The following is a 57,531-nucleotide window of genomic DNA, read 5'->3' on the forward strand; positions in this document are numbered from 1 at the left end:
GTTTCCTCAACAGCCCCAGCCCTCTGAAATCTTTATCAACACACACCTGTCCGCCTACAAAAAATTTATAAGCAGTTAAAACTTTGCCCTGGTACTGGCTTTTATGAAATTCCCTGAACATAGGTTCAAGACTGGGCAATTGTTTTTCCATAGCAGCTGTCATAGCCAGGTTATAGCCAATTACTTTATTTTGATGCAACGCAATAACCTGCGGTATTTGTGATGCCATTTGCCGCAATAATTCAATGGTGTGTTCAGCAAAAACAAAGCCCTGCTGATCTTGCTCTTCAGCGGTTAATGATTTGTATAGGTTTTGATTTTGAAGCGCTATAATTTGTTCAAAATGTTCGATGGTGGTAGCTGCCTGGAAAGTTATTGCCGCTAAGATATCCTTGTTCATAGTTTGGCAAATGTCTTTATTTTAACCGAATTTGTGCAATCATAAATAAGACTGAATTATTGGGCGCATGTCATAAAAACAATTGTCAGTGAATATTTTTCCTGATGCGGCTTAACGATTGAGGCGTGATGCCCAAATAAGAGGCCACATCGCTTAATGGCACGCGAAGTGCTATATCGGCCTGTCGCATCATAAAAAGCCTGTAGCGGGTGGTTGAATCCTGCCCAAGGTAGGCATTCCTGATTTGTATTTTATCAAGCAGCGCCTGCTGTGTTATATCATCAATCAAACTTTTTAAATAGGGCAACTGCTCATATAAGGCCATCAGTTTGGCGTGGCTTATTTCCAACACATATGCCTTGCATGCCGCCTGGATACTTTCCTGCGCAGGCACCTGGTTATTAAAGCTGTTTAATATGGTGCAAAATTGGTTTTCTTTTAAAAAATAGTGGGTAACCTCGTTTCCCTTTTCGTTATGCATCACAATTCGCAGCACACCCTCTACAATGAAAAATCGTTGGCGGCAAACATTTCCGCCTTTAAACAGGTAATAACCTTCTTCAAATGTGCGGGCTTCAAATGCATTGCTTATAACTTCCTGATCCTGGAGCGAAATATGTCTGAATAGCTGCAAAAACGAAATGAGTTTATTGGGCATGTTCAAATTTGTAACATTTTAAACTATCGGCAAAAATAAATTATTATTTAGCTCGGTCTTCGTCGGCTACTTCAAGCCAGCCATCCTTATTTACAAGGTATTTAGAAAAACTTTCAGGCCGTTGGGCCTTAGTGATAGTTTTATTGTTCGGGGTTGAGGGGCCACGCAGAACGAATATCAGCGCAACAAGAAGTGCAATAGCAGTTAATAAAGCAATCATTATAAAATAGATTTTTAGCCGCGACCGTTAAGATCGCGATAGCCTGATTATTAAACATAATGATTGGTTGAGACCTTTTATAGCTTAATACCGGGGCGATTAATTCCGGCGGTTAAACCATCTCATGCCCTAATATAGGTAAACGCCGTAAAAGTTAAAAGGAAAGCTCTCCGAATTTTTAGCTGCTACAAATAAAAATGACTTTTTTTTAGCTTAAAGTGTTAACCGCCTGCACCAAAAAAAGAATATTTCTGCTCCTGGAGATTCGGATTATACTGATGATATACTTTGGCTGTATACAAAAATGATGTAGTAGCAATTGATTAACAACCAATTACGTGTGCCTACTATAAAAATATAAATTGCGTGTGTGCACTATAATTTAAGTAGCTTTGAATTGTTATGCGGTAATATTATTCGCGGGAGTAGCTGTCCCTTATTACCCTGGTTTCAAAACAACAAATTACATACATAGAATAAGATCAGGATCTATTATTTTCCTGTTCTTGAAAAATTTTAAAAGCCCCCTGTAAACGAATACCTACAGGGGCTTTATTTTTATATAGATAAGCATATCATGGAAGAAAGAAAGTATTTAACTACCTGGAAAAGGTACATGCCGGTTATCCGTTTGCATTTGAAGAAAAGCCTGACCGAAGATCAGCAATTCAAACTGAACATTACCGATTTTGAATCTGCGGGAGATCGTGGAAAATCAGGTTACACGTTCAATATCAATATGGAAAACGGCAAGGTTACTAATAACATCAGCGGATCGGCCGTAGCGCGCGATTTGTTTGAAGCCATAAAAGGTGACGATGCTGTTAAGGCAATGTTGCTGGATAAAAATGTTAAAATAAGTGTTGGTAAGTCGTTTGTGCTGAGCATCAAAACTACCCACCTTTCAACTTACAGGTAGAGCCGGAGTAAGCTAAAGGCGAAAAGCTCAAAGCTGCTGCGAATCGGTAATAAACAATATCAAGGGAGTAACCAACAGGCTATTTCCTTTTTTTATGCGGTTTGTTTTTGGTCGAATTATGAGATTTTGTCGATGCCTTCTTGCCCTTTTTGTTTGCTTTTAGGTATATTTTATGATGTCGGCCATGTTTTTCGGCAATGCGCACTTTCCTGATCACAGGTGCAAAATCAATCGCCTCCGGGTGGGCCTGTGGATTGAATGGGTTAAAATAATAAATATCGGCGGCATCCCAGTTTTTTAAACCTGCCTGTACCCGTTCGGTAAATGCAGCCTCGTTTTTCACCTCCGGTGCAGTCCATCCAGCTTCGGCCAGGCCGGCAATCCGTGGGAAGAGCATAAAATCCAGGCGCTTCTCTGAAGCTATTTTCTCTGTCCAGATGTTGGCCTGCACGCCAATGATTTGGTTTGACACAAGCTGATCGGCTGCCAATTGCCTGTCGGGAAAGTTATAAATATCTGTATACCGGTTAAATACGCCCTTCCAGTTACGGCCCGAAATATGGGTGCCATCCTGTAAAAAATCGAGATATAGTGGCAAGCGTGGGCATAACACTACCTGGTAGTTTTTCTGCAACGCAAGGCTTAGCTGGCCCGGCAGGTTTTGCCGCCACCAAAAAATGATGGTTTTGCCAGCCGGGAGGTCGGTTTGGGTTGCCTCGTCCCAGGCCAGTATTTTACTGCCCATATTGGTTACGCTATCGGTCATCCGTTTAAAAAAATAACGTTCCAGCGTGCCAACGTCAGCAAAACCTTTATTCTGCATCATCCAGGCAATGGCGGTATCTAACGACCATGCTTTAATGCCCAAAACAACCTCGTCGCCACCCAGATGGATCATTTTCGACGGAAAAAGGGCGGTCGTTTCCTTGATGACATTGGCTAAATACTGGTAGGTTTCCTCTTTAGCCGGGTTAAATGTAAAGTTGGGGTAGCCAGCTACGCTCCCACCCGAGTACTCGGGATAAGCTTTGTTGGCAGCCGTAGCATGGCCAGGCATATCAATCTCCGGAATTACGGTGATAAAACGCTGAGCCGCGTAACTAACTACCTCTTTTATATCGTTCTGGCTATAAAACATAGGAATAGCCTCGGCCGAGGTATCGCTATAGTCACCTACCCCGCCAACTGATGTTAACCTGGGATATTTTTTTATTTCAATACGCCAGCCCTGTACATCGGTAAGGTGCCAGTGAAACTTGTTAAGCTTGTAATAGGCCATCCAGTCCAATATTTGCTTAACTTTCTGCTTGCCAAAGAAATGTCGCGATTCGTCAAGCATTAAACCACGCCATTGGTAACGGGGTGCGTCGGTTATTTCTGTGGATGCAAGCACAACGTTTTGATACTCACGGGCGTCCGTTGCATCAGTTGATGCAAGGGTAAGGTTATCACCCTCTTTAGGATTATCTTTAATAAGCTGTAAAAGCGATATTAAGCCATAAAAAACACCTTCTTTATTTGAGGACGATATCGTTATCTGCTCGGGCGTAATCTTTAGCGCGTACGCGCCAATAGCTTGGTTTGTATTTGTTAAAATGAGTTTTATGGTGCTTTTTGAATTACCGTTGTTTATCGCAGGTGATAAACCTTTCGCTTTAAATAACTCTTTTTGAAAATAAATAGCCAAAGCGGTTAATGAAGTATCGCTGATACCAATGGCTGAATGATTATTGATACTGATTTGCCCTGAGCCGCTTACAACCAACCGCGGCTGCGGGATGATGTTTAAGTTTTGTGCTTTCAGATATCCGGATAAAAGGAGCAGCGCTATTAAGAATTTAAATTTCATTAAAAAATAAGTCAAATTATTGGGGCTGCGCTATGATAGGGATTTTATGCTAAATCGAGGTAATTTATTTGCAATATGTCGAAACAGGTGCATTCAATCTTGTCGAGGCCGGGCGCACACCTAAACGAGGGAGCCCTATGATTAGGTCTCTACCAAAAAAACCGGTCGTATTTTAATACGACCGGCCTACGAATGTTTAGTAGTAAGCTGACGGAACTCATTATCCCAATCAACTTAATCAACTGCTCACCAAATAATTACTTCCATCCCCCACCCAATGAACGGTAAAGTTCGGCGGTAGCACTTAGTTCATCTCTTTTAATAGTAGCAAGCGCCAATTCGCCTTGCAATACATTGCCCTGGGCTGTTATTACCTCAAGGTAGTTGGCCAGGCCGTTTTTAAACAGCATGCTGGCGTTTGTTGTTGCTTGCTGCAGAGTTTTTACACGGTTTGCAGCAATAGCTTGTTCCTGTTTCAGCTTATCAATTTTAACCAGGGCGTCAGATACCTCGCCAACCGCATTTAATACGGATTGCCTGAACTGTAGTACCGTTTTTTCGCGATCTATTTGTGCAACTTTGTAGGTGGTGCTTAATTGCTTATGATCAAGCAAAGGTGTTGCTATGCTACCGGCTACTATACCAAACAATGAAGCAGGGATGTTAAACCAATTGCTGGCCTTAAAGGAGTTAACGCCACCGCTTGCAGTGATTCTTAAAGCCGGGTACATTTCAGATTTGGTAATACCCACTTTGGCGTTAGCAATAGTTAAAGCCAGTTCCTGTGTCCTGATGTCGGGCCTGCGGCTGATGATGGCCGATGGTACCCCGGCAGTTAGCGTTTCAGGGAATTTAACATCATTTAATGTGCCGTTGCGCTCAACAGCATCAGGTAAGCGGCCTGCCAAAATACTCAGGGCATTTTCCTGTACGGCTACGTTCCTTTCAAACTGTGGCACAAGCTGGGCCGCTGCCTGTTGTTGCGCCTCTGCCTGTTGAACGGCCAGTAAAGTTACCTGGCCGGCGTCATATTGTAAACGAATGATCCGGATGGTACTGTCATTCAGTTTAACATTCTTTTTGGCTATATCCAATTGCGCATCAAGCATCAGCAGGTTGTAATAACCTTGCGATACGTTTGCAACGATGTTGGTTTGAATAGCCTTTTTTGCTTCGGCTGTTTGCAGGTATTCTGCAAGGGCCTGGCGACTTTGGTTACGAATTTTGCCCCAGATATCGGCTTCCCATGAAAGGGCCAGGTTAGCAGAATAATCTTCTACATGTTTGGTGCCTATATTGTATTGGCTGATGCTTAACCCTGTTAGGCTGTTATCGCTTGGGCGACTGGTATTAGCCGTAACATTAAGCGCAACTTCTGGCACGTAGTTCCATTTAACCTGTTTAAACAGCAACTGCGCGGCGTCGATATTTTTAACCGCTATTTGCATATCATAGTTTTTGGCTATGGCGCTATCAATCAGTTTCTGCAGGGTTGCATCTGTAAAAAAGTTTTTCCACTGTATATCGGCTATGCTGCTGGTATCGGCGGTGGTTATGGCAGCGGCGTTCCTGAAAGCAACCGGCAGCTCTGGTTTGGGTGTTTCCACATCTTTTGATACTTTACAAGCGCTTAAAAAGGCCGTAAGTAATACAAAAGCTAATGGAGTTATATAACGTTTCATTTTTTGTTGTTTTGAAAGAGTCAAGAGTCAAGAATCAAGACGGAAGGCAATCTTCAATCCTATTATTCTGTAACTTTTCCTTTTCTATCTTGACTCTTGATTCTTAACTCTTGATTCTATTCTTAATTATTCTGTAGTTCCAATTTTTTAGGGTCAATTGCATGCCCTTTTTTGTGGCCTGGCCCGTCACCGTTCAGCACGGCCAATGGTACACCGCTGATTCGCTCCTGCAATCCCTGGAATATGACAAACAATACCGGGATGATGAACAATCCTAAAATTACACCTGAAACCATCCCGCCGGCTGCACCTATACTGATAGAGTGGTTACCTTGTGCCGATGGCCCTGTTGCAATACTCATCGGGAACAAACCGAATACGAAAGCCAGCGACGTCATGATGATTGGGCGTATCCTCAGCCTTGCAGCCTCAATTGCCGATTCAACCAAACCATGCCCGGCTTTTCGACGCTGCACCGCGAATTCCACAATAAGGATAGCATTTTTGGCCAGCAAACCGATGAGCATGATTAAAGCAACCTGCACATAAATGTTGTTTTCGATACCGGTTAAACCTAATACCACAAACACACCTAAAATACCTGTAGGGATGGAAAGGATAACTGCCAACGGTAAAATATAGCTTTCATACTGTGCTGATAATAAGAAATATACAAATACCAAACAAAGCATAAAGATAATAGCCGACTGACCGCCCGAAGCAATCTCCTCACGGGTTTGACCGGCAAACTCATAGGCAAAGCCGGTAGGCAGTTGTTCCTGTGCTGTTTCCTGTATAGCTTTAATGGCATCACCAGAACTATAACCCGGTTTTGGGATAGCGTTGATCTCGATAGAGTTGAACAGGTTATAACGCGAAGCGGTTTCTGAACCATATACACGGGTTAGTTTAACCAGTGTATTGATAGGTACACTTTCGCCGGTTTTATTTTTAACAAATACCCTGTCTATTGCCGAAGGATCTGTTCTGTCCGCAGTGTCAGCCTGTACTACCACCCGGTAGTATTTACCAAAGCGGTTAAAATCTGATGCCTGGGCAGTACCAAAATACGCCTGCATAGTTTGTAAAATGTCTTTAACATTTACGCCCAACTGGCCGGCCTTTTCATCATCAATTTCTAATTGTAACTGAGGATAATCTGCTTTATAAGATGTAAAGGCATAAGCTATTGCTGGTTTCTGCATCAGCTTTCCTATAAAATTATTGGCAACACCACTAAATTTATCCAGCTTACCGTTGGTTTTATCCTGTAGTACCACATCCATGGCCTCTACGTTGCTAAAGCCTGGCACCGTTGGAAAACTGAACACGAAGAAAGTGCCGCCAGGTATGCCGCCTAATCTTCCTCTAACAATATTCTGTATCTCGTCAATATTTTTAACTGCTCCCCGGTCTTCATTTGGCTTTAATAAGAGGAAGATTACACCGGCAGATGGACTGCTGGATTGGGTTAAAAAGTTAAAACCAGACAACGCGGTAACAAACCTTGCCGATGGTAAAGTTTTCAGCTGATCTTCGGCTTGTTTAAAGATTTTATTGGTACCGCTTAATGATGTACCGGATGGCGTGCTAACAGCGATGGCCACAAAGCCTTGGTCTTCAGTTGGGATAAAGCCCGTTTTTGTTCTGTTTACCAGGTAAACTGTTGCTGCAATTACCAACACTAACCCGCCTATGCTTAGCCACTTTTTATTGATTAGGAATTTTAAGCCACCTACGTACCTGTTGGTCATATAATTAAAACCACCATTGAAGCCTGCATAAAATTTATCTACAAAACCTTTTTTAGGTGCGGCATGGCCATCTGCGCTATGCTTGTTCTTCAAGAACAGTGCTGCCAGGGCCGGGCTTAAGGTTAATGCGTTAACAGCCGATATAATAATAGCTATAGCCATAGTTAACGCAAACTGGCGGTAAAATATACCTGTTGAGCCTACCATGAAGCTAACCGGTAAAAACACCGCAGCCATAACCAGCGTAATAGATATAATAGCGCCTGTAATTTCGTGCATAGCCTCGGTAGTTGCCGCCTTAGGGGTTAGGCTTGGGTCGTGCTCCATTTTGGCATGTACGGCCTCCACCACCACAATGGCATCATCCACCACAATACCTATGGCCAGCACCAGGGCAAACAGGGTTAAAAGGTTAACCGAGAAGCCAAACAAATTCATGAAGAAGAATGTACCGATAATAGCTACCGGAACAGCTATAGCCGGGATCAATGTCGACCTGAAATCCTGAAGGAATATAAATACTACGATAAATACCAATATAAAAGCCTCAACCAAGGTATGTTCAACCTGGTTTATTGATTCATCAAGATCGGTTTTGGTACGATAGAACTGGTTGTATTTGATACCAGCCGGGAAATCCTTTGATAGTTTTTCCATCAGCTTATCAATACCAATCTGAATTTCATTGGCATTTGAGCCCGAAAGTTGTATAATACCTACAATTATACCATCGTGACCGTTCAGGTTACTTACGCTGTTGTAAGAGTAAGCACCCAGCTCAACTCGGGCCACATCTTTTAAATGCAGTACAGAACCATCTGCATTTGCGCGGATAGCAATGTTCTGGTACTCTTCTGGTTTGGTAAGTTTACCTTTGTATTTAATTACATATTCAAAAGCCTCGTTGCTGCGCTCGCCAAATCTGCCCGGGGCGGCTTCAAGGTTTTTGTCCTGTATAGCTGCCATAACTTCGGCAGGCGTAACTTTGTAAGCTGCCATTTGGCCTGGGTTAAGCCAAACACGCATGGAGTAATCTTTAATACCACCAAATATACTGGCCGATCCTACACCCGGAATACGTTTAATTTCGGGCACAATGTTAATCTGTGCATAGTTGGCCACAAAGGTTTGATCGTATTTTTTAGGATCTTCTGAGTAGATAGCCATGGCACCAATGAAGCTATTTTGCTGTTTGGTTGTGGTTATACCATATTGAACAACCTCGGCCGGTAACTGGCTTGTGGCTTGCGAAACACGGTTTTGAACGTTTACAGCTGCCTGATCGGGGTTGGTACCTTGTTTAAAGTAAACGGTAATACCTAATGTACCGTCGTTACTGGCGGTAGAGGTCATATAGGTCATATTTTCCACACCGTTAATCGCTTCTTCTAACGAAGGCGTAACAGAACGTAAAATAGTCTCGGCATTGGCGCCAGGGTAAACAGCCGATACCAATACCGCCGGAGGGGCAATATTCGGGAACCGCTCTAAGGGCAGTTTTGTTAAACCAAGTACACCTACTATCACCAATAATATGGAGATAACGGTTGAAAGTACTGGTCTTTCTATAAATTTCTGTAACATGATTTTGATTTTTTATTTCGGATTTCGGAAGTTCGATTTCGGATTTATACCAGTGCTGCATATCATTCGTAATTGAATAATATCAATAACAACCAATTAAACCTTTTACCTTTGGCCTTTTACCTAAATCCTGACTCTTGATTCTTAACTCTTGATTCTTATTTTAAAGCAGCAACCTTATCAGTAGCCTTTTGAGGCGCTATTACCATACCTTCGGCTAAGTGGTCCATGCCGCTTAGTACAATCTGGTCGCCGGCTTTAAGGCCATCTTTAACAAGGTAATTTTCGCCGCTTTTGCCTACTATGTTGATAGGTACTTTTTTCACTTTATTGCTATCGGCAAGGGCGAAAACAAACACTTTATCCTGCATTTCGACAGTGGCCGACTCCGGCACTATCAACGCATCTGTATGTTGTAAGCTTAAACGTACTTTACCTGTATTACCGGCACGTAACAAACCATCCGGATTGGCAAAATTCGCCCTGATGGTAATAGCGCCTGTGTTTTTATCAAACTGGCCGTCTATTACATCTATTTTACCTTGTTTGGCGTATTGGCTGCCATCGGCTAATAGTAATGACACCGTAGGCAAGTGCTGTAACTTTTCTTTTAAAGTTGTGCCAGGGTATTGTTCTTTAAAGGCTACAAAATCTTTTTCGCCCAAAGAGAAGTAAACATGTACATCATGCACATCAGATAACTGGGTTAGAGCTTCCACATCCTGCGGGGTAACCAGGCTTCCCTGTTTTTTCAGCAAACGACCGATATAGCCGCTAACTGGTGCTTTTATTAAAGTATAGCCCAAGTTGATCTGTGCGGTTGATACATTTGCCTTAGCCGATTCGATATTAGCTTTAGCAACCTGCAGGCTGGCTTTTGCGGTTTTTAACTGGTAATCAGATACTACCTTGTTTTCAACCAGCGGTGTAAGCTTGTCAACTTCAAGTTGCGCATTACCTGCAGCAGCTTCGGCTGCGTGTAAGCTTGCCAGGGCATTGTTTAAGGCAGCGCGGTAAGGCTGCTCATTTATTTTAAATATAGGCTGGCCGGCACTTACAAAAGCACCTTCGTCAACAAATACTTTGTCTAAAGCACCACTTACCTGCGGGCGAACTTCTACGTTAACAGTACCTTCTATTGATGCCGGATATTCCTGGTAAGTAGTTTGTGTGCCCGATGTTATTGCGGCAACGGGTAATGCCGGCGGTGGTGGCGCCTGCTGTGTTTGCGGCTTGGGCGAACAGCCATATAATGTAAGTGCTAAAAGCGCTAATGGGATAATTTTCATGATACTTAATTTTAAAGGTGATAGATAGTGTAGTGATTTGATGCCTTGCGGCGGGTAGATATATGTGGAGTTAATTGTTTTCATTATTGAAATACTATATATGTGCTATTTTTATTGAAATGATAACCTTGAAATTTTAGCCCTGCCCTCTCCAAAGGAGAGGGTTCTTGACTTGCATGTTTTTTAAAGTCCTCTCCTTTGGAGAGGATTAGGTGAGGCTAACTTATTATGAGCGTACTTGTTAACCGCGCTAACGTTTAGTTGTTAAACCAGCATTAATCTGATTGTTAGATAATCTAACACTGTTAACTAACGCTATGTAGAAGTTGATATCCATGGCGATGTTGTTAATTGTTTTATATTGACTTAATTTTAGTTTAACAGTGTTAAATCATTTAACACTGTTACTTTTTGAGCAAAAATTACTCAGGTTTTATCGACCTGATGATACCGGTGATGGCATCCATTAGTACCTGCCGATTGATATCATCTGATGAACCACGGCTTAATAAGTTGATAGATACCAAGCCATGAACTACCGACCAGAAGGTGTAATACTTAGTACAGATAATATCCGACTCCGGATTGTCTATATGCATCACTTTGCCTATCACATCGGTGAACAGATCCCAGGGCATCACAGATTCTTCCAGTTTGTTTATTTCTTCGCAACAACAATTGGTTGTAACGCCAAACATAATCTGGTAAAGCTCTTTGTTGGCAAAGGCAAAATTCCAATAGGCAAGCCACATAGCCTCCAGTTGTTTTTCTGGCAGTGCATGTTGTTCGTGAGCTGCCCTCAGGTCTTTGGCTAATAACAGGTAGCCTTTGCGGGCAAGTTCCAGCAAAATAGCTTCTTTATTAGCGTAATATTCATATATGATAGGAGCGGTGTATTCAATTACATCGGCAATTTTACGCATACTTAAAGCCTGCCATCCCTCCTCTTTAACAATCTGGAGCGCGGCATCCAGGATATTGATCCTGGTTTCGTCTTTTAAGCGTTGAATACGTTCTTTACTGGCCATTTTATTTACGCCTTAAATTATTTAACAGCGTTAAGCAAATATACAGCTGTTTATTTAGGCATAGTACCATCTGTTTGTCAAATTGAGATCATGGAATTGTCAGGAGGAGCCCCCTAACCCCCTGAAGGGGGAACTTTTTGATTTGCGTAGAGGTTTTTTCTTAAAGCGTCCCCTTCAGGGGAGGTTTGGAGGGGCTATCTACTTTTTCATTAAATAGGCCAGTTGCCCCATGTGGTAGCCCTGGTGAACTGTTCTGTTGATGAGGATATTCAGTTTGTTGCGATGTGGTTCTTTTGCAAAATCTTCGGCAGGTATGGCGCTGTGTTTGGTAAACCAATCTTCGGGCTGCATGGCGTCAAATTTTTGTTTAAGGGTAGTGTTTACGTTGTGCCAGGCAGCTTTGATATCGGCTATCGGCGGTTTTTCCAGCCCTGAGGTATCGGAGTTTTTCAGGAATATCTCATCCAGCTGCGGATAAAGCCTGTCGCCAAGTTCTAAATAGGTGAACAGGCCGTCGCTTACCGCGGTCAAATGCCCTAAAAGATAGGTGCCGCTGTTACGGTCGGGCGCGGTAAAGCCGGCAATTTGCTCGTCGGTTAGCTTTTCCAGCAACGCGTTAAGGCGGGTGTTTTGCAACTCCCAGTTTGATATGGCTATTTTAATGAATAAAGCGGTGGTTGTTTCCTGTTGAGCTTCCATGATAAATTTATATTGATATATAATAGTGTTGTGTTATCTATAAATTGATATTTAGTTTTTAGCCCAAAGTCGTAAATTGTAAGTACAGAAATAAGAAAGATAGACTTACGGCTACCGACTTTGTGCTGCTTACTTAGTAAGCTACCTGCCAGCCATTAAATGGCTTTACAGTAGCACAATTGGGGCTTCCGTCTTTGGCGGTTCCGGCTACGTTTGTTTTAAGCGTTAAAGCCGCCTCCGCATTTAGCTGATCGATGATCTCCCAGGTTATTCCGGCCATCGGAATTTTGAGCCTCCTGTTCCAGGGGCTAACCTGCCCGGCCAGCGTGCCGATATCGAGGTAAATAAAGTTACCCATATAGGGACCCTGTATAAATGGCCCGCCGAACTTTGGCGAAGCATCTTTGAGCCTATCACCTTTTGTGGTTACCGTTAAATAAAAATCCAGGTCGCCCGAGTCGGTTTGCTGGATTTGTACAGTTTCATATTTATTACCCGATCCCTTTTGCAGGCCAAAGGCTACCCCCGGAGTGGGTTTTTCGAGGATGATATGAAGAGATAGTTCCATGGTTTTATTTGAATTTGATTAGTTTCAATAAACAACGGTTAAGATACTGAAATCGCAAACTATATCTTTGATCCCTAAGTGTGATTTTAATATCATTTAATTTGTCTGAACTCGAATTAAGCGAATTTTTAGAATTTCTCGAATCAGCTTTTTTAATTCTGTAAATTCAGGTTCAAACCAAACTTTTAATCGTTCAATCGCTTTATGTAATCCAAAAACATATATAAGGCCTTCTTCTTCTCTTCGGTTAAATCGAAATCAATTTTTACCATCAGGTAATCAACAATATCAAAGTCATCACGCATAGGCAACTCTTTAAATAACTCATGCCGATGATCCAGACCGTATTTCAGGGCGGCGTTAAATTCCTGCATAAAATCATGCGGGATTGGTTTGTTGGCTATCCAGCCTGCAAACATGAACGGCAGACCGGTGAACTTTTGCCATTCTTCGGCCAGATCATATACATATTTATACTGGTCTTTTTTGCCAAAGGTACGGTCGCCTATTTGAACAAAAGCCGTATCTAAATCGGTCGACAAGCTGTAGTTTGGTGCAGCCTCAATTAACTCCGGGCTGATTTTCCAATAGTTTTTGAGCAGTACACGCGCCAGGTTATTAGATGAGCGCGATTCGGGATCAAGCTGTAGGTACTTAATATCGTGTACCGGGCAATTACTGAATATAAACACCGAGTTTACCGCACCAACGGCACCAATACAGTAATCGGATACTATTTCCCAGTTGGGCAGGCTTAATGTGGCCGCCACAGGAATAAGGCCGATATCCACCACGTCATCAATGAGTTTTTGGGCACAGTCAGTTGGGGTGTCCAAGCTTAGTTCTATTTTATCTACAAAACCGGTATGTTGAAGGCCGTATATAAAGGGTTTGGTATTGGTGTAGCTTACTGCTGATATTCTGATCTTTTTCACAAGAAACGTTCTCTTTCAGGATTGTTTTAAATGTTCGGCATTGTTAAAATCTACGATAGCAAATTGTTGGCCATCATAAACAACTTTGTATAAAACCAAATTTTGATGTGGGAAGTTATCCATTTCGCTCAATGGTTTGCCGGTTAAAATACAAAGCAATAAACGCATGGCGCGGCCATGCATGCAAACCAGCACAGTTTTTTCTTCGGGATGGCTCATGATCACTTCCAAAGCTTCGCGCTGGCGGATTTCTACTTCGTTGGGGCTCTCGCCGCCTTCAAATTTGCTATCGAGGTTTCCATCTAGCCAATCGCGCATAATTTGCAAAAACGCAGCTTTGTTTTCCGGTGTGGGCAGTTGGCCCTCATGTATACCCCAGGCCAGCTCATCAAGGCCTGAAAGCCTTTCAAAAGGCAATCCGCCATCCAAAAAAGGCTGAATGCTTTGCTTTGTACGTTTTAGCGCAGATATATATGCTTTATCAAAAGGTACATATTTATAAGCCGCATAAAACTGTTGTGCCTGTTTGCGGCCCTCATCGTTTAGGTCGGTATCAACCCCCCTGCCCTGGATAATTCCCAATTTGTTGTACTCAGTTTGGCCGTGACGTACTATGTATAAGGTTTTTTGCATTTTCTAGCTGAAAGCTGAAAGCACAAGGCTTAAAGCTTTTTTATTGTTGTTATATTATTTATGTGGACAACTCCAGGCAGCCCTTTCATTTTTGCTTTCAGCTTTTAGCCATCCGCCTTAAGCACTTTTATTTTTGCTTTGTGCTTTAAGCCTTCTGCTTTAGGCTTTTGTTTAGCTTAATTGATTACCGGCAGCTTGTAATATTGAGGCTTTGGCTGGGTTTCAGGAAATTTAAAATCATTGTAATCGGTAACTACGTTATAAAGCGTATCGCGCTCAATAGGGTACCTGCCTATATGCTTAATCAGTTCAACCAGTTGTTTGGTGCTCATACCGGGGTGCTGCTCTTCGGCACCTGCCATCGAGTAAATTTTGGTGGTATCGTCAAGCGTACCGTCAATATCATCTACCCCAAAATTAAGCGAAAGCTGCGCCGTGGTGCGGCTGATCATGGCCCAATAGGCCTTTATATGATCGAAATTATCCAAATAAATCCTCGCGACAGCATAATTACGCAAATCTTCAACAACAGTTGATTCGGGTACGTGCGACATCTGGTTATCCTGGTTGCGAAATTTCAACGGGATAAATGTTTGAAAACCACCTGTTTTATCCTGCAGCTGGCGTAAACGTTCCATATGGTCAACCCGGTGATGGAATTTTTCGATATGGCCGTAAAGCATGGTGGCGTTTGAGCGGCCGCCTAACTTGTGCCATTCCTCGTGTATGGCCAGCCATTGGTCGCCGGTACATTTATCTTTTGAAATCAGATCACGAACCTCGGGATGGAAGATTTCTGCGCCGCCACCTGGTATAGAGCCTAAACCGGCCTCCATCATCAGGCGCATGCCCGTGGCGTAGTCAATTTTGGCTTTTTTGAAAATGTAGTGGTATTCAACCGGCGTTAACGCCTTGATGTGCAATTCGGGGCGATGGGCACGTATGCGGCTGAAAAGCTCCTGGTAAAAAGGGACATCATATTGCGGTAGTACGCCACCTACAATATGTACTTCGGTTACCGGTTCGTCATCGTATTTGGTTACCATGTTAAACATTTCGTCCATTGTATACTCCCAGCCTTCGGCTTTTTGTTTAAGCAGGCGCGAGTACGAACAAAATTTGCAATCGTAAACACAAAGATTGGTAGGCTCGATATGGAAATTACGGTTGAAATAAGTTTTATCGCCATGGCGCTTTTCGCGGATGTAGTTGGCTAAAACACCAAGGTAACCAAGATCGCCTTGCTCATATAACGTAACACCTTCATCAAAGGTAATCCTTTCGCTGCGCTGTACCTTTTCGGCAATGTGCTTTAAATCAGCAGGCAGGTCGGGATTTTGTAATAATAACTGTAAATTATGCTCAGCTTCCATTCAAAAAACTTTGAACAAATGTAGTAAAAAAGCGGAAAGCTTAAAGCCAAAGGCCTAAAGCAAGGGGCATCTTTACAATAAGATTATGAGTGGGGAAAGCTTAAAGCCGAAGGCTGAATGCAAAAAGCAAATTGGAGAAAGCCGAAAGCTTAAGGCTGAAAGCAAAAAGCTTAAAACAAGAATTGGAATAGCTTTCGGCTTTTAGCTTATAAAGCGGTTATGGTTGTAATATTCACGCCTCTAAAGCAATCGTCGGCGCAATTATGCGGCACATAGCCGCAGTCGGAAATAAGGCCGTTGTTTTTGGCTTCAAATATGATATCATTGGTTGAGGCATCAACCTTAAGCCATTCGGTACGGGCCTTTAAGTAAATGTCATCTATGGTTAGTGCTTCGGCGGCATCATTTGGGTGTGTATTTATGGTGGCAGCATCCTCATGCCAGGTTTCAGCGGTATCAACTTTATTGGTACCATCATTACGTGATTGTATCCGGATATAATCACGCGAAACAACCTTGCCATTACTTACGGCTACTTTGATAGTAACACCAAACCCTACCCATGAACCAAAAACTGTTGTATAGGAATAAGAGTTTTTTGAGCTGTTTTTGAAGCTTATCCAGGCTTTATAGCTGGCATCGTATTCGCTTTGTTTGGCGATGTTTTCTTTTTTACAGGCAGTGGCCGTTAATAACAGGACAATTGTAAGCAGGTACAGGTTTTTCATGTTATGTTTTTTAACAATTACGCAAAATTTACACGGCCCGCTACAACACATTACAAATAATCTTATTTACTTTGAAGGCACAACAACATCAGCAATAATGAAAACTGAAACTATAGCTATCCACGCAGGCAACCACGTAGACGGATCATCAAAAGCCGTAATACAACCTATCGTTATGTCGACTACTTTTGAACGTGGCGAAGACGGCGGCTTTCCCGGCGGGCATATTTACAGCAGGGCATCGAACCCTAACCGAGCGTTGCTTGAAAACGTTATAGCCAAATTAGAGAGTGGCGCCGATGCAGCTTCATTTTCATCTGGTAACGCGGCGGGCATGTCGGTATTCCAGTCGCTGGCCCCCGGTACACATATTATTTGYCCGGATGATATGTACCACGGTTTGCGTAATCAGCTTAAAAACCTATTTGCGGGTATTTTAACTTTTGATTTTGTTGATGTTAACGATATTGAGGTTTTGACTCAACATATCAAGCCCGAAACCGGGGTGATTTGGGTTGAGACGCCGTCAAACCCGTTGCTCAAGATCACCGATATTAAAAAAGTAGTTGCCTTTGCCAGGGCAAATAACATTAAAGTTGTTGTTGACAATACCTTTGCCACGCCTATATGCCAGCAACCATTAGCTTTGGGTGCCGATATAGTAATGCACTCGGCCACCAAATATTTTGGAGGGCACAGCGATTTAATGGGCGGCGCATTAATCACCGCCGAAAAAAGCGATTGGTGGGCAAAAATACGACAGGTACAGGAAATGGGTGGCGCTATCCCCTCCCCAACCGACTGCTACTGGCTGGTGCGCAGTATTAAAACCCTGCCTTACCGGGTTAAGGGCCATGTACACAATGCGCAACTGTTAGCTGAGTTTTTAGAGCAGCACCCTAAAGTAGAGCAAGTATTATATCCCGGCCTGCCATCGCACCCGCAGCATGAGATTGCCAAAGAGCAGATGCTGGCCTTCGGCGGCATGCTTTCGTTTATTATTAAGGGCGATGAAAACGATACGCACAACATCATCAACAAACTCAAAATATTTACCAAAGCAACCAGCTTAGGCGGTGTGGAAAGCCTAATTGAGCACCGCGCAACCGTAGAAGGCCCCGACACTAAAACACCAAGGAATTTATTGCGGGTTTCGGTTGGGTTAGAACATATTGATGATTTGGTGGAAGATTTGGAGCAAGCCCTTTTCGAAAGGTAAAGGGAAAAAGGTATATTTAGGATAAGATTTGACGTGAGAAATCTTTTTCATTTATTGCTTTTCATGCTGCCTACATCTTCGTTAAAAAGCAGTTTTGACCGCTAAATTTACCATCTCTTCCGCATATTGATTGGTTTTGTGACCACTAATTCGTGTGGTTATTATTGGCATATCTTTGTATATGGCAGCTATCCGCTGTTCGAATTTATCTTTCATATTTACAAACCTGCCCGGATTTTTATAGTAGTACTCTACAGCGCACAAGCGGGCTGCAGGGTTTTTGCTAAAAAGAAACATATAATCAGTTTCTGGCGTTAGCTTGCTTTTTACGGCGTTGAAATTAATCCGACTATCTAACTGGATCAAGAAATAGCCCATTACAAGATAATAGCCGTAGGTAGTCCCGGAAAAAGGTGTCATTAAAAACCGTAGCTGTTTATTTTTCGAGACAATTTTAACACTGTCGTTTAGTGGTTTTGACATCCCATCATAGTTAAAATAGACCGGTTCAGAATGTGTTTCCTGCTTAAATTTAAATAAAGGAGAACATATTTTTTTATACCTGGCATTTAGGAGGGCGTTATACGGTATGCCGGCATCTAACTTATAACTTATCAACGAATCTTTAAAAAATATAAACTGATAACCTATTCGCAGGTAGTCTGATTCATAAATCCTTGAGACCTCAGAATACCCAAAGCCAATATCCTCCATTGCATGTTTTGACGTAATAAGCAGATTGAGCACCCCCGCGGGATTTGTTTTATAGGTATCAGCCAGTTTTCTGATAAAAAGAGAATCAGCAGTAACAACCTGTTGGTTTACGTTTTCTACTTTTTCCCTCTCCTGCCCAAACATCATGGTTGTTGAACAGCAAATGAAAATTACAAAAGCGAAAAACTTATTCATGCAATGGTTTATTGGCGATACAAGATAATAAAATTTGGCATTTAAAAACAATCCTTCGCCACGGTCTATGCCCTCTCAGACCGCTATTCCAGATGTTGTCGCTTGGATTAGATAATTCGACTACTAATCGGAAAGATGCCTGTGAGGATACAGGCATCGGAGCAACAACAAAGATTTTGACACAAAAACCTTTTACCTTTCGCCTTTTACCTTTACTCTTCGCCTCTTAATAAAAATAAAATTTGGTATTTAAATAAATATCCGCTTATCTTTGGGACATTATTTGGTAGCGATACCATAGTCAATCAATTCTCCGCATAGTTCGGGTATTGATTTATAAAGAAGCGGCGAGAGATCAGGCTCAATGACCCGCTGGCAACCCTTCAGTTTTGAAGAAGGTGCCAATTCCTGTCCCGGCAAATAACACCGGGGGATATAAATTTATAGCCATGAAAAGTTTAATTACAATTACTACAAGCAACATTTTTAATACCCAAAACATTAACATACAACGCATTAGCCCAATTATCGGCTGCATTTGTATGTGTTGCTGCTGTTGATGCTTTAATACGTTCATTTTTCAATCCCTGAAAACATACGTGTTGTAAAACTGGTAAACATTTTATCAGCTTGTCAAAAATCCATCTAAACAACAAAATTTAATTATAACCTTTTAAAAATCTACAACTATGTCAGCCTTAAAATTCGAAACCTTACAATTACACGCCGGCCAGGAAGTTGACCCTACTACAGGTTCACGCGCGGTACCACTTTATCAAACTACATCGTACGTATTTAAAAACGCCGAGCATGGCGCCAACCTGTTTGCCCTTAAAGAGTTTGGCAATATTTATACCCGTTTGATGAACCCCACTACCGATGTGTTTGAAAAACGCATTGCCGCTTTAGAAGGTGGCGTTGCGGCTTTAGCCACCGCATCGGGTCAGGCCGCCCAGTTTATAGCGTTAAATAACATCTTACAAGTCGGCGATAATTTTGTGACCTCACCATTTTTATATGGCGGCACTTATAATCAGTTTAAAGTTGCGTTTAAACGCTTAGGCATTGATGTTCGTTTTGCCAAAGACGACACCGCCGAAAGCCTTGAAGCTTTAATAGATGATAAAACCAAGGCCATTTACCTGGAAACTATAGGTAACCCTGGCTTTACAATTGCCGATTTTGATAAAGTTGGCGCATTGGCCAAAAAGCACGATCTGCCGCTGATTGTTGATAATACTTTTGGAGCAGGCGGCTATTTGTTCCGTCCGTTGGAGCATGGCGCAAGCGTGGTGGTACAATCAACCACCAAATGGATTGGCGGTCATGGTACCAGCATTGGTGGCGTTATTGTTGATGGCGGCAACTACAACTGGGGCAACGGCAAGTTTCCGCAGTTCACCGAGCCTTCTGAAGGTTACCACGGGTTGGTTTTTGCCGATGTATTTGGCATTGGCGGTCCGTTTGGCAACATTCAGTTTATTATTCGTGCCCGTGTAGAAGGCTTGCGCGATTTTGGCCCTTCGCAATCGCCATTTAATTCATGGCTGAATATACAGGGACTGGAAACACTATCATTACGGGTGCAACGCCATGTAGATAATACACTGGAACTGGCTAAATGGCTTGACCAGCATCCGCAGGTAGCATCAGTAAACTATCCGGGATTAGCATCATCGCCATACCACGAATTAGCAAAAAAATACCTGAAAAATGGTTTCGGAGCTGTGTTATCTTTCGAGATTGATGGCGATAAAGAAGCAGCGGGTAAATTAATAGATAGCCTGAAACTGGTGAGTCATTTAGCCAATGTGGGCGATGCTAAAACGCTCATCATACAGCCATCGGCCACAACACATCAGCAGCTATCTGATGAAGAACAGCTATCGGCAGGCGTTACCCCAACATCGTTAAGGGTAGCGGTTGGTATTGAGCATATTGACGATATAAAAGCAGATTTTGAACAGGCATTTGCCAAAATAAAAGAGGCGCAGGCCGAATTGGTTTAAAGTCTTAAGTCGAAAGTCTTAAGTTCTGAGTTAAAAAAATAACGACTTAGAACTTAAGACTCAAGACTTTCGACTGAAAGTAAGATAGAATGAACACAGAAATATTTAAGTACACACAAACTTTTGAGCTGGAATCTGGCGAACAACTACAGCAACTGGAGATAGGCTTTCATACTTATGGCCGCTTAAACCAAGAGCGGGACAACGTGGTGTGGGTATGCCACGCCCTGACAGCCAATGCCGATGTTTTTGATTGGTGGAAAGGTTTTGTGGGCACTGCAAATAAATTTAACCCCGAAGAACATTTTATAGTTTGTGCCAATATTTTGGGTTCGCCATATGGTACAACTAATCCGGTAAGCACAAATCCGGAAACTGGTTTGCCATATTTTTTAACATTCCCCCAGTTTACTATCAGGGATATCGTTAAGGGCCACCAGTTATTAGCCGACCATTTGGGCGTGGGCAATATTCATATCCTTATTGGTGGCTCATTGGGCGGCCAGCAGGCTATTGAATGGGGTATCATCCAACCAAACCGTATCAAAAATCTTATTTTGATAGCCACCAACGCACGGCATTCGCCATGGGGTATCGCGTTTAATGAGTCGCAGCGTTTGGCTTTAAGTGCCGACGCCACTTTTAACAATAACACTATTGAAGGCGGCCAAAACGGCTTAAAGGCCGCCAGGAGTATAGCGCTGCTCTCCTACCGTACCTATAAAACTTACGGTATTACACAGCAGGAGGAGATTGATAGCAAAACCGATAATTTTAAGGCATCAACCTACCAGGAATACCAGGGCCAAAAACTGGTGAACCGGTTTAATGCCTACAGCTACTGGTATTTAACCAAGGTGATGGACTCGCACAACGTAGGCCGCGGCCGTAACGGTGTTGAGAAAGCATTAAGCCTTATAAAAGCCCGTACGCTGGTTATCGGTATCAAGTCAGATGTGTTATTCCCCATCGAAGAGCAGGAATACCTGTTCAGGCATATTCCTAAATCGGCCTTTGCCGAATTGGATTCGTTTTATGGCCACGATGGTTTTTTAATTGAAACAGAAGCATTAACAAATATTATCACATCGTTTTTTAAAACTGATGTAAAAGGAAAAATTATAGAATTGCAACGTACAGCGTAATGAGTAAAAAGTTAAGTATAGGATTATTTGGATTTGGCGTAGTTGGACAGGGATTATATGATATCATCAAGACAAAAAATTTAAACATCGAAATTGTAAAATTTGCTATTAAGGATCCGCACAAAGAGCGCTCCCTGCCGGCACATTTATTTACAACAGATAAAGACGAGTTGCTAAACAACCCGGAGATTAATACCATTGTAGAATTGATTAACGATACCGAGGCTGCTTTTGAAATTGTATCAAGGGCATTAAGCAGCGGGAAAAACGTGGTATCGGCCAGTAAAAAAATGATAGCGCTTCATTTAGAAGAGCTGATTGAGCTACAGCACAAACATGGCACTTCATTATTATACGAAGGCGCGGTTTGCGGTAGTATCCCTATTATCCGTAACCTGGAAGAGTATTATGATAATGAACTGCTACACTCCATAAGCGGAATTTTTAACGGATCATCAAATTATATCTTATCTAAAGGCTTTATTGAAGGCCTGGATTATGATAGTGCCCTTAAACAGGCGCAAGACCTTGGTTTTGCCGAAACCGACCCTACCAGCGACGTAGGTGGTTACGATGCCAAATACAAGTTGGTTATTGCTGCGGCACATGCCTATGGCGTAATAGTACAGCCAGATGAAGTTTTCAATTTGGGCATTCAGAACCTTGCTGCCCAGGATTTACAATACGCCCGCGAAAAGAACCTGAAAATTAAACTGGTTCCGGTAGCTAAAGAATTGGACGATAGCAACGTGGCCATGTTTGTATTGCCTAAATTTGTTAACAGTACCGAGTTTTTATATAACGTGGAGTACGAGTACAATGGGGTAACGGTACAAGCCGCCTTTGCCGATCAGCAATTCTTTTTCGGAAAAGGCGCCGGTGGCCACCCTACCGGTTCGGCCGTGCTATCAGATATAGCCGCGTTGCGCTATAGCTACCAATACGAGTACAAAAAAGCCAAAGAAAAAACAGGACTTCAATTTACCAACGATGTGGAGTTTGATATCTATTTAAGGTATGATGACGAGCGATTGGTAGAAGATTTGAAATTTATTTCGATAAAAGAACGCTATTATTCTGGCGATTATAAATTTGTTATCGGAAAAGTTAATTTACAAAGCCTCATTGATAACCAATTGCAAATAACCGAAGGAAAGGCGTTTGTTGCCTTTGCCGGCCAGCTTACCGGCGTTAGCCTGGCATCGATATAAGTGAAAGCCTGAATAATTTAAAGCAAATTTTGCTTTGTTAGCTTATAACAAAAGAAAGGGTATCCGTTTTGGGTACCCTTTCTTTGTGTTATAAAAATTTATTTTGTTATACAGCCCGATAGTGCACCGGCTCCTGGTATATCATTATCAGGCAGATCGGCAAAGCTGCCATCCTCATGCAAAACTTTTAGGTTTTTTCTGTTGGGGCCATTCCTTTCAAGCGTATGATTACCCGCAGTCATATCCACATTAGTGCCATCGCCCCTCATCCACGTGTTGTTAGCCTGGTTTTGGTCTAGTTCTCCATACTTTCTCATGATCTTATCCTCCTTTATATTTTAGGTTATTAATTCTAAAACTATTCATAGCTATGAATTCAGTTGGTGATAAGTCTGGGCACCCTCTTTTGTAGCTGGGATTTTATCCTCGTTATATAAAATATAAACTCATTATTGTTCTATATATTATCCCGAAAGAGCGATAAAGAAGAGGCCGGCCGGTACGGATAGCCCCTCCTTATTTTCAAGCAGCGAGTTCTGTTTGGTTAGTAAAGCCGACTGGTCGCCGGCACGATTTTACAATCATCGCCAATAATAATTTCAAGCTCGTAAACCTATATACCTTCGGTACCCGGCTCATGTCCTACCATGCGCCCTGTTGTACGGCCCTGCGGGCGGCTGGCAAAATCGGTTTTAGCTGGCCCAACTGATGGAAACTCTTTCTTATTTGGTGGGGTTACATCAGTTTGTTCGCTGTAAGATGTATCGGCGCTTCTGGTAGGCTGATCAACTTCTACCTGGCTATGGCTACCTACACCTTCTGTCCTGGTTTTACGTTCTTCGGGAGTTTCGTTTGGATACTCGTCGGTTACATCAAACTCTTCGTCCAAATCATTGCCATCGTCTTCTAAGTCGCGGTTAGCGTTATAGGCATTGGCATTGTTTACAGAAGCTGACCCGGTATTTTGGTAATCACTATCCTGGTTTTCCCAGGTTTCATTATGCATATTCATAGGTTTTAATTTTAGTTGTTAATTAATAAACCCATTGAAATAGCATATTGTTTTCTAATTAAGAAAATAACTTTCGGTAGTATATGCAGATTTTAGATGTGCAGAACGGATATAGTTAAACGAATGTACTAAACCACCGTCATTGCGAGGCACGAAGCAATGACGGTGGTTTGATATTGACAGTCAGTAACTTACAAACACTCCATTATGAGCGTGTTGCGGCAATCGCGGACTGTGAAAAGCGGATATATCGTAATAGTATATTAATCAATATTTTACGCGCTTACCAAACAAAGCTCTTTTACCTTGGCTACGGTGAAATCAACTTCGTCTTTGGTATTGTATTTGGAAAAGGAGAACCTTACCGATGGCCTTGATGAGCTTGCACCTATCGAAGTAAGCACGTGCGAGCCAATATCGGTACCCGAGCTGCAGGCGCTGCCGCCTGATGCTGATATGCCGCTGATATCTAAATTAAATAACAGCATATCGGCCATTTCCATTTCGGGGAAAGCTACGTTAAGCACCGTGTATAAACTCTTTTCAGGATCGGTTTCTCCGTTAAAGTTTACGCCGGGAATTTCGCTGGTTAATCTACCCAGCATGTATGATTTCAAGCCCTGAATATGTGCCTGGTGTTGCTCCATTTCGGCATAAGCCAGTTCCAAAGCTTTGGCCAGGCCAATAATGCCGTAAATATTTTCGGTACCGCCACGCATGTTGCGCTCCTGCGAGCCGCCATATATTAAAGGCTTTATTTTAATGCGGTGGTTGATGTGTAAAAAACCAACGCCTTTAGGCCCATGCAGTTTATGACCGGCACAAACCAAAAAATGAGTTTTAAGCTTGCTCAGGTCATGCTGATAGTGCCCCATTGTTTGTACCGTATCGCAATGATAAATGGCGCTATAGGCCTCGCAAAGGTCGCCAATGCGGTTCATATCCGATAGGGTGCCAATCTCGTTATTGGCGTGCATGATAGATACAAAACTCCTGGTATTATCCTTCAATAAAGTTTCCAGGTGATCGTAATCTACATTACCTTTGCTATCAATATTAACAAAGCTTAGTTTGATGATACCCGATTTTTCCATAGCCTCCAGTGTATGCAATACGGCATGATGCTCAATATGGCTGGTGATAGCATGGGTAATGTTATGATCAATAATGCCGCAACGGATAGCTGTATTATCGGCTTCGGTGCCGCTCGAGGTAAAAAATATCTCGGCAGGCGAAGTATGCAGCAGCCCGGCTATGGTTTTGCGCGATCTTTCGATAAGCGTGCGTGCCTCCCTCCCATGTGAATGAATTGACGACGGATTACCATAATGGTTTTCCATCACTTTATACATTTCTTTTAAAACTTCAGGGTCAAGCGGCGTAGTAGCAGCATTGTCAAAATAAACACGCATCGTTATAGTAATTATTGATTTATTGAATTACTTAATTAGTGATTTGAAGAGCAAACTCAACAATTCATCAATTCAATCCTTCAACAAATGGGTCAGTTAACTTATAAAAACTCTTTATTAAATTACAACTTAATGATTTGGTTATGTCTAACTCAATAATTCACTAAATCGATAATTCAATAATTAATTCAAAATTTCTTTAATATCTGTGATTATCTTATTTGCCAGTCCGTTTGCAACCGTTTCTGAATTGCCCTCGGAGTAAATACGGATAATCGGTTCAGTATTTGAACGACGCAAATGTACCCATTCTTTATCAAATTCTATTTTCAAACCGTCAATTGTTGAGTGCGGTTGTTTCATATATTTTTCTTCAACCTTGATCAAAAGGGCATCAATGTCCATTTCGGGGGTCAAAGTGATTTTATTTTTAGAAATAAAATAACCGGGATATGACCGACGCAGGTTTGAAACCGACTTGCCATATTTAGCCAGGTGGGTTAAAAACAAGGCTATACCAACTAAAGCATCGCGGCCGTAGTGTATTTCGGGGTAAATAATACCGCCATTACCTTCGCCGCCAATAACGGCGTTAACCGCTTTCATTTTGTTAACCACGTTCACCTCGCCTACTGCCGACGCGTGATATTCGCCCCCGGCCTTTTCGGTAACATCGCGCAACGCACGGGTTGACGACAGGTTTGATACCGTATTACCCAAATTATTCTGCAACACGTAATCGGCCACAGCAACCAGCGTATACTCCTCACCAAACATATTGCCGTCCTCGCAAACAAAGCAAAGGCGATCAACATCCGGGTCAACGGCTATACCTAAATGGGCACGCTTACTCAAAACTTCTTTTGACAAAGCTGTAAGGTTCTCGGGCAAAGGTTCGGGATTGTGCGGAAAATTCCCATCGGGCTCACAATATAATTCGTGAACGGTTTTTACACCCAGTGCCTTTAGCAAGGCTGGTACAAAAATACCACCGGTAGAATTCACACAATCAATTACAATATTAAAATCGGCTTTCCTTATAGCTTCCACATCAACCAGTGGCAATGCCAGTACAAGGTCGATATGTTTTTGCAACCAGCTATCGTCAAGGGTAACCTTACCAAGGTCGTTTACATCGGCATATTTAAAATCGCTGTTTTCGGCAATTTCCAATACTTCTTTACCATCAGCATCACTTATAAATTCACCATCGGCATTCAATAACTTAAGCGCGTTCCATTGTTTAGGGTTGTGGCTTGCTGTTAGTATAATGCCGCCTGCCGCCTGCTCACCGGTAACTGCAACTTCAACAGTGGGCGTAGTTGAAAGGCCAAGGTCAATTACATCAATACCAAGGCCTTGCAAGGTACCTACTACCAGGTTATTTACCATAGCGCCCGATATGCGTGCATCACGGCCTATCACAATTTTTTTTATCCCCGATTTTTTAACGGCCCATGAGCCATAAGCCGAAGTGAATTTTACAATATCCAGCGGTGTTAAACCATCGCCAACAGCACCGCCAATGGTGCCGCGTATCCCCGAAATTGATTTTATAAGTGTCAAAATTGTAATGTTTTTGTTGCACAAAAGTAAAATATTTAACCGATAGCCTTGTACAATTTATATTTTTCTGCAAACGTTTGCCCGGTAAAAGATGTGCTAAAAATGCTAAAAAATCATTTTATCACTCATGATTTTAACTAAACCCGCATACAACCAAATGTAAAATCAAAACGTTGATGGATTGAATGTTTGTATATTTAAGCGGTAATCACAAAACGCAGCAAACAAAAGCGTTTGGATTGTACTAATTAAAAAAGCTTTACTACCTGGTAAAACGTTTTAAAAATGAAAATTGTACTTTTTTGTTTTATTCTTATTGCACCTGTTTTTGTACAGGCGCAATCATCTTTTACAGTAACGGGTAAAGGTGGTTTAAATGATGGCGATAAAATATACTTGGTTTATAAAGTAAATAACAAGCCACTCATTGACTCTGTAAGTGTCATCAACCATCAATTTAAATTTGCAGGTACAACTACAGGTATTCATTCGGGTTATGTATGCCGGAATGACAATCCGGATACTGCCTCCATACTTCGCGATGCTAAGAATTTTTATATCGAACCAGGCAATATAATGATCACTACCAATGATTCTTTGTATAACGCCGAACTATCTGGCACAACCACAAATAATGATCTATCTGTGCTAACACATCAATTAGAAAGTTATTCGCGGGAGCGTAACCAAATAGAAGCTGATTATGACGCATTAACAGCGCAGCAAGTAAAAGATATTGAGATGATAGCCCCGATCAGGGCAAGGCTAAAGTTGGTATTGTTAAAAATGAGCCCGGTACAATTGTCATTTATTAAAAGCCATCCACAATCATATGTCAGCTTGGTTACGTTACAGGAGATTGTAAACAACGAAGATATGTTAGCTAAAAATAGCGCTGCCTTCAATAGTTTATCCCCTTCGCTTAAAGCAACTTCTTTAGGGCTAAAATTGAAAGAAATAATTGCAGCGCTATCTAAAACAGCAATAGGATCAACAGCAAAAAACTTTACGCTAACCGATAATAAAGGTAATCGCGTCAGGCTTTCAAACTTTAGGGGCAAATACACGTTGGTTGATTTTTGGGCCTCATGGTGTTTACCCTGCCGCGAGGAAATGCCCAATGTTGTCCTTGCTTACAACAAATTTAAAAGTAAAGACTTTACTGTGGTAGGTATTTCTCTCGATGATGCAAAAGACAAGAAGGCCTGGATCAATGCTATCAGTGCCGACGGAGCGTTATGGACACAATTACTGGATGCTAATAAAAAAGTAAAAGCCTTGTATGGCATAACTACCATACCGGCAAATATTTTGATAAACCCTGATGGTAAAATCATCGCCAGAAATTTGAAAGACAAAACGTTACTAATTAAACTGGATGAGTTGCTTGGCGGTAAATAGTTTTCAGGCAAATAATAACCCTTTGTGATTTACGTGCTATTTCAAACAGGTATTGTTAAACAAAAGCCATTTCACCATTTTATTGGTCGCCTATTTACAAACTTGTTTTAAAGTATTTAATAACTTTGCCCGCTAACAAAAAAATCGCAATTGCATCAATGCCAGATTACATCTTACAACTCGACCGGCATTTATTTTATTTCATCAATCACGATCTTGGCAACCCGTTCTTTGACCTGGTTATGCCCTGGTTTCGTAATCCTAAATTCTGGATTCCGCTATATATTTTCATTATTGTTTTTTCTTTATGGCGATATAAAAAAGCGGGGGCTATTATCATCATCCTGTTAGCAACAACAGCAGGCTTTGCCGATTTTACAAGCGCTACCCTCATTAAGCACCAGGTACAAAGGCTTCGCCCCTGCCGCGATCCAGTGGTTGGCTTAACCGATATTAACCGCATTCCATGCGGAACGGGTTACAGCTTCCCTTCAACCCATGCGACAGATCATTTTGCCATGGCTATATTTTTATGCCTTGTTTTTGGCAAAAAGTGGCGCTGGGTATGGTTTGCCGCAATTTTCTGGGCCGCGCTGGTGTCATTTGCCCAGGTGTACGTGGGCGTACACTTCCCGGTTGATGTCATTTGCGGCGCTATTTACGGCTCGCTTGTGGGGATGCTGTTTGCCTATATTTTCAAAAAAATACAACCTGCCTTTTAATGGAGATCTGGAAAGTTTTACTGTTGTTTTTAAGTGCCTCTTTTGGTGGTTTATCTGTTTTTTTATTCAGGGGCGATAATCATAAAATGCTCAAACTTGTGCTATCGTTTAGCGGGGCTTACCTGTTTGGCATAACTGTTTTGCATTTAATACCCGATGCTTACCACGGCAATGATAATTATGTGGGGGTATTTATCCTGATCGGTTTTCTTTTCCAGATTGTTTTAGAGCTATTTTCCGACGGCATTGAGCACGGCCACATGCACAAACACCAGCACGACCTTGTGGTTTTTCCGGTGGGTATTATGGTAAGCCTTTGCCTGCACGCCTTTTTAGAGGGTATGCCATTAGCGCAAGGCAACCAGGATCAGTTGGTTTATGGCATAGCACTGCACCATATACCGGCAGCATTTGCTTTAGGTACTGTGCTGCTCACCAACAAGCAAGGCCGTAATAAAACCGTGTTTTTCATTTTGTTATTTGCCGTAATGGCGCCGGCGGGCTACTTTTTTAGTAATGCCTTAAGCACCAGTAATATTGGTAACCTGCAGCATTACTTTAACAGGATAATGGGCTTGGTAATTGGTATCTTCCTGCACATATCCACCACCATATTGTTTGAATCAAGCGCCGATCATAAATTTAACTTACGTAAAATGATCGCGGTTTTGTTGGGTGTAGCCATTGCAATAGCGGCGAGCCCCCTGACCCCCTAAAGGGGGAACGACGGTGCTAATTCTTTAAATGCTGCAATTCAAAAGTCCTCTCCTTTGGAGAGGATTTAGGTGAGGCTAATACTCTCTAACATCTTAATATACAGCTCAATTCCTTCTCTTATCTCATCTACATATACAAACTCATCAGCAGTATGCGACCTTGCAGAGTCGCCGGGGCCAACTTTGATAGATGGGATATCCAGCAGCGATTGATCTGAGGTAGTTGGCGACCCATACGTTGTACGGCCTAAAGCTATTCCAGCTTGTACAATAGCATGCTCCCGGGGAATTGATGATGGTTTAAGGCGGATAGACCTTGGCTTTACATCGCAACCTACATGTTGCCGGATGATTTCCAGAACCTCCTCGTTGCGGTAGGCATCGGTAACCCGAACATCAACGGTAAACACACAACTTGCCGGTACCACATTGTGCTGCGAACCTGCGTTGATAATAGTAACCGACATTTTGATGGGCCCAAAAACTTCCGATTCTTTGGGAAACTTAAAACTGCGGAACCATTCAATATCTGTTAGTGCTTTATAGATGGCATTTTCGCCTTCCTCGCGGGCTGCATGCCCGGCGCGGCCATGAGCAGTGCAATCCAGCACCATTAAACCACGTTCGGCAATGGCCAGCTGCATCAGGGTAGGCTCTCCTACTATACCGAAATCAAGTTTACCCAGGTCGGGAATGATCAGTTCAAGTCCGTTTACGCCGGAGATTTCCTCTTCGGCGGTGGTAGCCAGGCAAAAATTATATTTCAGGTTTTCCCTGTCATGAAAATAAAGGAATACCGCTATTAGCGATACCAGGCAACCGCCGGCATCGTTACTGCCAAGGCCAAATAGTTTGCCGTCTTCAATTTTGGCATCGTATGGGTCGCGCGTATAACCAGAGTTCGGTTTCACTGTATCGTGATGTGAGTTGAGCAGTATGGTTGGCTTTGCCGGATCAAAATGCTTGTTCCAGGCCCAGATGTTGTTAAGCTTGCGATGGGTGGTTACTCCGTGTTGTTGTAAAAACTCGTTAATCAGATCGGCTGTACGATCTTCTTCTTTACTGAATGATGGTATAGATATCAGTTGCTGCAGTAATGTAACTGCCAACTGGTATAAATTGTTGCTATCGGTCATAGATATTGGGATAATCCCCATGAATGTTATGCGGGCAAAATTAATAACTTTTTATGTAACGATACTGATAAACGAATGGTATTAATATTCGGGTTTAAATTAAAATTGTAGTTTTGAAATTCAATCTATTTTATCCAAAACAATGAAAAAGACATCAATCTTATCTATCTTATTTTTAATGCTGACGGCAGGCGCATCCTACGCACAGCAAACCAGCAACTACAACAAAAACGGTTACAAGTTGACTTTTATCAACTATGACAATACACTTGATACTGCGCTGAAAACCAAACTAATAAACACATTTTATAAAGTATATCCTGAGCTGGCAAATGCTTACAATAAAAAAACGCTGAAGGCAGTTACCATGATTATAGATACCAGTTACAAAGGCGTTGCCGAAACTGCAAACGGTATTGTCACCATAAGCTCGCGCTGGATGCACCAACGCCCCCAGGACATCGATGTGGTAACGCACGAAGTAATGCATATTGTACAGGATTATGGCCAAAGCACCGGTCCGGGCTGGCTAACAGAAGGTATTGCCGATTATGCGCGATTCAAATTTGGCGTTAATAACCCGGCAGCAAACTGGTCGTTACCGGCTTACAAGGCCACTCAAAACTATGATAACAGCTACCGGGTTACGGCGCGTTTCCTGGCCTGGCTTGAAAAAAGCAAACCCGGAATAGTGAAAACTTTCGATAGCAAAATGCGCGACCATACATTTACCGACGACACATGGAAACAACAAACAGGTAAAACCCTGGATRAGTTGTGGAAAGATTATTCAGCTAATCCAACTGTCTGAATCAGGATTTTTCACAGATGATTTAGTTTTTAAGGCGTTCAAGAAGGCTCCGCCGTTTCCAGAATTTTAGAATATACAGAATTAGTCTGAACCGGAATTTTAATGAATTAATTTTAATGAATTAAGGAATTATTTGAATTTTTAAATTTTGGAAAATTCCTTAATTCGTTAAAATTCGAGTTCAGACAAATAATTTTCAAATCTTCAAATTCTCAAATCAATTAACCCTCCTCCATCTTCGAGTGTTTCCGGGTATCCTTCATGGTAACGTAAAGCACCAGCGATAAAGCGATACACACCGTTACATACCAGTAAAACCATTGGGCGTGGTGCGCCGTTTTAAAACCCAAAGCAATGTATTCGGCTGAGCCGCCAAATATAGATACCGCGATGGCGTACGGGAAACCAACACCAAGCGCACGTATATTTGCGGGGAAAAGTTCGGCCTTTACAACAGCATTTATTGAAGTATACCCGCTTATGATGATAAGCGCTGCCAAAATAAGACCGAAGGCAATCCAGCCGTCTTTTGTGCCTCCCAGCAATGTGAGTATAGGGATAGTGGTTATTGTACCTAAAACGCCAAAGCCTATTAGCAATGGTTTGCGCCCTATGTTATCAGATAATAATCCAAAAAGTGGCTGTATCAGCATAAAGACCAGCAAAGTAAGGCTTGAAATTAAGGTAGCTTCGGCTTTGCTAAATCCAGATGTATCTACCAGGAACTTTTGCATATACGTTGTAAAGGTGTAAAATGCCAATGTCCCCCCGGCTGTGAGGCCTATAACTGTAAGCACAGCCCTTGGGTGTTTGGCCAATTCGGTAATAGTGCCGTGTGTTGTGCTGGTTTTATTTTTTTCAACGGAGAATGAGGCCGATTCCTGCAAACTACGGCGCAGGTACATCGTAATCACAGCCAGGAAAGCCCCAATGCCGAACGCGATGCGCCAACCCCAGTCATGTAACTGCTGCTCAGTTAAAAATATTCTTTGCAGTAAAACCAATAAGCCCAGGGCAAGCAACTGCCCCATAATGAGGGTTACATATTGAAAACTTGAATAAAACCCCCGGTGCTTGCGACCGGCCATTTCGCTTAAATAAGTCGCGCTTGTGCCATATTCGCCGCCTACGCTCAGGCCCTGTATAACCCGGGCCAATACCAGCAGCAGCGGTGCCGCAACGCCAATAGTTTTATAACCGGGTGTTATAGTAATAATTAATGAGCCAAGGCTCATGAGGAGCACTGATATGGTTAGCGCCTTTTTACGACCGTGTTTATCGGCATATGTACCCATTAGCCACCCACCTATTGGCCGCATTAAAAAGCCGAGTGCAAATACACCTGCACTTTTTAACAACTGGGCCGTCTCGTTGGAGTCAGGAAAAAAAGAATTGGAAAAATAAAGTGAAAATGCCGAATATACATACCAATCATACCATTCAACCAAATTGCCTAAAGAGCCGCCAATTATTGATTTGATACGGCCTCCTGTTGTTTTAACGGTAACGTGAGATGTATTAGTCATATTTGCTTAAAAAAGATAAACGCATAAATGTACCATAATCAAATTAGCGTACAAAAAACTTAATCAGCCTAATCTAACTAAATCAACTACTCGCTATATTTAAAGCATGCTTTTTACCGAAGACTTTTTGCACTACGTATGGAAATTCCGCCTGTTTGAACGTTCAGATCTCAGAACGGAAGATGGCGAAACGCTGGAGATATTCTCCACCGGAGTTCACAACAGCGATTCAGGCCCCGATTTTCATAATGCCCGGATTAAAATTGGAGAAACGCTTTGGGCTGGAAATGTGGAGGTACATCTTTCAGCTTCCGATTGGCAAAAGCACGGACATACCACCGATGAGGCTTATAATAATGTGATCCTACATGTTGTTTACAACAACGATTTACCGTTAAAACTGAGCAATGGGCGAACAGTACCTACCCTGCAATTAAATAACAGGGTTCCGGCCGAATTATATGGCCGTTATCACCAGATGATATTCGGCAACCAAACTATCATACCATGCGAGGCGAGTATCGGCACAGTTGACGGATTAATAATGCACAACTGGCTTACCCGCGTTTTGGTGGAACGACTGGAAAAAAAATCGACGACTGTGATAGCCACCCTTGCCATTAACCGGGGCGATTGGGAAGAAACGTTTTACCAATTTTTAGCCGCCAATTTTGGGTTTAAAACAAATGCCCTGCCGTTTGAACTGCTGGCAAAATCGTTACCTCAGCTTATACTGGCCAAAAACAAAAATAACCCGATGCAAATTGAAGCGCTGATATTTKGGCAGGCAGGTTTTCTGGATGCTGAGTTGAAAGATGAATATCCGACAAAACTAAAAAAGGAATATGATTACCTGCAAAAGAAATACAGCCTAAAACCGATAGAAAACCATTTGTGGAAATTTATGCGTTTAAGGCCGCCCAATTTCCCAACCATTAGGCTTGCCCAATTTGCAGCCTTGATTGTTAGCGCCAATCACCTGTTCTCGAAGATATTGGAGATAAAGGATATCGATGCTTTACGCAACCTGTTTGCATCTATTAAAACAAACGAGTATTGGGACAATCATTACCGTTTTGATGTACTTTCAAAACCCTTGCCTAAAGTTATGGGAGCGGCCTCGGTTGATATATTGCTTATTAATACCCTTGCCCTGTTCTTGTTTAGCTATGGCAAACATCATCAGCAACAATATTATATCAGCCGTGCACTAAAACTTTTAGAAAATTTACCGGCCGAAAAGAACAATATTACCGCAGATTTTGTTAACTTAGGGGTGAAAATTACTAATGCATTTGAATCGCAGGCACTGATCGAACTAAAAAATAACTATTGTAATTACAAGAAATGCCTGCAATGCGGCGTTGGTAATAAAATATTAAAGCTCAGCTGACATGCTACAAAGAATATTAACTTTTTTTGAACGCTACTCCTTTGGTGTATGTACGTACCTGGGCGAAAAATTTAACATTTCGATAGCCAAAATCCGTTTGTTTTTTATTTACTCTTCCTTTTTAGCAGTAGGTTTCCCACTTATATTTTATTTCTTCGCCGGCATCGTACTCGATATCCGTAAATTCGTAAAGCGTACGCACACCAGGGCTACTGATCTTTAACGCGATTTTAAGGGTTTTACAGGATTTGTTTAAAATAGCGGACTTATCAATCTTATCTTAATCTCAGCCTAATTACTTCCCCGAGGCTTGATGATAGCTTGTTCTCAACATAAAAACAATTAACGTAGCAAGTTTTAGGTACTATACCAACATACCGGTAATAACAGCATCCTGTAAATTACGCACTTTAAACTTGGGCTTATAACAGTAGTGTGCCAGTTGTTTTACCCAGGTACTGTTATACCCAAATACCATTTTTATCATCCTTACCCTGGTTGATCCTTTAGGATACCCATATTTGTACCAGGTAAATTTAGATTGGTCTATTTTAAACTGATCGGTAAAATCGGCCAGGAAGAGGTCTATTTCAATGTCGAAAATATCCAGGTCGAGGTCCAGGCTGGTTTCAAGGCAAAGACTGCCAGGATCTACACTGCGAATTTTGTAGCGGCTGCAATAATCAACAATAAATTCTTTTAAAGGGGGCAGTATCTCTTCCATTAATTGAATAGTTTTGATCATGTTGGTTATAGGACGTTGTTTTAAAAACAAAGGTTGCATCATGGAGACCTATTTCTGAAAAAAAGGTTACCATATTATTAAAAAAGATATTGCTGATGCCCTTAACGCGAGGGCATCAGTATCTAAATATTTATCAACGCTGGTCTTCAATTAAATAACAGAAAGGTGGATAAACTCATGAAGCCGGGATTTATCACCATAAAACGATATTTTGCGTTTATTGGCAGCTTCTTATTAAAAGATCTAAATCTGTTCGGTACCTATTTTGGCCAACAACAGGCTCAAAAATTTAGGTGCGCTTAAATTTCGCAAAACATCAGTTTAATGTTAACCTTGATAAATCTAAAAATCACTGATTATTAAATAGTTATAAATATTTTTCCTGAAATGTGTTAAGTTATGTTAACCCAACTTAGATGCGTTTGCACTACCATTAATGCAATTTTGCCAAATAATTCAAGCGGTATCGTTATTATTGCAATTAGTTTATCATATCCCATGAACCTAAAAGTTATAGCTTTTGATGCCGATGATACCCTTTGGGTTAATGAACCTTATTTTCAGAATACAGAGAAAAAGTTTTGCAGCCTGCTGGAAGACTTTTTGCCCGAACATGATATCTCAAAAGAGCTTTTTAAGGTAGAGGTTGATAACCTCCCCCTTTATGGTTATGGCATAAAAGGCTATATCCTGAGCATGATTGAAGCCGCCTTAAAAATATCAGACAATAAGATCGGTATCGATACCATCAACATTATTTTACAATATGGGCGGGAGATGCTCAATGAGCCTATTGAACTGCTGGATGGTGTGGAGCACGTGTTATCAACACTAAAAACTGATTATCGCCTGGTGGTAGCCACAAAAGGCGATCTGCTTGACCAGGAACGCAAACTAAAAAAATCGGGTCTGGCGCATTATTTTCACMATATCGAGATTATGAGCGATAAAAAAGAAGATGATTATATTAAACTTATAAAACACCTGGATATTAATCCTGAAGAGTTTATGATGGTGGGCAATTCCCTTAAATCGGATGTAATGCCGGTGTTAAATATTGGTGGATATGCTATACATGTACCTTACCATACCACCTGGGCACATGAGCACGTGGAGACCAGTTTAAGTCATGAAAAATTTATGCAGGCAGATAAGCTTACAGATATTTTATCATCGGTACAAGGATGAGGAAAAAATTAGATCTTGATACCTGGGTACGCAAAGAACATTTCCTTTTCTTTAAGCAATTTGACGAGCCTTATTACGGCGTAACCGTAACTATGACTTGTACAGCCGCGTATGCATTTGCCAAAGAAAAGAAGGTATCATTCTTTTTATACACCATGTACCTCGCCTTAGCTGCTTCGCAAAAAATAGCTGAATTTACTTATCGTATCGAAGGCGATGAAGTGTACGTCCACGATCAGGTAGACGGAGGATCGACCGTTGGGCGAGCCAATGGCACATTTGGCTTCGGATCGTTTCCATACGCGCCTTCACTTGATGAATTTATAGTTACCGCCAATCAAGAGGTTGAGCAGGTGCAACAATCCAATGAACTGGTACGCTCATCGGCCACCAACATCATCCGTTTTTCATCATTACCGTGGATTGATTTTACCAGTATATCCCATGCCCGGATGTTTGGTATTGAAGATAGCTGCCCCAAAATCTCTTTTGGTAAAATGACAGTACATGAGAATGGCGAACGATCAATGCCGGTATCTATACACGTACACCATGCCCTGGTAGATGGCCTACACGTGGGCCGGTTTATTGATAGTTTTCAGCAACTAATGAATAACGGGGTTTAAACCGTTTTTTCCATTACAATAAGTTCTATTAATTCTTTTGGTGCTCCAAAACGGCCATGATCATGAAATGGTTGAATTTCGCCCGTAAATACATACCCGCGCCGCTCATACCAGCTAACCAACTCCTTACGGCTGCGGATTACCGTCATGCTGATTGTGTGCAGGCTAAGTTGCTTTGCAATAACTTCGGCTTCCTCAATTAAAGCTCGGCCTACTCCCCCGTTTTGCAACGCCGGCGATACGCTAAACATACCCAGATATAACTTATCCTCTTTAACTTCAAGGTATACCGTGCCTATGATGTTACCAGCGGTGTTGGTATACTTTAAAATGGTGATGGCATCGTTATTCAGGTAATCAATTAACATCGGCTCATCTATCCTGATACCATCAACCAGGTCGGTTTCTGTAGTCCAGCCTTTTTTTGATTCTTCGCCCCGATAGGCACTGTTAATCAATACATTTAGTTCGGCTACGTCGGTAAGCGTTGCTTTAGTTATTGGCATAGTATCTTGTTTTTGGGAGGGCAAACTTAGTATTTACAGCAATAAATCCCTAACAAAAAAATTAACCGTTTACAACAATCTATAATCCTCGCGGGCCGGGCTAAAAATATCAATCAGTTTACAATCAGTAACAGCAGTACCGCCATGCACAATATTTGATGGGATGATTGCAAACATTCCGGAATCTAATACCTGCGGAATACCATCAATAGTAAGTTCAAATTGGCCTTCCAGCACAAAGGAAGACTGTTCGTGTACGTGTTTATGCATCGGTAAAGATATCCCTGCCTTTACCTCAATAAAATTGATGGTGTTGGCATCGGTGTGGATTAGTTTTGAAAAATAGCCGGGCGCAATCTCTTTGGTTTTGATATCGCTAAACAGGTGAAAAAATTGGTTTTGCATGCATCAAATTTACACTACTATTTTAAACTTTGTATCTTTTCTTTAACTGCTATTGTCTCCCGGGTAAAACAATTCTGGTATTTGGAGTGATTGTGAATGGGGTAAAAAAACCACCTGATTAATTAAAATATATAACCAAATGTTGACCGTTTATAATGCCGCAATATTTGAAAACCATCTTATCTTTATACAGTTATTAGATAAGTTACACATCAACCAATCATGGCTTTTATTGATTACTATAAAATATTAGGGATAGACAAGGCAGCTTCGGATAAAGACGTCAAAAATGCCTACCGCAAGCTGGCCCGCAAATATCATCCCGACTTAAATCCTAACGACGCTGAAGCGAATAAAAAATTCCAGGAAATAAACGAGGCTAATGAAGTATTGAGCGATGCCGAAAAACGCAAAAAATACGATAAATACGGCGAAAACTGGCAACATAGCGAAGCATATGAACAGCAAAACAGGCAGCAACAAAACAGGCAACGTGGTAATGGGGCGGGCGGTTTCGAAGGATTTGGAGGTGGTTTTGGCGGCGGCGAAGATTTTTCCGATTTCTTCCAATCGATGTTTGGTGGCGCCGGAGGTGCGGGTGGCGGGCGCCGCACGGGTTACCGCGGACAGGATTTGAATGCCGAATTTCAATTGAACCTGCAGGACACTCTGCAAACACATAAGCAAACGCTTACCGTTAACGGAAAAAACATACGAATTACAATCCCGGCTGGAATTGAAAATGGCCAAACCATTAAAATTGCCGGCCATGGGGGCGCTGGCGTAAATGGAGGCCCTGCCGGCGATCTGTTTATTAAATTTAATATCCCGGCGGATGCCCGTTTTAAACGTGATGGCGCTAACCTTTATAATACTATTGATCTTGATTTATATACGGCTGTATTAGGTGGCGAGATTATGGCCGAAACACCAACCGGAAAAGTAAAAGTTAAAGTAAAGCCCGAAACTCAAAATGGCGCCAAGGTAAAGTTGAAAGGCAAGGGTATGCCGGTTTATAAAAAAGAGAATGAGTTTGGCGACTTATATCTTACCTATAACATAAAAATACCAACCAACCTTACCGATAAACAAAAGCAACTGTTTGAAGAACTGTCAAAATCCTGATTATTATGAAAACGGAGAATCTAATTACAGTCAATGAATTTTGTATCTACCATAACGTGGAGTTCACGTTTATAAATTCGTTGCAGCAAGCAGGGCTTGTTGATGTTAAAGAAGTTGACCAAACCATATTCATTCCCGAATCGGAATTAAAAAAGCTTCAGAAAATAGTTAGCTTACACGAGTTAGATATCAATATCGCCGGCATCGAGGCGATAACACATATGCTTGACAGGATTGAACAAATGCAGGAAAATATGCGCGGGCTGCGCAATAAGCTGAAGATGTATGAGGGAGAGTAAGTTGCCTACTCCATATACTTCAACATCATGCGTTCGCTTACAATATTGGCGTCATCAATTACAGACTCCGGGTAGCCCATTGATGCTAATATCGCGATACCATTTTTGCTTTTAAGCAGGCCTTCTTTTAATTTGTAATCGAATACAAGGGTTTTGCCCGATTTGGAGTCTTCAAACGAGTAAATGGCAAAATCTTCATCCAGCAGTTCGGCCAGTTCAAGGTCGTGGGTAGATACAAAAACAAAATTATCGTTGGCTGTGATATATGATAAAACCGATTTTGCGGCGGCGATACGTTCAATGGTATTTGTACCCCTGAATATTTCATCTATAATAACCAGGCTTTTAATTTCTTCGGCAGCACTGCTGCTATCAACAATATTTAATATGGCCAGCGCCTGTGCCTGGAAAAAACTTTGCTGCTCTTCAATACTATCGGTTATTTTAATACTGGTTTGTATTTTTAGGAATGGTGCTTTATAAGCCTTGGCGCAGCTGGTAAATATAGTTTGAGCCAGCAAAGTATTAACTGCTATTGCCTTAATGAATGTTGTTTTGCCCGACATGTTTGAGCCGGTTATCAATGCGCCCCTATCTGCCCGGGTATACAATGAATTAGGCACGCATTTATCTACCAAAGGATGGAATAGATCGGTAATTTCCATTTTTGCATCCTGGCTGATAAATTCGGGCTTATTGTAAAATGGCAAACCTTCCCTTACCGATTGAATGGCTATCAGTACATCAACTTCGGCAACAAAATTGTATACCTTTTCAATGTCTTCGCGGAATTTGCCGATGTGGTTTATTGAATTGGTATAAATATGTGGCTCGAGCAGAAAAAGCACTTTAAAAAGCTGAAATACTGCATACCCCGGAGAGCCAGAATCAACCACCAGATGACTTTCGAAATTCACAATACTTAAAGATCTTTTTAAACCGGCCAGGTTTAGGAGGCATTTTTTGATGTCGCTGGTATCGCCAATATCTGCATATCTAACTAACCAAACTGCCACTTTATGCATTATTAACAGTTGTGGTAGCGAATCTGAATATTCAGCTGTTTTTTTCTTGCTGGCAAAATGAAATATAGTGTTGTAACCCAACAGAACGCCCAATATGATCAGGCTGACTGGGTTAGGTATAACAATAAGTGACACAAGCGCTGCTAAAATTAAATACGGCACAATTTTAACATACAAAGCCATAACAGGGGCAAATAATGGCGTATGCGTTTTTAAAAACAAGTTGGGAATTTGATAGGCATTACTATGGCTGAGCTTTGAAAGCTCGAGTTCTAAAAATTCACGATTGGGTGCATCCGCATTGAGGGCTGTTACCTTGGCATCAAGTTTCGACAAATTATCAAGTGATGTTTCCGGAAAATGCAATTTCTTATATAATAGCTGCTTTCCGGGTTTTGAATTAGTTCTGTCTATATAGTTGAAAACATTTTTAAGGTCGAGGTCATCTGCGGTTACTGATGATATTTTGCCCGCGGCCGCATCCGCATCCAGGTAAATTTTTATCAAATCAAAATTGCGCCTCGAGTTTACCGGTTTTGCCCATTTGTTTTTGATTTTTTCCAGGTTTTTTTCTTTAGCCCGTAATTTTCCAAAGTAAGATACTATGTATGAAATTGTTAGTACAATAGACAAAATTAGTACCGTAAAAATGATATAATACATGCTTAAAAGAATATAAAAGATTTAAACCCGTGGTTTATTTTCCAGTCAATATAAATGTAAAAAAAGTTATTAACTAATAAATTTTTAAAGCGATGAAACTGATTAAAATTTCGATAATAACCCTGTCTATATTATTTTCATTTCAATTTGCCAAAGCTCAAAGTATCTCCATTGGCGCATCTTTTGGATATGGTTATCCTCATCACAGGGTTATCGTGGCCGACGATTATCGCCCTTACTACGCTGAACCCGTTTACTACGACCGCAGTGTTTATTACGAAAGACCAAGATACTACACTTCCCGAAGCTATTGCAGGCCGTACTATCACAGAACATATTACAGGTCATTTCATGGCCACCGCCGTTGGTAATAGGTAAATGATAATATGTCATAAAAGCCCATCCTGCATTACCGGATGGGCTTTTATTTTGAATGTTAAAACCATTTAATCCTCATGAATAGCTGCGTCGTTTGCCATTTCAATTATTACAGTATCAAGGCGGTCAAGTTCTACCATAATATATGCCAAAGCGGTGGCATCCCCCGGGTCATCTTTAAGCATGGCTGCAAGTCCCTTTAAATTGGCTATAGGGCTGCGCATAAAGTGAGATTGTTTCCAAGCCATTGTTTTTATGCTATTTATCTGATCATGAATTCGTTCATAAGCAGCCTTCAAGTCGCTTTCGGCATTCTTTCTCTCGGTAATGTCGTAAAGCGATATCATCAGCCCCAATATCAGGTCATTGCTGTCAATAATTGGCAATAGCCTTACGTAATACCACATCATATCACCGTTGGGCTGCTGGTAATCAATTTCATAGCTTACATGATGCCCGGTTAGCACCTGCCCAGCAAACCTTTCAAGCTGAGGAAACCGTTCAATGGGAAAGTAATCTGCCGGCAAATCAGCGCCATCCAGCCCGTGATTATATTGCGTTTTTGCAAATTTTGCAGCCATTGTGTTGTATGCCAGTACACGCAGGTTTTTATCAAACAACGCGTAAGCAGAATCGGTGGTGTTTAAAATTGTCTGCAAGTTGGCTTCTGATTTCCGCAGCAACTCTTCCGACTTAATTTTTTCGGTAATATCATTTGCCAATGACAGCCGTACCGGCCGGCCATTAAATACAATATCCTGGGTAATAATCTGAACATTAATTATCGATCCGTCTTTTTTCTTGTGTTTAAAAATACCCTGATCTCCGGAGTCGGAAGTGTTTTTATTAAAGCTATCAACCAATGCGCTCCAATCTTCTTCAATTCTAATATCCCGGGCATTCATCTGTAAAAACTCATTAATGGTATAGCCGTAATGTCGTGCCGCAGCTTTATTTGCTGCAATTATCGAAAGATCGTCTTTCGATATCATCCACATAGGCAATGGATTGCTATCAAACAATAATTTATATTTCAGTTCAGATTGGCGCAGTAGTTCCTCGGCTTCCTTCCTTTCTGTTATATCTATCATTGATCCGATAATGGTGGGCTCGCCATTAATTGTTACCATGTTACCATAAAACTCTACCCAGTTCAATGACCCATCCGCCCGTTGGCCAATTGCCTCGTAATCGATACTGTCAATCTCTCCTTCTAACCGGGCACGGATGTGCTCTAACGCGATGTCCCTATGTTGCTCGCTAACAACCATTGCTGCAGATGGGGCATTAATAAGCTCGTCCTGACTATAACCAAAAACCTGGGCAAAACGAGGGTTTACGTAGGTAAATTTAGCTTTCTGAATGATGTAAATGCCTACCATTGATTTTTCGGCCAGTGTTCTGAATTTCAACTCGGCAAGTCGTAATTCAGTTTCCATTGCTTTACGGGCGGTAATGTCACGCGCTATAACCAAAATACGGTCGTCTGAGAATTTCTTTACGTTTACTTCTACGTCGAAAATAGTACCGTCTTTCTTCAAAAAGCGGCGTTCTTTAATAGTAGCTTCTGTTAAGTCATCAGGGCGCAATATGATAGGGTCAATTTTCAGATGCTCGGGCTCAAGCAAGTTTATTAAATTGAGTTGCAAAAGCTCTTCGCGCGCGTACCCCGTCATTTTGCACATGCTGGCATTAACTTCGGTGAAATTATTGTCGAAATTAAGTACATATATGGCATCTGAAGCATGTTCAATAAGTAAGCGGTACCTGCGTTCGCTTTCACCCAGCTTATCTACAAGCGCCGTTAGTTCAACCGATCGTTCTGCTACCCTTTTTTCAAGCGAACTGTTAATTGAAATAACTTCATTTTCTGCGGTCGAACGTTTTTCATCGATTCGGTTAAGCCATATTGCAGTAACAGCAACTACGGTAAGGCAAATGCCAAGCATAATGAGCGTTAGCATATAAATACTAACTTCAAGTGTAACCAGGTGATTATACTGTGTTTTAAACCTCAGAAAACCTAAAACAATAAATATCAATTCTAACGGTAAAAACAACTTACGGGCCATTTGATTACCCACCCTGCTACCGGTAAACACATTAGTAAGCCCGTATTGAGGATGCAAAAGCGAAGCAGCTATTGAAATTCCAAAAAACAATAATGCTGTATGCACCGGCATCGAGCTCACATAACTGAAGTTATAGAAAAGAGATAAACCGTATACGTAACCGATAATAGCAACGGTTGAAATAAGGGTGACAGCATGGAGCATGTATTGCCCCGTCAACTGCATTTTTTTTCGCTTAGTAACAATAAGTAAAAAGGCAAAACCTAACAATAAAGTGCAAATGGAAGTATTGATGGTTGTATAACTATTATAAGTATAGTTGGCACCAGTTATGATATCAACACCATTAACAAAAAAATTATCGGTAAGTATATGAAACTGCAACAGATATTGGAGTAGCCCCAACAGGCCAATTAAGGCAACGATTATTGATAGAACAATAACAGCGCGGTTGATATATTTTTTTGGAGGTTGTTGGATGAATAAAGTAACTAAACCCAGCAAACTCAGGCAAAGTGCGGTGCTAAATTTTACCGCTACATATTGAGGTATGAGTGTTTTAAGTGCATCTATATTCAAAAGCCATCCGCACACAACCAGTACACCTGCCAATATGGTGAATAAGCTTACAAGGCTTATAAATTTGCTTTTTTGAGGTTGGTACATTTAAAATAAAATATTCTTGCAATCTATATAATTTACCAAAATATTATGCCTTTATGACGATATGGTTTGGGAAGTAAATTTATCCTGATAAAGTTATAATAAAATAAGCCCTTAGCTAATTTTAACAAACAATGGCTTCAGTGGGTAATAACCACTCTAATTAATCAACAAAAAAAATCAAAACCAGTTGATTAAACCAACAGCTACTCATTTTTTTGGGGTTAAAAAAGCACGAAGGGCCTGCTGGGTAAAATCAGATAATACCAATTCGCCGCTAATTGCTGCCCTATCGGCTAATAACGAATCCCAGTTGTTGGTTCCTTCCCATAATAATTGTTTAAGGGCAGTTAAGGCCGCGGGATTATATGACACAAGTTTGTTTACCAACTCCTCAACAGCAAAGTCGAGAGCGGCTATATCTTCATAAACTTCGTTATACAAGCCCTTTTCTTTTGCCCATTGCGCAGTTTGGAATTCAGTTGCCCGGATAGTCAGCTGCGAAAACGCGGGTAAGCCAATTTTACGCACCACCGCCGGCGAAATTACAAATGGTCCTATCCCTATCGCCAGCTCACTTAGCTTTATTGCAGCAAATTGAGTAGCCAGGCAATAATCGGCAACCGCGGCAAGGCCTACTCCGCCCCCAACGGCTTTCCCCTGCACACGTGCAATAATTATTTTAGTGGATTTGCGGCATGCATTTATCACATCGGCAAAGCCCGAAAAAAATTTACTTCCCTGTTCCTTATCTTTTATCTGCATCAATTCGTCAAAGCTGGCGCCGGCACAAAATGTACGATCGCCCCCGCTTTTTAACACAATAATTTTTACAACATCATCGGCGCCTGCTTCCTGAATGCTTTTAGCAAGTTTTTGCAGTAAATGAGATGGAAGAGAATTTTGAGATGGATGATAGAAACTAATGGTAGCCGTACCATTGGTGCTTGTTATGCTTGATACATTTCCGTTATCGATGGCCGACATGTTTATGGGTATATAAATTGGTTTGTTAACCAAACCAACGCACGTCCAATATCAGAAGTATTTTAGTTAACTGCAATTTTAGCCTAAAATAATTAAGCGCAAACTGACTCGTCCTGAAATAACTATACACTAAAAGAAAGTGTATGAAAGAAGAATCGGAACAAAAAGCGAGTCAGATTCGCCTTACTACTCGATGTCACTTTGAAAGCAGCCTACGGGATGAGATCATAAAATCGATAGAATCAGGGACCCCGCGGAGCGTGATAACCTATCAGTATGGCATGTCGCGGGCATCTCTGAGTAAATGGATGCGCGACCACGGCTCGAAAGAGTACCAGGAAAAACAGCGGGGATATCATTTAAGCGACATAGAAAAAAGATCCGTTGTCCRCCAGGTTGAGCAAGGCATTCTGAAACCTTATGCAGCGAGGAAGTCATACGGACTAAGTGGAGAAACGCTAAATAAATGGCTTAAGGCCTCGTTGAAAGAAAATGCGGAACTTGCGGTCCATGATCCGTTTGAGATGAAGGATAAAGTTGAAGTGCAGTCTGGTGTGCCGGACCCGGAAAAGGAAGCTTTAAAAAAGGCTTTGGAATATGCACAGCTAAAGATCAGTGCCTTAAATACCCTTATTGATGTAGCGGAGGATCAGTTTAAGATCAAGATAAGAAAAAAAGCTGGGGCCAGGCAGTCATGATAATGAAGCAGGACTACGCCCATTTAAGCTGGGAGTTTCTATGCGGACTGTTTGGCAAAACCCGCCATGCGCACTATGATCACTTATGGAGAAACCAAGATGACTCTATCAAGGAGGAAATTATCCTGCAGCTTGTTCATGAAATAAGGAAGCCTTTACCCCGGTTAGGGACAAGAAAGATGCTTTATCTGCTTAAGCCGCAACTGGCTTCTCATCATATAGAAATCGGCAGGGACTACCTGTTTGACTTGCTTGACGCTCATAAGCTGCTGATCAGGCAGCGTAAACGAAAAGCAATCACCACCGATTCCCGGCACTGGATGCATAAGTACGCCAACCTGGTAAAGGAAATGCATATTATACGGCCGGAGGAACTTTGGGTARGCGATATAACTTACATTCGGGTGCAAAACCAATGGGGCTACCTGTCACTGATAACAGATGCATTTTCACGTAAGATCATGGGTTATTGTTTCCGCCTGGATATGCTGGCGCTGGGGCCTATAGCGGCCTTACAGATGGCCCTGGATGTCCGCAGTTACAGCGGGCAAACCCTTACCCATCATTCTGACAGAGGGTCTCAGTACTGCTCTAAGGATTATGTGGAATTGCTTGGGAGCGAAACTATTTCCATCAGTATGACTGAACGGGGTGACCCGTATGAGAATGCACTGGCCGAACGAATGAATGGCATCATCAAGGGGGAATTCAACCTGTACATCAGCCCGGTTAACTTTGAGCAGACTTATAAAAAGATCGATGGCAGTATTAAGGCATACAACGAATTGAGGCCCCATGGAAGCTGTGACTACCTGACGCCTTGCCAGGCGCATGAACAAGGTGATGTACTGAAAAAACGCTGGAAGGAATACCCGGGCAAATGGGAGAAGGAAAAGCCGCTGGCCATTCCCGCCTGACAGATGAGTTATCAACAAAAAGAGGAGGTTCAGCAAAAAGAAAAAAAGAAGCAAAAAAAGAAAAACGTGTTGAAATATGGAAAACTGAAGGAGTTTCCCACATTCCAACACGACAAACAAACAACAAGTTATTTAACTTTATCTTTAAAAAAAGAACCTGTATAGTGTTTACAGGATTAACTCACAAATCTGTATAGCTATTTCAGGACGGGTCAAACGCATCAAATTGGGTTAACATAACTTAACACATTTCGGATAAAAAATTTATAAGTATTTAATAATCAATATTTTATATTTTATCATGGTTAACACTAAACTGATCGCGCAATTTAGTCGCATCCAAATATTTGTGCCTGTTGTTGGCCAATAAAGGTTCCTTTGGTACCTCGATCATTTAACCACGATCTGCCAATAAAAGCAAGGTATCGTTTGATACTTATATCTTCCCGACGCCATAAGTTCATTCCATTAGCTATTTAGCTGCGTTTGTTCTGCTATAATTGGCAACTCAAAATAAAAGGTTGCGCCTTTGGCCAATTCGCTCTCTACCCCAATTTTACCATTATGATTATTTATAATTTCGGTGCTGATATAAAGCCCCATACCCAGGCCGCTAGCCATGAATTTTTGATCTTCAACCCGGTAAAAACGTTCAAATATACGCTCAATCTGCCCGGCAGATAACCCGATTCCAAAATCGGTAACAGATAGGCGTACTACGCTTTCATTGATTTCGGTTTTAATGATTATTTTTTTGTTTACCTGCGAGTATTTTACAGCGTTATTTATAAAATTCATAACTACTTGTTCCAACCTTTCAGCATTTCCGATAATTTTAAACGGGGCGGTAGCCTGGTTTTCAAATTCATGCTGGGGATACATGTGCTCCGCGTTCTCCAGCGATGTTAAAACCAAATCGCGAAGGTTAACTTCTTCGATAGCGTATTCAAGCCTGCCCGCGTGTATTTTGCTTACGTCGAGTAAATCATTTACCAGGCGTTGTAGTTTATTTACAGCAACCCCAGCTTTTTCAATATATTGTTTAACAACCGGCGGCACATGTTCCTTGTTATAACCACTGATGAGCTGAATGTAGCCTTTTAAGCTGGTTAATGGTGTTTTAAGTTCATGACTGGCCACACCTATAAATTCATCTTTACGCTCCATTTCCTGTTTCTGATCTTCAATATCAGTAGCGGTGCCTACCCAAAAAATAATTTCGCCGTTATCACCTTTCAACGGCATGGCCCGGTTTAAATGCCAGCGGTATTTTCCGTCCCAGCGCAGGTAACGGTTTTCCACTTCAAAAATATCTCCGGTTTTCAATGAGTGTATGTATTTATCTATGGTTACCGCCAGGTCATCCGGATGGACTACGCGCCGCCAGCCCCAACCTGCGGTTTCGCTAAAACGTAAGCCGGTATAATTATACCATTGCTGGTTAAAAAAATCAATTTCACCGTCGGGCAGGTTTGTCCAGCTCATCTGCGGAATATTATCGCTTAGCAGCTTAAAATGCTCCCTGCTTATCAGGAGGTCTTTCGTACGCTCTTTTACCGTGTCCTCAAGTTCGTTATTCAGCTTTTTAGTTTCTGCCTGCGCCGCAACAAGCTGGTCATTTTTTACTTTAAGTTCCCATTCGGCTTCTTTTTGCATTGTTAAATCGGTAAGTATCAAACTAAGCGATAAACCTTCGTCAAGACTGAGGGTTGTGCATGACAACAAACAAGGTGTTAAATGGCCCTTTTTATCTACCAACAAAATCTCCCCTTTGCAATCTTCTTCCCAGCCATTATTAATCATGTAATTAAATCTTTCTGTAGAAATTTCGGGTATAAAAGTTTCAAACCTTAATCCTATTACCCGCTCTAAAGGCATATTCATCATGGTTGCAAAACGCGAATTGCTATACAGAATTATACCTTCCGTATTTAGGGTGACGGCCCCCTCGTTCATTTTTTCAATAAAAACACGGTAGGTCTGGTCGGCTGTTTTAAGTGTATATAATTGATGCCCGGTATTGTCTTTAACAATAAGTGCATCAACCTGGCCATTCCGTATAGCATCAATAGTATCGTTTGCTTCGTCTAATTTAAACTGAAGCTCCCGAAATCCTTGTACTAGCTCGTCGTATGTTAATTTAGCATGATTCATATTAATAATCAGTATATAAACCAAGCCCACGAAGTACCTTTGCGACATTGCTCATATCGCCTATTAACCGGCGCTCGGTCCCCGGCGCTTTTTTAATTAGCAGCGGCAGGGCAATAATCTGTTCACTTTCGGCAATTAAAGGTTGTTGGTAAACATCTATAATTTCCAATTCATAATTACCGGTTAAATACTGTTCGCAAATACCCTTTAAATTGGATATGGCACGCGTTGAATTTGGCGAGGCTCCGGCTACAAACAAGCGTAACTGAAAAACACTCCCGTCATCAAAATTTAAATTCTGGGCCAAAGGTGGCAGTTGATCTTGTTCAGACATTATATTTTCTTTAGCGTGGCCTGATATTTAAACCCACCAGCACTTTTTCTTCGTTGGATAAATCGCCAATTATTTTCCTGATAGGCTCAGGCACCTTTCTTACCAGGGTGGGTATTGCAAATATTTGGTCACCCTCTGCAAGTTGGGGTTGCACCAATAAATCTATTACCTCGATGGTATACTGGCCTTTTAAATATTCTTCGCAATATTTTTTAAGGTTGGCAAGCGCGGCAACAGATTTGGCTGTTTTACCGGCAACGTACAACCTCAATTCATATTTTACTGTTTCGTCTTCCATTTCATTTAACTTTTATTTTTATCAGCCCCAGTTGTACCCCTGCGCATCCTTGTAATCTCATCCCGGTTCTTTTCTATTATCTGTTGTTTTAATTCTTCTTCTAAATAAATTTTATTCAGCTCATCTTCAACGGATTCAAATTCTGCTTTTAGGTTGGTTATTTTTGATTCCAGCATCATTCGTTTACGCATAATCTCTTTGTCTTTACGCGATACGGCAAAGTCCCGTAGCGCAAGCCCGGTTTTTTCTTTTAGTTTCTCAGCCTCACGCGCCGATCCGGTAAGTACGCCCTCGGGCCCAAGATATACGTCAACCAGGTCTAGTCCGTTGTCTGTAATAACAAACTCACGCACCTGGTTACTATGTTTCATACCGCGCGATTTCATGATATACATACCCCTGTTCCGTTCACCGTTGTACTCGATATCCCGCACCAATAGCCAGGCATCAACAAGCGATGATACACCCTCGTCGGTTTGGTCGCTGATAATTGTATTAAGGGTTAACGCCGTAAACATTACTGTAATTTGTTCTTCCTGCAAAAAATCTATCAGCCTTATGAGCATTGATTTTACCTCGCTTACAGAACCAACAGTGATAAGGTTGGTTATGGGATCGAGCACAACCGCGGCAGGTTTAAATTTTTTTATAAGTTTATAAATAGCCACAAGGTGCATTTCAAGGCCATATAAAGTGGGCCTGGACGCATAAAATTGCAGCAAGTTATTGTCAATGTGTTTTTGCATATCCACATTGATAGATTTCATGTTCCTGATAATCTGTTTTGGCGACTCCTCGAAAGCAAAGTACAGGCATCTGTTGCCGCCATTACAGGTTTCATTGGCAAAGTATGCCGCTATACTGGTTTTTCCGGTTCCTGCTGTGCCCGAAACTAAAACGCTGCTCCCCTTAAAAAAACCGTGCCCGCCAAGCATACTATCAAGTGCCGGAATACCCGAAGACACCCTACTCGAGGACACATCTTTTCCAAGTTTTAAAGACGTAACCGGCAATACAGAAATACCGTCCTCGTCGATTAAAAAAGGATATTCATTAGTTCCATGTTGCGAACCGCGATATTTTATCACCCGTAACCTCCGGGTAGAAATTTGGTTGATAACGCGATGGTCAAGCAGGATAACGCAGTCAGAAACATACTCTTCCAGGCCCTGACGGGTTAAAGATGGTCCTTCACCTTTTTCGCCGGTTATTATGGCTGTAACACCTTTATCTTTTAAAAAGTTAAATAGCCGGCGCAGTTCTGCCCGAAGGATAGTTTGATCCGTTAGGCCCGAAAATAAATTCTCAAGTGTATCTAACACTACCCTTTTTGCCCCAATTGAATCAATGGAGTAACCCAGCCTAATGAACAGGCCTTCCAGGTCATATTCGCCGGTTTCCTCAATCTCGCTGCGGTCAATGTGAACATGATCAATCTTTACCATATTATCGGTTTGCAGCTTTATCAGATCAAAACCTAATGAAGCTACATTCATTGCCAATTCTTCGGCCTTCTCCTCAAATGCCATAAAAATACCTGGTTCATTAAACTCCGTTGCGCCGCGAACGATAAACTCAAGCGACATTAAAGTCTTACCGCAGCCAGCTTCGCCGCATATTAAGGTAGGCCTGCCCTGGGGCAGCCCACCACCGGTTATTTCATCTAAACCCGTTATGCCCGTTTGACTTTTAGGTAACGAGGGGAAATTTGGCTTTTCTTCTTTTTTTTCTTTACTCATTGTGAACAGCGTTTTATTTTATACGTGCTATCAACGTACCTGCATCTGCAATTTAATTGGTTAATAATGCAATACAGGCCCACTTTGTTTTATCATGAGAAATTTATTTATTGGTTTGTAGCTGTTTTTTTACGTGGAAGATAAGGCAACGACCTTGCTTAGCTATAATACTTTATGGCCATTACCGTGATAATTAATCGTTTTATAAAATAAAGAATCCCGCCGCTGAAAATAACTATCTTAAAGATGTTATTCAACAGCCCGAATCGGCGATTTATTAAAACATAAGGCTGGGTATTTAGTTTATTACCATGTAAATTAAAGGAGTATATTTATACACTTTCCCAGGTAAATGACCAACGCTACAGAACAAAGTTTTCTAAACAACGAAAATATCTTTCGTATCCTCATAGAAGAGTCGCCGAGCCCGGTTGGTTTATATATAGGGCAAGATATGTTGATAAAAATTGCCAACAAATCCATCATCAAAATATTTGCAAAAGGCGATGACGTTGTTGGCAAACGTTATTTTGAATTGTTGCCCGAACTAAAAACACAACCGGTTTTTGATATCCTGAACAACGTTTACCATACAGGGGTAGCTTACGAGGCCACAGAAGCACGCGTTGACATAGTTGTAAATGGAAACCTTGAAACGTTTTACTTTAACTTTGTATTTACGCCAATAAAGAATAGCGAGGGCCAGGTTTGGGGAGTTTTAAATACAGCCGCAGATGTTACCGAGCTGGTATTAACCCGGTTAAAATTAAAAGAAAGCGAAGAACGTAAACAATTTACCTTACATGCTGCCGAAATAGGCACCTGGGATCTTTATCCACCCCAAAGAGTTGTGATTTGGGATGATCGCTGCAAAGAATTGTGCGGCTTTTCGGCTGGCGAGGAAGTAACGTACAACGATATTTTCAGGCACATTCATCCCGAAGATGAGTTTCGGGTTAGGGAAGCTGTCCAGAATGCATATAATCCACTGTCGGATGGAAATTATGATATAACATTCAGAACAATTAACCGGGATGGCAGCCTGAAACATTGGATTCAATGTAAGGGCAAGGCGTATTTCGGGCTTGATAATGAGCTTTGGCGTTTTGCCGGCATCATAAGGGACGCTACCCGCGAACAACTGGATAGGCAGGAGCAACAAAAGTTAATAGCCCTGGTTGAAAACACCGCCGATGCTATTGTACTCAGCGGCATCGCTACCGATGTTACTTACGTGAATAAGGCAGGCGTAAATTTATTGGGCATAAATGATGCTGCCGAAGCATTAATATCCGGTCTTGATTATTTTTATGAAGATGACAGGCAAATCGCGGCTGATAAAATGTTACCCGCTATACTGGAAAATGGCAAATGGAGTGGTGAAATAAGATACAGGCATTTTAAAACAGGCGAACCGATACCGGTATATCTCAATTCGTTCCGAATAAATGATAGTTTTTCTGATAACCCTATTGGCCTGGCAACTGTAGCCCGCGACTTGAGGCCCGAAAAAAACGCCCATAATGAACAGTATAAATTATTAACACTGATTGACCACAGTTCGGATTTTGTAAGCCTATCCGACCTGGATGGCAACGTGAGTTATGTTAATGCGGCGGGGAGGATAATGTTAGGTATAAAAAGCCAGCAGGACCTGGAGCGGCACAACAGCGAGTATTTAACGAAAGCCGAGTTGGTTAAACTGGTTAATAAAGTGAACAAGGGCTTGATGAAAGATGGCAAATGGTCGGGCGAGATCAGTTTTAAACATTTTGAAACGGACGAGGCAATCCCTGTATATGGAACAACAATGCTGGTTTATGATTCGGTTACCGGTAAACCGCAGGGCCGCGCTACCATAGCACGTGATATGCGCCGCGAAATTGCCGACAGGCAAGAACTAAACGAGCAGATTAAGCAGTTTGAGTTTGTTACCGATTTTATGCCCGTACAATTATGGACAGCCACTACAGATGGTAATATTGATTACGTAAACCAGCGTACAACAGATTATTTTGGAACAGGCCAGGAACAGATAATCGGCACATCGTGGCTAAACCTGGTGCATCCCGAAGATACGGATGGATGTGTTGCCGCCTGGACATCGTCCATTAAAACCGGAAATATATACCAATATGAGTTTAGGCTGCTCGATAAAAACCGGGTTTATAAATGGCACCTTGCCCAGGCCTTGCCTTTTGTTAACGACGGGAAAATTGTTAAATGGTTTGGTACTAATACCGATATAGATGAGCAAAAGCAGCTTCAACGTCAAAAAGACGATTTTTTAGGTATCGCAAGTCATGAGTTGAAAACGCCGGTAACCAGTATAAAAGCTTACGCGCAGGTGCTGGGGGCAATGCTTACCCGGGAGGGTGAAACCAAAAAGGCCGAAATGGTAGCAAGAATGGATGCCCAGGTAAACCGGCTTACCAATTTAATAGGCGATTTGTTGGATGTTACCAAAATAAACTCGGGCAGGCTACAATTTAACAAGGTATGGTTTGATTTTAACCAGGCGGTTAAAGAAACGATGGATGATTTGCAGCACACCACAAAAAAACATAAGCTGGTGGCCGATTTTACCGAAACAGGCCAGATTTACTCGGATAAAGACCGCATAAGCCAGGTAATCACCAACCTGATAACCAATGCAATAAAGTACTCGCCGCATACCGATCAGATAATTGTAAGCACCCGGCTGAAAAATAACGAAGCTATTGCTTGTGTGCAGGATTTTGGCATAGGCATTCCCGATGATAAAAAAGACAGGGTATTTGAACAATTTTACAGAGTTAGCGGCGACAAGCAGCATACCTTCCCTGGTTTGGGATTAGGATTATACATCTCGTCAGAAATAATTAAGCGCGAAGGCGGCAGGATGTGGGTAAACAGTGTCGAGGGCAAAGGATCTACCTTTTGCTTTGCTTTACCGGTTGATGGGAACGAGCAATAAATTTCCATTTTGACTAACAAAAGGTTTTGACATTTAACACGAACTGCCTGACACAAAAACTGAAACATTAACTCTCATATAATGTTGTGTTTATATAATATATATAAGTCATGGGAGTATTACAGCATATCCAACACCAGATCTCGGCACTTAATGATCTGATCAAAATAAATAACGACCGCATCGCCGGTTATCAAAAAGCATCGGATGATTCGACAGACAATGACCTGGTTTTACTGTTCAACGAATATGTTGATCAAAGTAAAAACAATGTAAGCGAGTTAAAAGAATATATACTATTTCTAGGAGGCCAGCCAACTGATGGCACTACGCTATCGGGTAAATTTTATCATACCTGGATTAACTTGAAAGCCGTGCTTATCAATAAAGACAGGCAGGGTATATTGGCGGACTGCGAATATGGCGAAGATGTGATCATCAAGGCATACAGAAAAGCACAGGACGATAAAGAGCTTATTTGGGAAGACGATAAAGTAGTAAACCTTTTAGCATGGCAGTTGGAGGGTTTTAAAACATCGCACGAAACTGTTAAGGCATTACGTGAAGCTGTAAACATTTAACTGTTTTACTATGAATAGCTCCGATCATTCCTTCTTTGATGAGTATAAACCATTACACGTGCCTCACGAATATTCGACTTCGGCATGCGTGCAAAATAACGTTGTGTTTGCACTTGCCCAGTTAGGAGAAGCAACGGCGGATGAAGTTGCCGTAAAACTAAGCCTGCTTGAACCAGGCACCCACCCCGGTACTCACCAAAAAAATGCCGACGATATACTTAATTACCTTTTTGATAAAGGATTGATAAAAGCAAACAATGTTGGTGGCCAATTAGCCTTTAATTTAAGCAAGATCAGGGAAGCTAACTCCGGCAAAGCCGATAGTCTTTTTAAGGATTAACCGGAGTTATTGGCTTAGCCGAGATGATGCTATCTACAACAAATACGCTAACACCCCTCCATGGCAGGGTATGGAGATATTCTTTATAATGCAGCTCCAGGTACGATCCGGCATTGTTGTTTAGTTGTTGCGCTACCTTTTCATCTGTTACCGAAAACATAAATTCGTTTGAAGCTATACTTCCCTGCGCTTGCGTACGTATACCGTTTTGTATCAGCCTGCCTTCATAGGTTTTGAAAACATATCCTTTTTTTACAAAATAATTCATGGTACCCGCTTTGGCACCTTCTCCAAAAACAAAATAAAAACGATAGTAAAAAAAACCTGCAAACAGTAACAATACAATTAATAAAAGAATTACCCTGGTTTTGATCTTCATGGATGGTGTTTTAAATTATTTAAAGCTACAAAAAGTTGAGATGCAGCGTACTATAAATCAAATAAAAATGGCCTTTGGCTCGCGGTTATTTCCTAAAGGTTAAATAAAAAATTTATTATTAATAATTACCCATATTGAGTTTAAACTCTAACTTTATCTGACTTTATCTAAAATTAATAAAAATGCCCGCCGAACTATCGCCTGTTTTGCCAGATGAGATTTTCAAAATCATATTCGAAAAATCGCCGGGCTCGCTGTTGGTAAAGGCCGATGCACCGCATTTTACAATTATGGCTGCTAACGAAGCCTATCTGACCATAACAAACGCCACCCGCGAACTAATTATTGGCAAAAGTTTTTTCCGGGTATTTCCAGACGATGATGATGACCCCGAAGATGAAACCGGTGCCCGTAAAACATTTGCCAAAGTAATACAAACAGGTCAAAAAATTGATATCCCAAGCTATCGTTACGATACCCGCGACCCGGAAACCGGGGATTACCGGGCAAGGTATTGGTCATGCAGCAATGTGCCATTTAATGGCCCCGATGGTAAGGTTGCTTATATTTTAAATACTATTGCCGAAATAACGGGCGAAGTAAACGCCAAAGAAGCTGCTATAGAAAGCGAAAACCGGTTGCGGCTTGCCGCCGAGGCTACGGGCTTTGCAACTTTTGATTGGGATTTTAAAGACGAAATAAGGTTGTGTTCGCCACAGTTAGCCGAATTATTCGGTCATCCGGCAGGCAGCAGGTTATCATCAATAGAAGCGTTTCAAAAGCAGGTGCTGCCCGAAGATAAACAGGTAATAACTAACGCCTTTAATGAAGCCCTAAAAACCGGCATTTATGCGTATGATATAAGAGTGATTTGGCCCGATAGCAGCATCCACTGGTTAAGCATCAAAGGTAAACTAGTTACCGGAGAGCGGCAAAAACCTGTTAGAATGCTGGGTACCGTTATTGATATAAGCGAAGTAAAGCGAGATGAGATAAGAAAAAATGATTTTATAGCCATGGCCAGCCATGAGTTAAAAACGCCATTGACTTCTATTAAATCATACATCCAGGTACTTTCAAAAAAATTAGCTGCAAATAATGATGCTTTTGTTGATAATGCTTTAAGTAAAGCCAATAACCAGGTTAATAAAATGACCGATTTGATTCATGGTTTTCTTGATCTTTCAAAGCTGGAATCGGGCAAGCTGCAGCTTAAACCGGAATTGTTTGATATGAACAAGCTTTTAGGCGATTGCATTGCCGAGTTGTTGCTGTCAACCTACAGTCATACCATAATTTTCAATGATTCAAATATTTTAACCGTCACCGGAGATAAAGAAAAACTTGGCCAGGTTATTGGTAATTTTTTAAGCAATGCTGTAAAATATTCGGCCAAGGGAACCAAGATTATGGTTAACAGTACCATCACCGATGGTTTTGTAATTGTAGCGGTTACTGACGAAGGAGTAGGCATCAAATTAAAAGATCATAAGAAGGTGTTTCATCGTTTTTACCGGGTTGATAACGAAAAAATAAAAAATGTCTCCGGCTTCGGCATAGGTCTTTACCTGTCAGCCGAGATTGTTCAAAGCCATAAAGGTAAAATTTGGGTTGAAAGCACCGAAGGGGTGGGTTCCACGTTTTATTTTAGTATCCCATTTTAATGGCCAGTGTTTACCGGCGTTAATTTTACCTTTTTATAGGACGATAGCATGAATTGCACCAGGTCGGTCATATTTACCGGTGGCTGATTGGTGGTCACGCTCAGTTTCTTTTTGTCGTTTTCAAAATCAATTTCAAAATAATAGTTAGGTGCATCAACTACCTGGTCTTGTTGCTGCCAGCCGTACATTTTTTTGAGTTCGCTATGCTTAAGCCAATAATTTAAGGTATCAAGCTGAGGCCTGGATAATTTTGCTGTAAACTCGCCTTTATAAGGATCGGCA

Annotated in this window: 56 protein-coding genes and 1 riboswitch (1 of these 57 only partly in view); of the genes, 23 read left to right on the top strand and 33 right to left on the bottom strand. The window is 41.5% G+C overall.

The features are described 5' to 3' along the window. The 3 genes from AC1DU2_RS23410 to AC1DU2_RS23420 form a co-directional block, all read right to left on the bottom strand. Positions 1–400 (bottom strand): GNAT family N-acetyltransferase (locus tag AC1DU2_RS23410; protein WP_477387292.1); only part of this gene is annotated, 400 nt, incomplete at its 3' end. A gap of 85 nt (positions 401–485) precedes the next feature. Further along, complete coding sequence (locus AC1DU2_RS23415; RefSeq protein WP_477365505.1) at positions 486–1,058, bottom strand: Crp/Fnr family transcriptional regulator; 573 nt, start codon at positions 1,056–1,058, stop codon at positions 486–488. Positions 1,059–1,101: 43 nt separating this feature from the next. Further along, on the bottom strand, positions 1,102–1,278 hold the full coding sequence (locus tag AC1DU2_RS23420) for a hypothetical protein (protein ID WP_477365503.1): 177 nt from the start codon (positions 1,276–1,278) through the stop codon (positions 1,102–1,104). A 577-nt stretch (positions 1,279–1,855) separates the two neighbouring features. On the opposite strand from AC1DU2_RS23420, the gene AC1DU2_RS23425 reads away from it, so the two are divergent. Beyond that, positions 1,856–2,197 (top strand): hypothetical protein, encoded by a 342-nt coding sequence (locus AC1DU2_RS23425; RefSeq protein WP_090647651.1) that lies wholly within the window; start codon positions 1,856–1,858, stop codon positions 2,195–2,197. A 79-nt stretch (positions 2,198–2,276) separates the two neighbouring features. On the opposite strand, the gene AC1DU2_RS23430 is transcribed toward AC1DU2_RS23425, so the two are convergent. The 11 genes from AC1DU2_RS23430 to AC1DU2_RS23480 form a co-directional block, all read right to left on the bottom strand. Continuing rightward, a complete protein-coding gene (locus AC1DU2_RS23430; RefSeq protein ID WP_477387294.1) occupies positions 2,277–4,046 on the bottom strand; it encodes a beta-N-acetylhexosaminidase in 1,770 nt (589 codons plus the stop codon). Between the two features lie 257 nt (positions 4,047–4,303). Then, a complete protein-coding gene (locus AC1DU2_RS23435; RefSeq protein ID WP_477387296.1) occupies positions 4,304–5,728 on the bottom strand; it encodes an efflux transporter outer membrane subunit in 1,425 nt (474 codons plus the stop codon). A gap of 122 nt (positions 5,729–5,850) precedes the next feature. Next, positions 5,851–9,066 (bottom strand): efflux RND transporter permease subunit, encoded by a 3,216-nt coding sequence (locus tag AC1DU2_RS23440; protein ID WP_477387298.1) that lies wholly within the window; start codon positions 9,064–9,066, stop codon positions 5,851–5,853. A 158-nt stretch (positions 9,067–9,224) separates the two neighbouring features. Further along, a complete protein-coding gene (locus AC1DU2_RS23445) occupies positions 9,225–10,355 on the bottom strand; it encodes an efflux RND transporter periplasmic adaptor subunit (RefSeq protein WP_477387300.1) in 1,131 nt (376 codons plus the stop codon). A gap of 422 nt (positions 10,356–10,777) precedes the next feature. Beyond that, entirely contained in the window at positions 10,778–11,383 is a 606-nt protein-coding gene (locus AC1DU2_RS23450) for a TetR/AcrR family transcriptional regulator (protein WP_477365488.1), read from the bottom strand. Positions 11,384–11,581: 198 nt separating this feature from the next. Beyond that, positions 11,582–12,082 (bottom strand): DinB family protein, encoded by a 501-nt coding sequence (locus AC1DU2_RS23455; protein ID WP_477387302.1) that lies wholly within the window; start codon positions 12,080–12,082, stop codon positions 11,582–11,584. A gap of 133 nt (positions 12,083–12,215) precedes the next feature. Beyond that, positions 12,216–12,650, bottom strand: coding sequence for a DUF5990 family protein (locus tag AC1DU2_RS23460; RefSeq protein ID WP_477387304.1), 435 nt, complete (start codon positions 12,648–12,650; stop codon positions 12,216–12,218). Positions 12,651–12,835: 185 nt separating this feature from the next. Beyond that, entirely contained in the window at positions 12,836–13,585 is a 750-nt protein-coding gene (locus tag AC1DU2_RS23465) for a menaquinone biosynthetic enzyme MqnA/MqnD family protein (protein WP_477387306.1), read from the bottom strand. A gap of 15 nt (positions 13,586–13,600) precedes the next feature. Continuing rightward, positions 13,601–14,218: a histidine phosphatase family protein gene (locus AC1DU2_RS23470; RefSeq protein WP_477387308.1), complete on the bottom strand. Its 618-nt coding sequence runs from the start codon at positions 14,216–14,218 to the stop codon at positions 13,601–13,603. Between the two features lie 176 nt (positions 14,219–14,394). Continuing rightward, the gene (gene mqnE, locus AC1DU2_RS23475) at positions 14,395–15,591 is read right to left on the bottom strand and encodes an aminofutalosine synthase MqnE (RefSeq protein WP_477365473.1); all 1,197 of its coding nucleotides are present in this window, start codon (positions 15,589–15,591) and stop codon (positions 14,395–14,397) included. Between the two features lie 206 nt (positions 15,592–15,797). Further along, on the bottom strand, positions 15,798–16,319 hold the full coding sequence (locus AC1DU2_RS23480; protein ID WP_477387310.1) for a hypothetical protein: 522 nt from the start codon (positions 16,317–16,319) through the stop codon (positions 15,798–15,800). A 97-nt stretch (positions 16,320–16,416) separates the two neighbouring features. Here AC1DU2_RS23480 and AC1DU2_RS23485 point away from each other — a divergent pair, with 97 nt between their 5' ends. Next, positions 16,417–17,538, top strand: coding sequence for a trans-sulfuration enzyme family protein (locus AC1DU2_RS23485; RefSeq protein WP_477387312.1), 1,122 nt, complete (start codon positions 16,417–16,419; stop codon positions 17,536–17,538). 81 nt (positions 17,539–17,619) lie between these two features. Here the strand turns inward: AC1DU2_RS23485 and AC1DU2_RS23490 are convergent, their stop codons facing one another. Next, a complete protein-coding gene (locus AC1DU2_RS23490) occupies positions 17,620–18,447 on the bottom strand; it encodes a hypothetical protein (RefSeq protein WP_477387314.1) in 828 nt (275 codons plus the stop codon). A gap of 331 nt (positions 18,448–18,778) precedes the next feature. Next, positions 18,779–18,889: riboswitch (SAM riboswitch) on the top strand. 247 nt (positions 18,890–19,136) lie between these two features. Here AC1DU2_RS23490 and AC1DU2_RS23495 point away from each other — a divergent pair. The 3 genes from AC1DU2_RS23495 to AC1DU2_RS23505 all read left to right on the top strand — a co-directional run bounded on the left by AC1DU2_RS23495 (position 19,137) and on the right by AC1DU2_RS23505 (position 22,812). Further along, positions 19,137–20,456, top strand: a complete 1,320-nt coding sequence (locus AC1DU2_RS23495; RefSeq protein WP_477365461.1) for an O-acetylhomoserine aminocarboxypropyltransferase/cysteine synthase family protein — start codon at positions 19,137–19,139, stop codon at positions 20,454–20,456. Positions 20,457–20,545: 89 nt separating this feature from the next. After that, on the top strand, positions 20,546–21,601 hold the full coding sequence (locus AC1DU2_RS23500; protein ID WP_477387316.1) for a homoserine O-acetyltransferase family protein: 1,056 nt from the start codon (positions 20,546–20,548) through the stop codon (positions 21,599–21,601). Further along, a complete protein-coding gene (locus tag AC1DU2_RS23505) occupies positions 21,601–22,812 on the top strand; it encodes a homoserine dehydrogenase (RefSeq protein ID WP_477387318.1) in 1,212 nt (403 codons plus the stop codon). Before AC1DU2_RS23500 ends, AC1DU2_RS23505 begins: the two co-directional genes overlap by 1 nt. Before the next feature lie 98 nt (positions 22,813–22,910). On the opposite strand, the gene AC1DU2_RS23510 is transcribed toward AC1DU2_RS23505, so the two are convergent. From AC1DU2_RS23510 to glmM, 4 genes are all read right to left on the bottom strand, one after another. Further along, complete coding sequence (locus AC1DU2_RS23510; protein ID WP_477387320.1) at positions 22,911–23,129, bottom strand: hypothetical protein; 219 nt, start codon at positions 23,127–23,129, stop codon at positions 22,911–22,913. A 296-nt stretch (positions 23,130–23,425) separates the two neighbouring features. Then, positions 23,426–23,824: a hypothetical protein gene (locus AC1DU2_RS23515; RefSeq protein WP_477387322.1), complete on the bottom strand. Its 399-nt coding sequence runs from the start codon at positions 23,822–23,824 to the stop codon at positions 23,426–23,428. A 275-nt stretch (positions 23,825–24,099) separates the two neighbouring features. Continuing rightward, on the bottom strand, positions 24,100–25,236 hold the full coding sequence (locus AC1DU2_RS23520) for a cysteine desulfurase family protein (protein ID WP_477387324.1): 1,137 nt from the start codon (positions 25,234–25,236) through the stop codon (positions 24,100–24,102). Positions 25,237–25,419: 183 nt separating this feature from the next. Then, positions 25,420–26,802 (bottom strand): phosphoglucosamine mutase, encoded by a 1,383-nt coding sequence (glmM, locus tag AC1DU2_RS23525; RefSeq protein ID WP_477387326.1) that lies wholly within the window; start codon positions 26,800–26,802, stop codon positions 25,420–25,422. A gap of 285 nt (positions 26,803–27,087) precedes the next feature. Between glmM and AC1DU2_RS23530 the strand changes: the two genes are divergently transcribed. The 3 genes from AC1DU2_RS23530 (at position 27,088) to AC1DU2_RS23540 (ending at position 29,641) form a co-directional block, all read left to right on the top strand. After that, positions 27,088–28,203 (top strand): redoxin domain-containing protein, encoded by a 1,116-nt coding sequence (locus tag AC1DU2_RS23530; protein WP_477387328.1) that lies wholly within the window; start codon positions 27,088–27,090, stop codon positions 28,201–28,203. A gap of 158 nt (positions 28,204–28,361) precedes the next feature. Then, a complete protein-coding gene (locus AC1DU2_RS23535; protein WP_477387330.1) occupies positions 28,362–28,925 on the top strand; it encodes a phosphatase PAP2 family protein in 564 nt (187 codons plus the stop codon). Further along, on the top strand, positions 28,925–29,641 hold the full coding sequence (locus AC1DU2_RS23540) for a ZIP family metal transporter (RefSeq protein WP_477387332.1): 717 nt from the start codon (positions 28,925–28,927) through the stop codon (positions 29,639–29,641). Before AC1DU2_RS23535 ends, AC1DU2_RS23540 begins: the two co-directional genes overlap by 1 nt. Positions 29,642–29,706: 65 nt before the next feature. Here the strand turns inward: AC1DU2_RS23540 and AC1DU2_RS23545 are convergent, their stop codons facing one another. Further along, positions 29,707–30,798, bottom strand: coding sequence for a M20 family metallo-hydrolase (locus AC1DU2_RS23545; RefSeq protein ID WP_477387334.1), 1,092 nt, complete (start codon positions 30,796–30,798; stop codon positions 29,707–29,709). Between the two features lie 121 nt (positions 30,799–30,919). On the opposite strand from AC1DU2_RS23545, the gene AC1DU2_RS23550 reads away from it, so the two are divergent. Next, positions 30,920–31,588 carry a basic secretory protein-like protein gene (locus AC1DU2_RS23550; protein WP_477387336.1) on the top strand — a complete coding sequence of 223 codons (669 nt, stop codon included), beginning with the start codon at positions 30,920–30,922 and terminating at the stop codon, positions 31,586–31,588. Between the two features lie 221 nt (positions 31,589–31,809). On the opposite strand, the gene AC1DU2_RS23555 is transcribed toward AC1DU2_RS23550, so the two are convergent. Then, positions 31,810–33,114 carry an MFS transporter gene (locus AC1DU2_RS23555; protein ID WP_477387338.1) on the bottom strand — a complete coding sequence of 435 codons (1,305 nt, stop codon included), beginning with the start codon at positions 33,112–33,114 and terminating at the stop codon, positions 31,810–31,812. 106 nt (positions 33,115–33,220) lie between these two features. On the opposite strand from AC1DU2_RS23555, the gene AC1DU2_RS23560 reads away from it, so the two are divergent. Both AC1DU2_RS23560 and AC1DU2_RS23565 read left to right on the top strand, forming a co-directional pair. Further along, positions 33,221–34,507 carry a DUF2851 family protein gene (locus AC1DU2_RS23560; RefSeq protein WP_477387340.1) on the top strand — a complete coding sequence of 429 codons (1,287 nt, stop codon included), beginning with the start codon at positions 33,221–33,223 and terminating at the stop codon, positions 34,505–34,507. A 1-nt stretch (position 34,508) separates the two neighbouring features. Further along, complete coding sequence (locus tag AC1DU2_RS23565; RefSeq protein WP_439697915.1) at positions 34,509–34,730, top strand: PspC domain-containing protein; 222 nt, start codon at positions 34,509–34,511, stop codon at positions 34,728–34,730. A gap of 141 nt (positions 34,731–34,871) precedes the next feature. Here the strand turns inward: AC1DU2_RS23565 and AC1DU2_RS23570 are convergent, their stop codons facing one another. Further along, positions 34,872–35,252 carry a DUF1493 family protein gene (locus tag AC1DU2_RS23570; RefSeq protein ID WP_158643021.1) on the bottom strand — a complete coding sequence of 127 codons (381 nt, stop codon included), beginning with the start codon at positions 35,250–35,252 and terminating at the stop codon, positions 34,872–34,874. A 498-nt stretch (positions 35,253–35,750) separates the two neighbouring features. Between AC1DU2_RS23570 and AC1DU2_RS23575 the strand changes: the two genes are divergently transcribed. Further along, positions 35,751–36,440 carry an HAD family hydrolase gene (locus AC1DU2_RS23575; protein ID WP_477387342.1) on the top strand — a complete coding sequence of 230 codons (690 nt, stop codon included), beginning with the start codon at positions 35,751–35,753 and terminating at the stop codon, positions 36,438–36,440. Continuing rightward, complete coding sequence (locus AC1DU2_RS23580) at positions 36,437–37,066, top strand: CatA-like O-acetyltransferase (RefSeq protein WP_477387344.1); 630 nt, start codon at positions 36,437–36,439, stop codon at positions 37,064–37,066. The genes AC1DU2_RS23575 and AC1DU2_RS23580 overlap by 4 nt, the downstream gene beginning before the upstream one ends. Here the strand turns inward: AC1DU2_RS23580 and AC1DU2_RS23585 are convergent. Both AC1DU2_RS23585 and AC1DU2_RS23590 read right to left on the bottom strand, forming a co-directional pair. Beyond that, the gene (locus AC1DU2_RS23585; protein WP_477387346.1) at positions 37,063–37,572 is read right to left on the bottom strand and encodes a GNAT family N-acetyltransferase; all 510 of its coding nucleotides are present in this window, start codon (positions 37,570–37,572) and stop codon (positions 37,063–37,065) included. The genes AC1DU2_RS23580 and AC1DU2_RS23585 overlap by 4 nt on opposite strands. A gap of 69 nt (positions 37,573–37,641) precedes the next feature. Next, entirely contained in the window at positions 37,642–37,977 is a 336-nt protein-coding gene (locus AC1DU2_RS23590) for a cupin domain-containing protein (RefSeq protein ID WP_477387348.1), read from the bottom strand. Between the two features lie 222 nt (positions 37,978–38,199). Here AC1DU2_RS23590 and AC1DU2_RS23595 point away from each other — a divergent pair, with 222 nt between their 5' ends. Further along, positions 38,200–39,102 (top strand): DnaJ C-terminal domain-containing protein, encoded by a 903-nt coding sequence (locus AC1DU2_RS23595; RefSeq protein ID WP_477387350.1) that lies wholly within the window; start codon positions 38,200–38,202, stop codon positions 39,100–39,102. A gap of 5 nt (positions 39,103–39,107) precedes the next feature. Next, positions 39,108–39,401 (top strand): chaperone modulator CbpM, encoded by a 294-nt coding sequence (locus AC1DU2_RS23600; protein WP_477365404.1) that lies wholly within the window; start codon positions 39,108–39,110, stop codon positions 39,399–39,401. Between the two features lie 5 nt (positions 39,402–39,406). On the opposite strand, the gene AC1DU2_RS23605 is transcribed toward AC1DU2_RS23600, so the two are convergent. Beyond that, entirely contained in the window at positions 39,407–41,089 is a 1,683-nt protein-coding gene (locus AC1DU2_RS23605) for a MutS-related protein (RefSeq protein ID WP_477387352.1), read from the bottom strand. Between the two features lie 92 nt (positions 41,090–41,181). Between AC1DU2_RS23605 and AC1DU2_RS23610 the strand changes: the two genes are divergently transcribed. Next, on the top strand, positions 41,182–41,460 hold the full coding sequence (locus tag AC1DU2_RS23610; protein ID WP_477387354.1) for a hypothetical protein: 279 nt from the start codon (positions 41,182–41,184) through the stop codon (positions 41,458–41,460). A 75-nt stretch (positions 41,461–41,535) separates the two neighbouring features. On the opposite strand, the gene AC1DU2_RS23615 is transcribed toward AC1DU2_RS23610, so the two are convergent. Further along, positions 41,536–44,205, bottom strand: a complete 2,670-nt coding sequence (locus tag AC1DU2_RS23615) for a PAS domain-containing protein (RefSeq protein WP_477387356.1) — start codon at positions 44,203–44,205, stop codon at positions 41,536–41,538. 207 nt (positions 44,206–44,412) lie between these two features. After that, a complete protein-coding gene (locus tag AC1DU2_RS23620; protein ID WP_477387358.1) occupies positions 44,413–45,189 on the bottom strand; it encodes an enoyl-CoA hydratase/isomerase family protein in 777 nt (258 codons plus the stop codon). Between the two features lie 143 nt (positions 45,190–45,332). On the opposite strand from AC1DU2_RS23620, the gene AC1DU2_RS23625 reads away from it, so the two are divergent. Genes AC1DU2_RS23625 through AC1DU2_RS23635 form a run of 3 tightly spaced genes read left to right on the top strand, consistent with a single transcriptional unit; the run spans position 45,333 to position 47,001 of the window. Then, positions 45,333–45,887 carry a hypothetical protein gene (locus AC1DU2_RS23625; RefSeq protein WP_477387360.1) on the top strand — a complete coding sequence of 185 codons (555 nt, stop codon included), beginning with the start codon at positions 45,333–45,335 and terminating at the stop codon, positions 45,885–45,887. Between the two features lie 2 nt (positions 45,888–45,889). After that, positions 45,890–46,804, top strand: coding sequence for an IS3 family transposase (locus AC1DU2_RS23630; RefSeq protein ID WP_477387362.1), 915 nt, complete (start codon positions 45,890–45,892; stop codon positions 46,802–46,804). After that, complete coding sequence (locus AC1DU2_RS23635) at positions 46,768–47,001, top strand: hypothetical protein (RefSeq protein WP_477357902.1); 234 nt, start codon at positions 46,768–46,770, stop codon at positions 46,999–47,001. Before AC1DU2_RS23630 ends, AC1DU2_RS23635 begins: the two co-directional genes overlap by 37 nt. Positions 47,002–47,272: 271 nt before the next feature. Here the strand turns inward: AC1DU2_RS23635 and AC1DU2_RS23640 are convergent, their stop codons facing one another. From AC1DU2_RS23640 to kaiC, 4 genes are read right to left on the bottom strand one after another with little or no spacing between them, the layout of a single operon-like run. Further along, positions 47,273–48,958: a PAS domain-containing sensor histidine kinase gene (locus AC1DU2_RS23640; protein WP_477387364.1), complete on the bottom strand. Its 1,686-nt coding sequence runs from the start codon at positions 48,956–48,958 to the stop codon at positions 47,273–47,275. A 1-nt stretch (position 48,959) separates the two neighbouring features. Beyond that, positions 48,960–49,292: a circadian clock KaiB family protein gene (locus AC1DU2_RS23645; RefSeq protein ID WP_477365384.1), complete on the bottom strand. Its 333-nt coding sequence runs from the start codon at positions 49,290–49,292 to the stop codon at positions 48,960–48,962. A gap of 10 nt (positions 49,293–49,302) precedes the next feature. After that, complete coding sequence (locus AC1DU2_RS23650; protein ID WP_477365381.1) at positions 49,303–49,590, bottom strand: circadian clock KaiB family protein; 288 nt, start codon at positions 49,588–49,590, stop codon at positions 49,303–49,305. Positions 49,591–49,595: 5 nt separating this feature from the next. Then, entirely contained in the window at positions 49,596–51,329 is a 1,734-nt protein-coding gene (gene kaiC, locus AC1DU2_RS23655; RefSeq protein WP_477387366.1) for a circadian clock protein KaiC, read from the bottom strand. A 352-nt stretch (positions 51,330–51,681) separates the two neighbouring features. Between kaiC and AC1DU2_RS23660 the strand changes: the two genes are divergently transcribed. From AC1DU2_RS23660 to AC1DU2_RS23670, 3 genes are all read left to right on the top strand, one after another. Continuing rightward, positions 51,682–54,285 (top strand): PAS domain S-box protein, encoded by a 2,604-nt coding sequence (locus tag AC1DU2_RS23660; RefSeq protein WP_477387368.1) that lies wholly within the window; start codon positions 51,682–51,684, stop codon positions 54,283–54,285. A 110-nt stretch (positions 54,286–54,395) separates the two neighbouring features. Beyond that, positions 54,396–54,866, top strand: coding sequence for a ferritin-like domain-containing protein (locus AC1DU2_RS23665; protein ID WP_477368587.1), 471 nt, complete (start codon positions 54,396–54,398; stop codon positions 54,864–54,866). A 10-nt stretch (positions 54,867–54,876) separates the two neighbouring features. Beyond that, positions 54,877–55,206 carry a hypothetical protein gene (locus AC1DU2_RS23670; protein WP_477387370.1) on the top strand — a complete coding sequence of 110 codons (330 nt, stop codon included), beginning with the start codon at positions 54,877–54,879 and terminating at the stop codon, positions 55,204–55,206. Here the strand turns inward: AC1DU2_RS23670 and AC1DU2_RS23675 are convergent. After that, on the bottom strand, positions 55,196–55,585 hold the full coding sequence (locus AC1DU2_RS23675) for a hypothetical protein (protein ID WP_477387372.1): 390 nt from the start codon (positions 55,583–55,585) through the stop codon (positions 55,196–55,198). The genes AC1DU2_RS23670 and AC1DU2_RS23675 overlap by 11 nt on opposite strands. Positions 55,586–55,767: 182 nt before the next feature. Here AC1DU2_RS23675 and AC1DU2_RS23680 point away from each other — a divergent pair, with 182 nt between their 5' ends. Beyond that, entirely contained in the window at positions 55,768–57,249 is a 1,482-nt protein-coding gene (locus AC1DU2_RS23680) for an ATP-binding protein (protein WP_477387374.1), read from the top strand. Here AC1DU2_RS23680 and AC1DU2_RS23685 read toward each other — a convergent pair. Then, a protein-coding gene (locus tag AC1DU2_RS23685; protein WP_477387376.1) for a DUF6438 domain-containing protein crosses the window boundary here: on the bottom strand, positions 57,246–57,531 show its 3' end. The gene runs 497 nt beyond the window's last position; only the last 286 of its 783 coding nucleotides appear in the window; its start codon lies off the right edge, out of view — the gene reads right to left on this strand; its stop codon occupies positions 57,246–57,248. The genes AC1DU2_RS23680 and AC1DU2_RS23685 overlap by 4 nt on opposite strands.

It is taken from the genome of Mucilaginibacter sp. P4_C11 (assembly GCF_056402115.1).

What these genes read in the sequence shown, in the direction of transcription:
- AC1DU2_RS23460 (WP_477387304.1), bottom strand. Translation starts at nt 12,650, where the DNA reads ATGGAACTATCTCTTCATATCATCCTCGAAAAACCCACTCCGGGGGTA.
- AC1DU2_RS23430 (WP_477387294.1), bottom strand. Translation starts at nt 4,046, where the DNA reads ATGAAATTTAAATTCTTAATAGCGCTGCTCCTTTTATCCGGATATCTG.
- AC1DU2_RS23660 (WP_477387368.1), top strand. Translation starts at nt 51,682, where the DNA reads ATGACCAACGCTACAGAACAAAGTTTTCTAAACAACGAAAATATCTTT.
- AC1DU2_RS23455 (WP_477387302.1), bottom strand. Translation starts at nt 12,082, where the DNA reads ATGGAAGCTCAACAGGAAACAACCACCGCTTTATTCATTAAAATAGCC.
- AC1DU2_RS23440 (WP_477387298.1), bottom strand. Translation starts at nt 9,066, where the DNA reads ATGTTACAGAAATTTATAGAAAGACCAGTACTTTCAACCGTTATCTCC.
- AC1DU2_RS23645 (WP_477365384.1), bottom strand. Translation starts at nt 49,292, where the DNA reads ATGTCTGAACAAGATCAACTGCCACCTTTGGCCCAGAATTTAAATTTT.
- AC1DU2_RS23515 (WP_477387322.1), bottom strand. Translation starts at nt 23,824, where the DNA reads ATGAATATGCATAATGAAACCTGGGAAAACCAGGATAGTGATTACCAA.
- kaiC (WP_477387366.1), bottom strand. Translation starts at nt 51,329, where the DNA reads ATGAGTAAAGAAAAAAAAGAAGAAAAGCCAAATTTCCCCTCGTTACCT.
- AC1DU2_RS23605 (WP_477387352.1), bottom strand. Translation starts at nt 41,089, where the DNA reads ATGTATTATATCATTTTTACGGTACTAATTTTGTCTATTGTACTAACA.
- AC1DU2_RS23495 (WP_477365461.1), top strand. Translation starts at nt 19,137, where the DNA reads ATGTCAGCCTTAAAATTCGAAACCTTACAATTACACGCCGGCCAGGAA.
- AC1DU2_RS23640 (WP_477387364.1), bottom strand. Translation starts at nt 48,958, where the DNA reads ATGAATCATGCTAAATTAACATACGACGAGCTAGTACAAGGATTTCGG.
- mqnE (WP_477365473.1), bottom strand. Translation starts at nt 15,591, where the DNA reads ATGGAAGCTGAGCATAATTTACAGTTATTATTACAAAATCCCGACCTG.
- AC1DU2_RS23570 (WP_158643021.1), bottom strand. Translation starts at nt 35,252, where the DNA reads ATGATCAAAACTATTCAATTAATGGAAGAGATACTGCCCCCTTTAAAA.
- AC1DU2_RS23590 (WP_477387348.1), bottom strand. Translation starts at nt 37,977, where the DNA reads ATGCAAAACCAATTTTTTCACCTGTTTAGCGATATCAAAACCAAAGAG.
- AC1DU2_RS23545 (WP_477387334.1), bottom strand. Translation starts at nt 30,798, where the DNA reads ATGGGGATTATCCCAATATCTATGACCGATAGCAACAATTTATACCAG.
- AC1DU2_RS23510 (WP_477387320.1), bottom strand. Translation starts at nt 23,129, where the DNA reads ATGAGAAAGTATGGAGAACTAGACCAAAACCAGGCTAACAACACGTGG.
- AC1DU2_RS23565 (WP_439697915.1), top strand. Translation starts at nt 34,509, where the DNA reads ATGCTACAAAGAATATTAACTTTTTTTGAACGCTACTCCTTTGGTGTA.
- AC1DU2_RS23595 (WP_477387350.1), top strand. Translation starts at nt 38,200, where the DNA reads ATGGCTTTTATTGATTACTATAAAATATTAGGGATAGACAAGGCAGCT.
- AC1DU2_RS23480 (WP_477387310.1), bottom strand. Translation starts at nt 16,319, where the DNA reads ATGAAAAACCTGTACCTGCTTACAATTGTCCTGTTATTAACGGCCACT.
- AC1DU2_RS23665 (WP_477368587.1), top strand. Translation starts at nt 54,396, where the DNA reads ATGGGAGTATTACAGCATATCCAACACCAGATCTCGGCACTTAATGAT.
- AC1DU2_RS23500 (WP_477387316.1), top strand. Translation starts at nt 20,546, where the DNA reads ATGAACACAGAAATATTTAAGTACACACAAACTTTTGAGCTGGAATCT.
- AC1DU2_RS23490 (WP_477387314.1), bottom strand. Translation starts at nt 18,447, where the DNA reads ATGAATAAGTTTTTCGCTTTTGTAATTTTCATTTGCTGTTCAACAACC.
- AC1DU2_RS23425 (WP_090647651.1), top strand. Translation starts at nt 1,856, where the DNA reads ATGGAAGAAAGAAAGTATTTAACTACCTGGAAAAGGTACATGCCGGTT.
- AC1DU2_RS23445 (WP_477387300.1), bottom strand. Translation starts at nt 10,355, where the DNA reads ATGAAAATTATCCCATTAGCGCTTTTAGCACTTACATTATATGGCTGT.
- AC1DU2_RS23540 (WP_477387332.1), top strand. Translation starts at nt 28,925, where the DNA reads ATGGAGATCTGGAAAGTTTTACTGTTGTTTTTAAGTGCCTCTTTTGGT.
- AC1DU2_RS23470 (WP_477387308.1), bottom strand. Translation starts at nt 14,218, where the DNA reads ATGCAAAAAACCTTATACATAGTACGTCACGGCCAAACTGAGTACAAC.
- AC1DU2_RS23450 (WP_477365488.1), bottom strand. Translation starts at nt 11,383, where the DNA reads ATGGCCAGTAAAGAACGTATTCAACGCTTAAAAGACGAAACCAGGATC.
- AC1DU2_RS23435 (WP_477387296.1), bottom strand. Translation starts at nt 5,728, where the DNA reads ATGAAACGTTATATAACTCCATTAGCTTTTGTATTACTTACGGCCTTT.
- AC1DU2_RS23530 (WP_477387328.1), top strand. Translation starts at nt 27,088, where the DNA reads ATGAAAATTGTACTTTTTTGTTTTATTCTTATTGCACCTGTTTTTGTA.
- AC1DU2_RS23520 (WP_477387324.1), bottom strand. Translation starts at nt 25,236, where the DNA reads ATGCGTGTTTATTTTGACAATGCTGCTACTACGCCGCTTGACCCTGAA.
- AC1DU2_RS23670 (WP_477387370.1), top strand. Translation starts at nt 54,877, where the DNA reads ATGAATAGCTCCGATCATTCCTTCTTTGATGAGTATAAACCATTACAC.
- AC1DU2_RS23535 (WP_477387330.1), top strand. Translation starts at nt 28,362, where the DNA reads ATGCCAGATTACATCTTACAACTCGACCGGCATTTATTTTATTTCATC.
- AC1DU2_RS23555 (WP_477387338.1), bottom strand. Translation starts at nt 33,114, where the DNA reads ATGACTAATACATCTCACGTTACCGTTAAAACAACAGGAGGCCGTATC.
- AC1DU2_RS23620 (WP_477387358.1), bottom strand. Translation starts at nt 45,189, where the DNA reads ATGTCGGCCATCGATAACGGAAATGTATCAAGCATAACAAGCACCAAT.
- AC1DU2_RS23635 (WP_477357902.1), top strand. Translation starts at nt 46,768, where the DNA reads ATGGGAGAAGGAAAAGCCGCTGGCCATTCCCGCCTGACAGATGAGTTA.
- AC1DU2_RS23615 (WP_477387356.1), bottom strand. Translation starts at nt 44,205, where the DNA reads ATGTACCAACCTCAAAAAAGCAAATTTATAAGCCTTGTAAGCTTATTC.
- AC1DU2_RS23680 (WP_477387374.1), top strand. Translation starts at nt 55,768, where the DNA reads ATGCCCGCCGAACTATCGCCTGTTTTGCCAGATGAGATTTTCAAAATC.
- AC1DU2_RS23585 (WP_477387346.1), bottom strand. Translation starts at nt 37,572, where the DNA reads ATGCCAATAACTAAAGCAACGCTTACCGACGTAGCCGAACTAAATGTA.
- AC1DU2_RS23675 (WP_477387372.1), bottom strand. Translation starts at nt 55,585, where the DNA reads ATGAAGATCAAAACCAGGGTAATTCTTTTATTAATTGTATTGTTACTG.
- AC1DU2_RS23505 (WP_477387318.1), top strand. Translation starts at nt 21,601, where the DNA reads ATGAGTAAAAAGTTAAGTATAGGATTATTTGGATTTGGCGTAGTTGGA.
- AC1DU2_RS23610 (WP_477387354.1), top strand. Translation starts at nt 41,182, where the DNA reads ATGAAACTGATTAAAATTTCGATAATAACCCTGTCTATATTATTTTCA.
- AC1DU2_RS23580 (WP_477387344.1), top strand. Translation starts at nt 36,437, where the DNA reads ATGAGGAAAAAATTAGATCTTGATACCTGGGTACGCAAAGAACATTTC.
- AC1DU2_RS23650 (WP_477365381.1), bottom strand. Translation starts at nt 49,590, where the DNA reads ATGGAAGACGAAACAGTAAAATATGAATTGAGGTTGTACGTTGCCGGT.
- AC1DU2_RS23420 (WP_477365503.1), bottom strand. Translation starts at nt 1,278, where the DNA reads ATGATTGCTTTATTAACTGCTATTGCACTTCTTGTTGCGCTGATATTC.
- AC1DU2_RS23415 (WP_477365505.1), bottom strand. Translation starts at nt 1,058, where the DNA reads ATGCCCAATAAACTCATTTCGTTTTTGCAGCTATTCAGACATATTTCG.
- AC1DU2_RS23600 (WP_477365404.1), top strand. Translation starts at nt 39,108, where the DNA reads ATGAAAACGGAGAATCTAATTACAGTCAATGAATTTTGTATCTACCAT.